Below are 57,146 nucleotides of genomic sequence, written 5' to 3'. Positions count from 1 at the left end.
TCGACTGCGGGCTATTCCAGTTCCTTGATCGCCGGCTATGGCAGCACGCAGACGGCAGGCTACGGGAGCACGTTGACGACCGGTTATGGCAGTACGCAAACCGCTCAGGAAAACAGCTCGCTCACCACTGGCTACGGAAGTACGTCGACTGCGGGCTATTCCAGCTCGCTGATCGCGGGTTACGGCAGTACACAGACGGCAGGCTACGAGAGTACGTTGACCGCCGGTTACGGCAGTACGCAAACCGCGCAGGAGCGCAGTGACCTGGTGACAGGTTATGGAAGTACTTCTACTGCTGGCTACGCGAGTTCGTTGATTGCGGGTTATGGCAGTACGCAGACTGCGGGTTACGAGAGCACCTTGACCGCCGGTTACGGCAGCACGCAAACCGCACAGGAAAACAGCTCGCTCACCACCGGGTACGGAAGTACCTCCACTGCCGGCTTTGCCAGCTCGCTGATCGCCGGTTATGGCAGTACGCAGACAGCGGGCTATGAAAGCACTCTCACGGCTGGTTACGGCAGTACCCAGACCGCAGAGTACGGAAGCTCGCTCACTGCGGGCTACGGCAGCACTGCAACGGCCGGGCAAGACAGCTCATTGATCGCCGGTTATGGCAGCACCCTGACCAGCGGAATCAGGAGTTTTCTGACGGCAGGCTATGGCAGCACGCTGATCGCCGGACTTCGCAGCGTTTTGATCGCCGGGTATGGCAGTAGCCTTACATCGGGCATTCGCAGCACATTGACTGCGGGTTATGGCAGTAACCAGATTGCAAGTTACGGCAGCTCGTTGATTGCAGGCCATGAAAGCATTCAGGTCGCCGGCAATAAAAGCATGCTGATTGCCGGCAAGGGCAGCTCGCAGACAGCAGGTTTTCGCAGCACGCTGATTGCCGGTGCGGGCAGCGTACAGCTGGCGGGTGATCGCAGCAGGTTGATTGCCGGTGCAGACAGTAATCAGACCGCGGGTGACCGCAGCAAACTATTGGCCGGTAATAACAGTTATCTGACTGCCGGCGATAGAAGCAAACTGACCGGCGGGCATGACTGCACGCTGATGGCGGGAGACCAAAGCAGATTGACCGCAGGAAAGAACAGTATCTTGACGGCAGGCGCGCGTAGCAAACTTATTGGCAGTGAAGGCTCGACGCTCTCGGCTGGAGAAGACTCAACGCTTATTTTCAGGCTCTGGGACGGGAAAAGGTACAGGCAACTGGTTGCCAGAACGGGTGAGAACGGTGTTGAAGCCGACATACCGTATTACGTGAACGAAGATGACGATATTGTCGATAAACCCGACGAGGACGATGACTGGATAGAGGTCGAGTAGCCCGCGTATTCAAGTACGCCACGACTGAATCATCGACAGGGTGCGTCGATGGAATTCGGGACATGAAGTCCCTTTATAAACGAACGATCTTTTGTTACATACAAGGTGGTTCTGAATGACGCAGGCAAACGCATCTTTTTTATCGTTGTGATCAGAGAAGTTTTTATTTCTTTCAATGAGCATTTTTAGCGCGCGTCAACACCGATACGCGGGAGCAGCAGGCCGCCCCCACAGTATCGATGATCGCCTCAGCTGTCAGGGCAGCTCGTGGCTGGCATAGAACGCGCTCAATACCTTGACCAGATGCGCAAGGTCATGGCTGCCGGCCAGTTCGCGAATCGAGTGCATGGCGAACGTCGGCAAGCCGATGTCCACCGTGCGGATACCCAGATGGCTGGCAGTGATCGGTCCGATGGTCGAGCCGCAACCCATGTCGCTGCGTACCACAAAGCTCTGCACCGGGACTTCTTCGGCCATGCACAGATGGCGGAAGAAACCGGCGGTTTCGCTGTTGGTGGCGTAACGCTGGTTGCTGTTGACCTTGATCACCGGCCCGGCATTGAGCTTGGGACCATGATTGGCATCGTGCTTGTCAGCGTAGTTGGGATGAATGCCGTGGGCGTTGTCGGCTGATATCAGCAGCGACTTCTGAATCGTGCGCACGTAGTCTTCGCTGCTTGGCAGCAGGCGCTGGACGATCTGCTCGAGCATCGCACCGTCTGCGCCACAGGCAGAAGACGAGCCGACCTCTTCGTGATCGGTGCACACCAGCAGGGCGGTTTCGTCGCTCTCGGTGTTGAGCAGTGCCTGCATCCCGGCGAAACACGACAACAGGTTGTCCAGGCGTGCACCTGCCAGGAAGTCCCCGTTGAGGCCGACCAAGGCGGCGCCCTGAGTGTCGTAGAAACTCAGCTCGTAATCGAGCACCACATCGGCATTGAGTCCGTGCTCGCGGGCCAGTTGGTCGGTCAGCAGCGCCCGGAAGTCCGCTCGCTCGTCACCGGCAACCTGCGCCAGAATGGGGGGCAGTTCGTTTTGCGCATTGATCGCCCAGCCTTCGTTGGCCGTGCGGTTCAGGTGAATCGCCAGATTGGGAATCACGGCGATCGGCAGTTTGAAGTCGATCAGCTGGCTTTCGACCTTGCCATCGCGGCGGAAAGTGACACGACCGGCCAGCGACAGATCACGATCGAACCAGGGAGCCAGCAGGGCGCCGCCGTAGACTTCGACGCCCAATTGCCAAAAACCCTGACGTTGCAGTTCCGGTTGCGGCTTGACCCGCAGGCACGGGCTGTCGGTGTGTGCGCCGACCATGCGGATGCCGCCAGTGAGTGGCGACTGACGACCCATCCGGAAAGCGACGATAGAAGAGTCATTACGGGTAACGAAGTAACGACCGCCGGTTTCTACCGCCCAAGTCTCACGTTCGTCCAGCCGCTGAAAACCTGCGGCTTCGAAGTGTTGCACGAGTGTGGCAGTGGCGTGGAATGGGGTAGGAGAGGCCTTCAGGAAATCAATGAGGCCTTTGTTCAACTCTGCGCGCATAAATAGCTCCAGACAACAATGGCGCGAGTTTACCGTATTGGCTCAAACGTTGCCTTGGGTTGCACTTATCGTTACCTGATGGTTCTCGCCAGCTAACCACAGCCACAGAAGCGCTATGTGACGCAGAGCGTCACGAACTGCATTCCCACGCTGGAGCGTGAGGAACGATAGTCAAGGTGTCGCTCACCACGCATTCAGATCAGAACGGAGCAGCACACTCGAAGGTCAGTCGCTCGCCGGTGCCTGGATGCGTGAAGCTCAGCATGCTGGCATGCAGACACAGACGTGGATAGGCCGCCAGCGCTTGCGGATGCGCGTACAGACCATCACCCAACAGCGGATGCCCGATCGACAGCATGTGCACACGCAACTGATGCGAGCGGCCAGTGATCGGCGTGAGCTCGACGCGGCAGTGAGTATCATGCCGCTCGATAACCTTCCAGAACGTCAGCGCGTGTTTGCCAGCTTCGTGGTCCACCACATGCCGGGGCTTGGTGGGCGGGTCATAGCGCAACGGCAGATCGATACTGCCGCTGTCCAGTGACGGTTGTCCCCAGCACAGCGCGGTATAGGCTTTCTCGGTTTCCCGGTCGTGAAACTGACGCGACAGTTCCCGATGCGTATCGGCATCGCGAGCCAGCAGGATGATGCCCGAGGTTTCCCAGTCCAGGCGATGGACGATACGCGCTTCGGGGTAACCGTTTTCCTGCAGGCGGGTAATCAGGCAATCCTTGTTGTCGTCGGCACGGCCGGGAACGGAAAGCAGCAGGGTAGGCTTATCGATCACCAGAACGGCGGCGTCCTGATGAATGATGCGGATGTTCGACAACGGCATGCAACGGCCTCGAAACGCTAGAAACGCCAACGGCGGCAAGGGCGCAGCTTCCGCAGAAGTGCACCGATACCGCCGCGAGCGACTGCCTGATCAGCGATCGGGCAGGGTGATATTGAGTTCCAGAATCGAACAGCTGCCCTGGCTTTCCAGAGCGACCTGTACCTGGTCAGACTCGATATTGACGTATTTACGGATCACTTCCACCAGCTCCTTCTGCAGCGCAGGAAGGTAGTCCGGGGTACTGCGTTGGCCGCGTTCGTGAGCAACGATGATCTGTAGACGCTCTTTCGCTACCGAGGCCGTGCTTCCTTTTTTGCGGTCACGAAAGAAGTCAAAAATATTCATTAATTACCCCCGAACAGGCGTTCAAAGAATCCTTTCTTATGCACATCCAGAAAGCGGTGCTCAAGTGTTTTGCCCAGCAGGCGGTCGACCGCATCGCTGTAGGCCTGACCTGCGTCGCTCTGGTCATCGAGAATGACCGGCACGCCCTGGTTGGAGGCTTTCAGTACAGCCTGGGATTCGGGAATCACGCCGAGCAGGGTAACGGCAAGGATTTCCTTGACGTCTTCAACGCCGAGCATTTCGCCCTTGCTGACGCGCTCAGGGTTGTAGCGGGTCAGCAGCAAGTGTTCCTTGATCGGGTCTTCGCCACGTTCGGCGCGACGCGATTTGCTGGCCAGCAGGCCCAGCATGCGGTCGGAGTCACGCACCGACGATACTTCAGGGTTGGTCACGACGATGGCTTCATCGGCGAAGTACATGGCCAGGTGAGCACCGGTTTCGATACCGGCCGGCGAATCGCAGACGATGTATTCGAAGGATTCCTTCAGCTCCATGAGGACTTTTTCAACGCCCTCCTTGGTCAGTGCTTCCTTGTCGCGGGTCTGGCTGGCGGCCAGCACGAACAGGCCTTCGATCTTCTTGTCCTTGATCAGCGCCTGTTGCAGGTTGGCTTCGCCATTGACCACGTTGACGAAGTCATACACGACACGACGTTCGCAACCCATGATCAGGTCGAGGTTACGCAGGCCGACGTCGAAGTCGACGATGACTGTCTTGTGGCCGCGCAGCGCGAGACCGGTACCGATGGCGGCGCTGGTGGTGGTCTTGCCCACACCACCCTTGCCGGATGTAACAACGAGAATCTTGGCCAAGGTGTATCACCCCTAGAGGAAAAGGACATTGAGTCCCTGAAAGGCATCTCCTGGCGCCGCGCCCGCCGAAGCATTCTGGAAGTCCTGGGGTCTGATTCCGGAAAGCTAGCACTAAGCTATTACTTTCGACTCATATACCCACTGAAAAGCAGTGCTTTTCAGAACTTCCGGCCGCCTTCACGACAATTTCGCGACGAATTAGAGATGCTTTGAAAATTGCGGCAGTATCCGTTAAAGACGAATGATGTTCAACACATCACCTGACAAGCTGATCTGGACCGGCGAGCCCCATAACGGGTCCCTGCGCAAGTCCTCGGACACCTTGTATTGTCCGGCAATCGAAATCAGCTCGGCACTCAACTGCTGACAGAAGATGCGTGCCTTGGTATCGCCTTTTATTCCTGCCAGTGCCCTGCCACGCATCGGGCCGTAGACATGGATGTTTCCATCGGCGAGAAGTTCCGCACCTGGACTGACCGGCGCGACGACAACCAGGTCGCCGCCCTGGGCATAAATCTGCTGACCGCCGCGTACCGGAGCGGTTATCACGCGGGTCGGCTTGATCAGTGGCTCGGGCGGTTTTTCCGGGATTTTTTTCGGTGCTTCGGCTTCAATCGGGTCGATCACGCGTTCACGTGCGCCGGACGGCGGCAGGACCGGGAGGTCGACGGCAATCGCCGCCGCAATGTCTTCGATACGGTTGGCGCGGATCGCCAAAGTGCGCAGGCCGTGCTGGCGACAGATGCGCACCAGGCCCGGGAGGTCCACCGGACCTTCGTTCGGTGCGAGTTTGTCCAGAGCCAGGATCAACGGCGTGTTGCTGAAGAAGTTGGGGGCTTGTGCCACCTTGGCCGCCAGTTGCCTGTCGAGCGCTTCAAGGTTGGTTCGGGCCAGCTCCATGACGGTGATGGCGAGCATGCTGCCCTTGAGCTGAAATACAGGTTCCGGGTTTTGCGATTCAATCTGGCTCATGGTTGATATACACAACAGCTTGTCGCTAAAAGTGCCGAGACTTATAGCGAGAACGCCCGCGAGCCGCAAGCGGCTAGAACCGTTGTAGAATGCGCGGCCTTTGTTCTGACGGAAGCCCAAATGGATCGCCCGCGCTTTAAAGCCAGTTTCCTTCACCCCCGTTTCTGGCCGTTATGGCTGGGGCTGGGGCTCTTGTGGCTGATTGTCCAATTGCCATTTCGCGTTCTGCTGGTCATCGGTCGGGCACTGGGCGCCATCATGTACCGTGTTGCCACTGATCGAAAAAAAATCGCGTCACGCAATCTGGAGCTGTGCTTCCCGCATTTGTCCGCGGCCGAGCGCAAGCGTCTGCTCAAGGAAAACTTCGCTTCCACCGGGATCGCCTTCTTCGAGATGGCCATGAGCTGGTGGTGGTCGAAAAAACGTCTGGCCAGGCTTGCCCACGTCGAAGGGCTCGAGCATTTGCAGAATGCTCAACAAAAAGGCGAGGGCGTGATTCTGATGGCGCTGCATTTCACCACGCTGGAAATCGGTGCGGCGCTGCTGGGCCAGCAGCACACCATTGACGGCATGTACCGCGAACACAAGAGCCCGCTGTTCGACTTCGTTCAGCGGCGCGGGCGCGAGCGCCACAACCTTGATTCACTGGCTGTCGAGCGCGATGACGTGCGCGGCATGCTCAAGTTGCTGCGTGCCGGCCGGGCGATCTGGTATGCGCCGGATCAGGACTACGGCGCCAAACAGAGCATTTTTGTGCCGCTGTTCGGTATCCAGGCCGCCACCGTGACCGCGACCAGCAAGTTCGCCCGCCTGGGCCGTGCGCAGGTTGTGCCCTTCACCCAGCAGCGTCTGGCAGACGGCAGTGGTTACCGGCTGGTGATTCACCCGCCACTGGACAACTTTCCGGGTGAAAGCGACGAAGCCGATTGCCTGCGCATCAATCAATGGGTAGAAAGGGCTGTCACTGAATGCCCGGAACAGTATCTTTGGGCCCATCGACGCTTTAAAAGTCGACCGGCCGGTGAACCGAAGCTATATGAGAAGCCTAAATAAAAAGCGTCGTTGATCACCGAGGTCAGTCGTAGATGCAGGATCGCGCAGTAACGAACAGTGCAATAAGTAATGTCGAGCCTGTAACCGGGCTGATTTTGTCGGGTGGCGGGGCGCGTGCGGCCTATCAGGTCGGCGTACTGGCAGGCATTGCCGATCTGCTGCCGCCCGGTTCGCCCAATCCCTTTCCGGTCATCGTCGGTACCTCGGCTGGCGCGATCAATGCGGTCAAGCTCGCCAGTGGCGCGCTGCATTTTCGAGTTGCCATCCATCAATTGACCGAATTCTGGCAGTCTTTTCGCAGCCATCAGGTGCTGCGCAGCGACTGGTCCGGGGTGATTCATCAGGCCAGTCGTTTTTTTGGCCGCAGCCTGCTGGGTTTCGGGCGAAATATCCCGGTTGCCTTGCTCAACAGTTCGCCCCTGCGTGATCTGCTCAATGAGCGGCTGGACCTGTCCGGAATCGAAGCCGCCATCGAAGCCCATCATTTGCGTGCCGTGGCAGTGACTGCCTTCGGTTACGAATCGGGTCAGGCGGTCACGTTTTATCAGGGCCGCGGTACGATCGAACCCTGGCTGCGTCATCGCCGCATCGGCCGTCCGACGCAACTGACCGTGGATCACTTGCTCGCCAGTTCGGCCATTCCCTTGTTGTTCGCCCCCGTGATGCTCGACGAGGAGTACTTCGGCGACGGAGCTGTGCGTCAGTCGGCACCGATCAGCCCGGCGCTGCACCTGGGCGCCAATCGAGTTCTGGTGGTCGGCGTCAGCGGCAACCCGCGCGGCCTCAAAACCGAAAGACCGGCGCCCCGCGCACCCCGCGGTGTTCAGCCAAGCCTGGCGCAGATCAGCGGCCACATGCTCAACAGTACGTTCATCGACAATCTGGAAAGCGATATCGAGCTGCTCGAACGCTTGAACACCGCCAGTGCGTTGCTGCCCGAGGATCAGGTCCGGCAGCCGGGCATGGAGCCGGTGGAGGTGCTGGTGATTTCGCCGAGTCGTCCGCTGGATGAAATCGCAGCCCGCCACCGCCGCGAACTGCCCCCCGCATTGCGCACATTTCTGCGCGGGCCGGGCGCGACCAAGAGCAGCGGCGCCAGCGTGCTGAGCTATCTGCTGTTCGAGTCAGGTTATTGCAGTGAATTGATCGAGCTGGGTCGTCACGATGCGATTGCTCAGGGTGCCGAGCTGAAGCGCTTTTTGCGTCTGGAGTAATGTGGCGAGACAGGGGAGGGGCCCCTGTCTCTTGATCGGCGGGCGCAGGGCTCGGTGACCGAAGTCATCAAGCGGTCAGACGATCTTCCCGGAAGTCACGAATCGCCTGCTCGATCTCTTCCTTGGTGTTCATAACGAAGGGGCCGTATTGCACGATCGGCTCACGCAACGGCTTGCCTGCAATCAGTAACAGCCGCGCACCGGCGGCGCTGCTGATCTGCACTTCACCACTGTCGGACAGGCGTGCCATTTGGCGTTTACCGATCGGCTGGGGGCTGCCTTCGAGCTCGACACTGCCTTCATAGACGTACAGCAGCACAAGGTGCCCATCGGGTACTTGCGGGTTGATACGACTGCCGGCAGGCATGTCAAAGTCGAAGTACAACGGCTCGGTGTCCGGGCGCTGTACTGCCCCGGCCTGGCGCACTTGGCCATCGTCGAAATGCCCGGCCAGTACCACCACCTGCACACCGGCCTGGGTGGTGACACTCGGAACGTGTTCCGGCTGAATGTCCTGATAGCTGGCGTCGCTCAGCTTGTGCTTGCCCGGCAGGTTCAGCCAAAGCTGAAAGCCGCGCATGGTGCCTTCTTCCTGCTCGGGCATTTCGCTGTGAATGATCCCGCGTGCCGCAGTCATCCACTGCACACCGCCGCTCTGCAGAAGGCCGACATTGCCCATATGGTCTTCATGACGCATACGGCCTTCAAGCATGTAGGTCACCGTTTCGAAGCCCCGGTGCGGGTGAGGTGGAAAGCCGGCGATGTAGTCATCCGGCTTGTCCGATCCGAACTCGTCCAGCATCAGAAACGGGTCGAACTGCTCCACGCCGCGCCCGCCGAAGACGCGCGTCAGTTTGACACCCGCGCCATCGGACGCTGGCTGACCCGCTTGAATGGACAGGACTTTACGAAATTGAGTCATGGGAGAGAGAGCACTCCTTAATCAGGTGATACGAAGTGTCATGGTATGCCTGTTTATTCGATAAATTCATTCGAATGCCGGTACGTAATGATCATTTTTATCGATGAGTTGCGCGGTACGGCGCATTTATGCGAGGAGACAGGCAACCTGCCCGAAATGACCTCCGGAGCAGGCTTGAAGCCAGGCGATGCTCAGTGCTTGCTGCCCTGTGTTGACATGCTCAGCAGCTGTTTCTCTTGATTCCAGTCGAACGGTTCTTCGTTCTGCTCGGCTTCGTAGCGGCGTTCTTCCAGCGCCTGATACAGCTCGATTTCATCATCCGGCATGAAATGCAGGCAGTCACCGGCGAAGAACCACAGCAGGTCGCGCGGTACCAGATGCGCGATTTGCGGGTAGCGCTGGATGACCTGGCAAAGAATATCCTGACCCAGGTACTGGCTTTCGATGGGATCCTGCGGCAGCAGCTCGACCAGTTCGTCGAAACGCTCCATGAACAGCGCGTGGCTTTCTTCCGGAACCTGCTCGGCCTCGCCCAGCGCGACCAGAATGCTGCGCAGGTGTGCCAGCAGGCCAAGTTGGTGATCGAGAGTGGCGTCGGCCATTGGGTAATCCTCAAATGCAAAAACAGGCGCGAGAGTATAAAGCTCTACGCGCCTGCTGTGTGGTGCGACCTGACTATCAGCGAATCTTGCCGGCTGCCAGGGTCAGTTCTTCCTTGTCGAAATCATCCACGTCGATCACCTTGCGGCGGGCTGCCTCGGCGGTGCGCAGGGTTTGCGCTTCGTCGGCCTGCAACACACCGATGCGCAATGCGGCGTCGATGACAGGCTCGCCGGCGTCCGGCTTGACCTGACCACTCTTGAGAGCCATTTGCAGCTTCTTGTGCAGCGGATACGCAGCGCTGAGCAGGTCGATGGCCTGTTGCAGTGCGCCGACCGGGTCGTCTGCCGATTGCGGGCGATAGCAGCCGGCCAGCAACTCTTCCAGCGTCGGATCGCCCTTGGCGCGGCCCAGTACCTGGGCAACTTCGGCGTCCAGTCTGTCCGACGGCCCTTTGTGCCTGCGACCGAACGGGAACACTACGGCACGCAGCACGCCGCCCAGTATGCGGTTGGGGAAGTTGCTGAGGATCTCGTCCATCGCACGTTCCGAATGCCCCAGGCTTTCTTCCATGGCCCAGCGAAACAACGGGCTCATGTGGTCCGGCGAGCCGAGGTCGTGATAACGCTTGAGCGCTGCCGAAGCCAGGTACATATGACTGAGCACGTCACCCAGGCGGGCGGACAGGCGTTCGCGGCGTTTCAGCTCGCCGCCCAGCAGCATCATGCTCAAGTCCGCCAGCATCGCGAACGCTGCTGCCTGACGGTTCAGCGCCCGGAAGTAGCCCTGGCTCAGGCTGTTGCCCGGCGCTCTTTCGAAATGGCCAAAACCCAGGTTGAGAATGAAGGTGCTGGCGGCATTGCTCACCGCAAAGCCGATGTGTTTGAGCAGCAGGCTGTCAAACTCGATCAGCGCCTGCTGCTTGTCTTCACGCCCGGCCAGGGCCATTTCCTTGAGTACGAATGGATGGCAGCGAATCGCGCCCTGGCCGAAGATCATCAGGTTGCGCGAGAGGATGTTGGCGCCCTCGACGGTGATGAAGATCGGCGCACCTTGCCAGTTGCGACCCAGGTAATTGTTCGGGCCCATGATGATGCCCTTGCCGCCATGCACGTCCATGGCGTGACCGATACACTCGCGGCCGCGTTCGGTCAGGTGATACTTGAGGATCGCAGAGAGCACCGAAGGCTTCTCGCCCAGGTCGACCGCATTGGCCGTCAGCATGCGTGCACTGTCCATCAGCCAGGCGTTGCCGCCGATTCGCGCCAGTGCCTCCTGGATGCCTTCGAATGCGGAGATAGGTACGTTGAACTGCTCACGCACCTTCGCGTACTGGCCGGTGACCAGGCTGGTGTACTTGGCAGCGCCGGTGCCGACTGCCGGCAGCGAGATCGAACGACCCACCGACAGGCAGTTCATCAGCATCATCCAGCCTTTGCCCAGCATCGGTTGACCACCGATCAGGTAGCTCAGCGGGATGAACACGTCCTTGCCCGAGTTGGGACCGTTCATGAACGCCGCGCCCAGCGGCAGGTGACGGCGGCCGATTTCCACGCCGGGCGTATCGGTCGGAATCAGCGCCAGGCTGATGCCCAGATCTTCTTTTTCACCGAGCAGGTGCTCAGGGTCGTGGGCCTTGAAGGCCAGGCCCAGCAGGGTAGCGACCGGGCCGAGGGTGATGTAGCGTTTTTCCCAGGTCAGGCGCAGGCCGATGACTTCTTCGCCCTGCCACTGGCCTTTGCAGATGATCCCGGTGTCAGTCATCGCACCTGCATCGGAACCGGCCAGCGGGCCGGTCAGCGCGAAGCAGGGGATATCTTCACCGCGTGCCAGACGTGGCAGGTAATGATTGCGTTGCTCGTCGGTGCCGTAATGCAGCAGCAACTCGGCCGGGCCCAGCGAGTTGGGCACCATTACCGTGGAGGCCAGGTCGCCGCTGCGGGTGGCCAGCTTCATGGCCACCTGGGAGTGGGCGTAGGCGGAGAAGCCCTTGCCACCGAATTCCTTGGGGATGATCAGCGCGAAGAAGCCGTGCGCTTTCATGTGCGCCCAGGCTTCAGGCGGCAGGTCCATAGCCTGGCCGATCTCCCAGTCGCTGACCATCGCGCAGAGTTCTTCGGTCGGCCCGTCGATAAAGGCCTGTTCCTCTTCGGTCAGCTGGACTTTAGGGTAGGCCAGCAGCTTGTCCCAGTCCGGGCGACCGCTGAACAGCTCGCCATCCCACCAGACCGTGCCGGCATCGATCGCATCGCGCTCGGTTTGCGACATCGGCGGCAGGACTTTTTGAAACCAGCTGAACATCGGCGCAGTGAAATGCTTGCGGCGCAGATCGGGCAGCATGACCGGTACGAACACTGCCAGCCAGAGCAACCAGAACACCGTCAGCAGCCATCCTGGCGCGTGACTGAAAATACCCATGGCCAGCAGGTAGACAGCTACCACGCCGAGCGCCGGGAGCGGGCCGGTTCGCCGATGAGCCAGCCAGGCGATGCCGACGACCAGCACAACAATCCACAACAACAGCATAAGTATTCCTCCGTGATGACCGCCGCCGTGGCAGCGATCAAGAACTGGTCGCCAGGCAGTGGTGGGGCGACATCGATAGTGACCCCTGGTTGACGAGTAAGTTGCCGCCGCTTCGGGGTAGACTGTGAGCCTTTATTTATCAGCGAGTGCGAGGGGAACGCAATGCTCAAGATCTGGGGACGGAAGAATTCCAGCAATGTGCGCAAGGCACTCTGGATTGCCGAGGAAGTGGGCGTACCTTACGAAACGCAGGACGCCGGTGGTGCATTCGGCCTGGTCAACGAAGCAGCCTATCGCGCGAAAAACCCTAACGGCCGGATTCCGATGATCGAAGACGGCGACTTCGTGATGTGGGAGTCCAACGCCATCGTGCGCTACCTGGCCGCCCGTCATGCCCCGGACTCTGATTTATACCCCGCAGATCTGCAGGCCCGCGCCAACGCAGACAAGTGGATGGACTGGACCAGCTCGACCATCGCCGCGCCGTTCAGCCCGGTGTTCTGGGGCGTAGTACGTACCCCGGCCGACAAGCAGGACTGGCCGGCCATCGAGCAAGGCATCAAGACGCTGCACAGCCTGCTGCTGGTTGCCGATGAGGCGCTGTCGCGACAGCCTTATCTGTCTGGTGATGCTTTCGGTATGGGCGATATTCCCCTGGGATGCTTCGCTTACGGCTGGTTTGAAATGCCGATTGAACGTCCGCCGCTGCCTCACCTCCAAGCTTGGTATGAGCGTCTCAAGACGCGCCCGGCCTATCGCAAGGCCGTCATGACCCCATTGACCTGAGCGTGTGATGTGAACAGGTAAAAGGGCTGATCGGGCGCATGTCCGCCGCTTGATATTTACTATTAACAGATGTGTCTGTACTTGAACGGCGCAGCCGAGCACCATTGCGCGGCTGGGTCGTCACGGCAGGCGGCTGCTTACAGTCATCTTCAATTCCTTTTTCTGATGAGTACCTATCCCGATATGTCTTCAGCTCTGTCCATTCGGCAGTTAACCAAAACCTACGGCAACGGTTTCCAGGCCTTGAGTGGCATCGATCTGGACGTCGCCGAAGGTGATTTCTTCGCGTTGCTGGGCCCCAATGGCGCTGGCAAGTCCACCACCATCGGCATCATCTCGACGCTGGTCAACAAGACCAGCGGCACGGTGAACATCTTTGGCCACGACCTGGATCGCGAGCCCGCTGCGCTCAAGCGTTGCATCGGTGTCGTGCCGCAGGAGTTCAACTTCAACCAGTTCGAGAAGACCCTGGACATCGTCGTCACCCAGGCAGGCTACTACGGCATCCCGGCGAAAATCGCCAAGGAGCGTGCCGAGCAGTACCTGACACAACTGGGGCTGTGGGAAAAGCGCGATGTGCCTTCACGTTCGCTGTCCGGCGGCATGAAGCGGCGTCTGATGATCGCCCGTGCGCTGATTCACGAGCCGCGCCTGTTGATCCTCGACGAACCTACCGCAGGCGTGGATATCGAGTTGCGCCGTTCGATGTGGACTTTTCTGACCGAGCTGAACAGCAAAGGCATCACCATCATCCTCACCACGCATTATCTGGAAGAGGCTGAACAGCTGTGCCGCAACATCGGCATCATCGACCACGGGGTGATCGTGCAGAACACTGGCATGAAGCAGCTGCTCAGCACCCTGACCGTCGAGACTTTCGTGCTCGATCTCAAAGCCTCCTGGCAGAGCGCGCCACAATTGCCCGGTTTCCCTTGCCGCCTGCTCGACAGCCACACCCTGGAAGTGCAGGTCGACAAGAACGTCGGCATCACTGCGCTGTTCAGCCAGCTCGCCTTCCAGAACATCGAAGTCTTGAGCCTGCGTAATAAATCCAATCGCCTTGAGGAGTTGTTTGTGTCCCTGGTGGAAAAAAACCTCGCGAAGGTGGCGGTATGACCGTACCCAACGGCGAGTTGCGCCCCAACCTGATTGCCCTGAAAACCATCGTCTATCGTGAAGTGCACCGCTTCATGCGGATCTGGCCGCAGACCTTGCTGCCGCCAGCCATCACCATGGTCCTGTACTTCGTCATCTTCGGTAACCTCATCGGTCGCCAGATTGGCGACATGGGCGGCTTTACCTACATGCAGTACATCGTGCCGGGGCTGATCATGATGTCGGTGATCACCAACTCCTACGGCAACGTGGTGTCGAGCTTCTTTGGTGCCAAGTTTCAGCACTCCATCGAAGAACTGATGGTGTCGCCGGTCTCGCCGCACACCATCCTGGTCGGCTACACCCTGGGCGGTGTGCTGCGTGGTCTGATGGTCGGTTTCATCGTCACCATGCTGTCGATGTTTTTCACCGATCTGCAAGTGCACCACTTGGGCGTGACCATTCTGGTGGTGGTGCTGACCGCGACGATTTTCTCGCTGCTGGGCTTCATCAACGCAGTGTTTGCGCGCAACTTCGATGATATCTCGATCATTCCAACCTTCGTCCTGACCCCGCTGACCTACCTGGGCGGCGTGTTCTACTCGATCAACCTGTTGCCACCGTTCTGGCAGACCGTGTCGCTGGCCAACCCGGTCCTGCACATGGTCAATGCCTTCCGCTACGGCATCCTGGGCGTCTCCGACATCAAGATCAGCATCGCTCTGGCGTTCATGATCGTGGCGACCTTCGTGCTTTATATGGGCTGCGCAAGGTTGCTGGTGAGCGGTCGCGGTATGCGTCAGTAACACATTGGTTTCGACCCGCCAGGCTGGCGGGTCGAGCGTTGGCCTAGGCCGGCTGTTCAGATTCTGCAATACACCATCACTTCCGAAATGTCCCCGGCACGCTGATCCTTGAGGCTTTCCGCTGCAAGGAACCGCCATGCGCACAGGGATGATCGCGCTCGCGTTCGGGCTGCTTGCCCTGCGCTTTCTACCGGCACTGCCGCCGACCTGGCTATTGCTGCTGATGCCGATAATGGCGTTGATGCTACTGCCGTTCCGTACCTATCCGCTGGCGTTGTTCCTGCTCGGTTTCACCTGGGCCTGCGTTTCGGCGCAGTGGGCGCTGGGTGACCGGTTGGCGCAGCGTCTCGATGGTCGGACTTTGTGGGTGCAGGGCAAGGTGGTCGGCTTGCCGAGTGTCGCCGAAGGTGTGGTGCGTTTTGAACTGGAAGGGGCCTGGTCACGGCGTGCCAGGCTGCCAGCGCGAATCCGGGTGGCCTGGTACGGCGGCCAGCCCGTAAACAGCGGCGAGCGCTGGCGCATAGCGATCAAACTCAAGCGGCCGGCCGGGCTGGTCAATCCCGATGCGTTCGACTATCAGGCGTGGTTGCTGGCGCAGCGCATCGGTGCCACCGGCACGGTGGTGGATGGTCAGCTATTGGCACCCGCACGCGCCGCCTGGCGCGATGCCATTCGTCAGCGCCTGCTGGCGGTCGATGCGCAGGGCCGGGAGGGCGGTCTGGCGGCGCTGGTGCTGGGCGATGGCTCAGGACTGTCGAGCACCGACTGGCAGGTGTTGCAGGATACCGGCACCGTGCATCTACTGGTCATCTCCGGCCAGCACATCGGTTTGCTGGCCGGGGTGATTTACGCGCTGGTCGCAGGCCTGGCGCGCTGGGGGCTGTGGCCACGCTTTTTGCCCTGGCTGCCGTGGGCGTGTGCACTGGCGTTCAGCGCTGCACTGGGCTACGGACTGCTGGCCGGTTTCGAGGTGCCGGTCCGGCGCGCCTGTGTGATGGTCGCGATGGTGCTGCTGTGGCGCTTGCGTTTTCGGCACCTGGGCGTGGTCTGGCCCTTGTTGCTGTCCTTCAACGCAGTGCTGATCTTCGAGCCGCTGGTGACGCTGCAGCCGGGTTTCTGGCTGTCGTTCGCAGCGGTCGGCATTCTGATCCTGATTTTCAGTGGACGTCTCGGCGCCTGGAGCTGGTGGCAAAGCTGGACACGGGCGCAATGGCTGATCGCCGTTGGCTTGTTGCCGATTCTGCTGGCGCTGAACCTGCCGATCAGCCTCAGCGGCCCGTTCGCCAACCTGCTTGCCGTGCCTTGGGTCAGCGTGATCGTCCTGCCTCCGGCATTGCTCGGGACGCTGTTGCTGCCAGTCCCTGTGATCGGGGAAGGTCTGCTGTGGCTGGCGGGCGGGGCGCTGCAGTGGCTGTTCGTATTCCTCGGTGCGGTGGCCGCCGCATTGCCGGCCTGGCTGCCCAGTGCGGTGCCGGTCTGGGCATGGTGGTTGAGTCTGCTCGGGGCCTTGCTGTTGTTGCTGCCCAAAGGCGTGCCCATGCGTCCGCTGGGCTGGCCGTTGTTGTTACTGTGCGTTTTTCCGCCGCTCGAATCAGTGCCTGAAGGTCAGGTAGAGGTGTTGCAGCTGGATGTGGGGCAGGGCTTGGCCATCCTCCTGCGCACCCGCAAACGCACACTCCTGTATGACGCAGGTCCACGTTTCGGTGAGTTCGATATCGGTCAGCGCGTGGTCGTGCCCGCCATGCGCAAGGCAGGTGTCCGCCATCTCGATCTGATGTTGATCAGCCACTCCGACGCGGACCATGCCGGAGGTGCAGCGGCGGTTCATAAGGCTTTTCCGGTGAGCCAGGTCCTGGGCGGCGAGCTGGCCAGGCTCGCGCCGCAACTCGACGCCCGATTGTGCGAGAGCGGTGCGCGCTGGGAGTGGGATGGCGTGGTGTTTTCCACGTGGCGCTGGGAGCAGGGGCCTGACGGCAATCCAGCCTCGTGCATCCTCAGCGTCGACGCCAGTGGCGAGCGTCTGCTGCTGGCGGGCGATATTGACGTGAATGCCGAGCGCGCGGCGATCGACAGCGGCTTCGACCTTCGTGCCCACTGGTTGCAGTCGCCGCATCACGGCAGCCGGACCTCGTCGTCCAAAGCATTTCTTCGCGCCGTGGCACCGGTTGGCGTGCTGATTTCCCGTGGCCGCAACAACGCATTCGGTCATCCGCATCCGTTGGTCATGGCGCGCTATCGAGGCTTGGGCATCGCCAGTTTCGACAGTGCCGAGCTGGGCGCTGTGCGGCTGCGACTGGGTACGTTCGGAGCGCCACAGGCCGAGCGCGCGCAACGGCGCTTCTGGCGTGATTGAGTGAATGGATATCGATCTCGGCGTTCGGCACTTGGCGACCCTATGGTAGAGTGGCGCCAATTTTTCGAGGGAGTGATCACTGTGTGGGAACTGGTCAAATCTGGCGGCTGGATGATGCTGCCGATTATTCTGAGCTCCATCGCCGCCGCCGGCATCATCATCGAGCGCCTGTGGACGTTGCGTGCCAGCTGTATCACGCCACCGCACCTGCTCGGGCAGGTCTGGCAGTGGATTCAGGAAAAGAAGCTGGACAGCGAAAAGCTCAAGCAGCTGCGCGCCGACTCGCCGCTGGGTGAAATCCTTGCGGCAGGCTTGGCCAACTCCAGGCATGGTCGCGAGATCATGAAGGAGTGCATCGAAGAAGCCGCTGCCCGGGTTATTCATGAGCTGGAGCGCTACCTGAGCGCGCTGGGCTCGATCGCTGCCATGGCGCCGTTGCTCGGTTTGCTGGGTACCGTGCTGGGCATGATCGATATCTTCGGCTCGTTCAACAGTTCCGGAGCCACCGCCAACGCCGGTGTGCTGGCAGGTGGTATTTCCAAGGCGCTGATCTGTACGGCGTCGGGTCTTATCGTAGCGATCCCGGCGATTTTCTTTCATCGCTTTCTGCAGAGCCGCGTCGATGAGCTGGTGGTCGGCATGGAGCAACAGGCCATTCGCCTGGTGGAAGTGGTGCAGGGCGACCGCGATGTCGATCTGATCGACGCCAAGATCGATCTCAAGTCGCTGGCCAGAGCGGGCGGGGGCAAGAAGAAGTGAAATTTCGCCGTCGCAGACCCCGGGAAAACATCGACATCAATCTGGTCTCCCTGATTGATGTGGTGTTCATCCTGCTGCTGTTCTTCATTGTGACGACCACCTTCACCCGTGAAACCCAGTTGCGGGTGGATCTGCCACAGGCCGTTACCGGAACGCCGGACGTGGACGCCAGCGCCAAACAGTTGGACATCGCCATCAACGCCGACGGGATTTTCTCGCTGAACAATCAGTTGTTGCCGAAAAACGACCTGGCGACGCTGATCGAGGCGCTGCAGCGCGAGTCGGCGGGCGATACCAGCCTGCCGCTGTCGATCAGCGCCGACGGCAAGACCCCACACCAGTCGGTCATCACGGCCATGGATGCGGCGGGCAAGCTGGGCTTCAGTCATTTGCGCATGACCACTGTCGAGGCCACACCGGCTAACTGATGGCATTCACTGATCGCTTGCTCGATGCCTGGTACAAAGGCCACCCCGCGCTGGCGCTAATGCGCCCGCTCGAAGGCCTTTACCGGCGTGTCGTAGAGCGCAAGCGGGCGCGGTTTCTGGCTGGTGGGGGTGATATCTATCGCGCGCCTGTGCCGGTCATCGTGGTGGGTAATATCACTGTTGGCGGCACTGGCAAGACGCCGCTGATTCTCTGGATGATCGAGCACTGCCGCCGTCGCGGCCTGCGTGTCGGTGTGGTCAGCCGTGGTTACGGCGCTAAACCGCCAAGCCTGCCGTGGCGCGTACGTTCTGAACAAAGCGCCGGCGAGGCGGGGGACGAGCCGTTGCTCATCGTACAGCGCTGCGGTGTGCCGCTGATGATCGATCCGGATCGCAGTCGCGCGGTACAGGCCTTGCTCGCTGCCGAACCGCTGGATCTGATTCTTTCCGACGACGGCTTGCAGCATTACCGTCTGGCCCGCGACCTGGAACTGGTGCTGATCGATGCCGCCCGTGGTCTGGGCAACCGCCGTTGTCTGCCTGCCGGGCCGCTGCGCGAACCGGTCGAGCGGCTGAGCAGTGTCGACGCCTTGCTTTATAACGGCGCGACGGCTGACAGGGACGACGGCTACGCCTTCAGGCTCAAACCTTCGGCGCTGATCAATCTGCGCAGTGGCGAACGTCAGCCGGTGGATTATTTCCCGGCCGGGCAGACGCTGCACGCGGTCGCCGGAATCGGCAATCCCCAACGTTTCTTCAATACCCTCGAAGGATTACACTGGCGACCGGTACTTCACGCGTTCGCCGACCATGCTGTCTACAGTGCCGAGGCGCTGACATTTACACCCGCGCTGCCCTTGGTCATGACCGAGAAGGATGCGGTGAAATGTCGTGCCTTTGCCGCTGATGACTGGTGGTATCTGGCAGTGGATGCAGTACCTTCCGATGCCTTTGTCGGTTGGTTCGACCAGCAACTGCTACGTCTTTCTCCATGATTGCTTCAGGATCTCCTATGGACACCAAACTACTCGATATCCTCGCTTGCCCTGTCTGCAAGGGACCATTGAAGCTCAGCGCCGACAAGACCGAGCTGATCAGCAAAGGCGCAGGCCTTGCCTATCCTGTGCGCGACGGCATCCCGGTGATGCTCGAAAGCGAAGCTCGGACCCTGAGCACTGACGAGCGGCTGGAAAAATGACAGCAGCGTTTACCGTTGTCATTCCCGCGCGCTACGGCTCCAGCCGTTTCCCGGGCAAGCCGCTGAAAACCATTGCCGGCAAACCCATGGTTCAACTGGTCTGGGAGCAGGCGTGCAAGAGCAGCGCCGAACGTGTGGTGATTGCCACCGACGATGCGCGCATTGTCGAAGCCTGCCAGGCTTTTGGTGCCGAAGTGCTGCTGACGCGCGACGATCACAATTCCGGCACCGATCGCTTGGCCGAGGTGGCCGCGCAATTGGGTCTGGCGGCTGACGCGATTGTCGTCAATGTGCAGGGCGACGAGCCGATGATCCCGCCTGCAGTGATCGATCAGGTGGCGTCCAATCTGGCCGCTCATCCCGAGGCCGGGATGTCTACGCTGGCCGAGCCTATCGACGACGTGGCCGCGTTGTTCAACCCCAACATCGTCAAGGTGGCTACGGACATCAACGGCCTGGCGCTGACGTTCAGCCGGGCTCCCTTGCCGTGGGCGCGTGATGCGCTCGCAGCAAACCGTGACCAGTTGCCTGCCGGCGTGCCTTATCGTCGGCACATCGGTATCTACGCCTATCGTGCAGGTTTCCTTCATGACTTCGTCAGTTGGGGCCCGTGCTGGCTGGAGAACACCGAAAGCCTGGAACAATTGCGTGCGCTGTGGAATGGCGTGCGGATTCACGTTGCCGACGCGCTTGAAGCACCACCCGGTGGGGTCGATACGCCTGAAGACCTGGAGCGCGTAAGGCGCTTGCTGGAGGGTTGATGCGCTTCGTCCAGTGGTTCGGGAAGGCGAGGGCATGACCTTGCAGGTGCAATCCGCGATTTCCCTCAAGCCGTTCAATACGTTCGGTGTGGACGTTCAGGCCCGGTTGTTTGCCGAAGCGCACAGCGATGACGATGTTCGCGAGGCGCTGGCCTATTCGGCCGAGCACGACGTGCCACTGCTGGTGATTGGCGGTGGCAGTAACCTGCTGCTCAGCGCTGACGTGCAGTCACTGGTGGTGCGCATGGCCAGCCGTGGCATCCGCATCGTGCACGAGGACTGTCTCGAATCGATTGTCGAGGCAGAGGCCGGCGAGCCCTGGCATCCGTTTGTGCAGTCCTGTCTGGAACTGGGGCTGGCGGGGCTGGAAAACCTCAGTCTGATTCCAGGCACCGTCGGCGCAGCACCCATGCAGAACATCGGTGCTTATGGCGTCGAGATCAAGGATGTCTTCCATAGCCTGACTGCGCTGGATCGTGAGACGGGCGAATTGCGCGAGTTTTCTCTGCAGGACTGCGCGTTCGGCTACCGCGACAGCGTATTCAAGCATCAGGTCGCGCGCTGGTTGATCCTGCGTGTGCGTTTCAAGCTCAGTCGCGTAGCCCGCCTGCACCTCGAATATGGACCGGTTCGTCAGCGTCTCGACGAGCAGGGTATTGATCGGCCGACGCCGTTCGATGTCAGCCGTGCGATCTGCGCCATTCGCAGTGAAAAGCTGCCTGACCCAGCGGTGCTGGGCAATGCCGGCAGTTTCTTCAAAAACCCGATTATCCCTGCCGAACTGTATGCAACGATCAAACAGCAGCACCCAGGCGTGGTCGGCTACCCGCAGGACGATGGTCGGGTGAAGCTGGCGGCCGGGTGGCTGATCGAGCAGGCGGGCTGGAAGGGTTATCGCGATGGTGATGCCGGCGTACACAAGCTCCAGTCGCTGGTGCTGGTCAACTATGGGCAGGCCAGTGGCTTGCAGTTGCTGAATCTGGCGCGCCGTATCCAGACCGACATCGCTGAACGCTTTGGTGTCGAGCTGGAGATGGAGCCGAACCTCTACTGATAGTCTGGAGATGGTCTCTTGTGGGAGCGAACTCGCTCGCGAAGAGATCAGATCAAGCGCCGCGTATTGAAGATGAACGCAGTGCAATGCTCAATCAACGGACATGAAAAAGCCCCGCCTGTTTGCACAGGCGGGGCTTTTTCATGGGCCGGGTTTAAACGAGGGGTTTAGGCTCGTTTTCTTTCTCGGCTTCGTGTTGCGGTTTAACTGCTGGTTGCTCAGTTGCCGCTTCTTCGGTCTTTTCCTCGGCTGCCGGTGAAGGCTGAGCCGATTCTGCTTCAGCGGCAGCAGGCGCTGCCTCGACGACTGGAGCGCTGGCAGCAGCGGCTTCCTGTTGACGACGTGCTTCTTCTTCACGCTTGCGGCGACGAACTTCACGAGGATCGTTCGGTGCACGTCCTGTGCTGCTGACCACTGGTGCAGCCTCTGCTTCTACAGCCGCAGGTGCCTGCTCTTGTGGGGCAGGTGCCTGTTCTTCAACGACCGGCTGAGGCGCGACGTAAGGAGCAGGCTCTTCTTTCACCGCTGCCGGCTCGACGACAGCAGCGGGTGCAGGCGTTGGCAGTTCGGATGATTCAGTGGCTGGCACTTCCTCATGGGCCGCTGCTTCGACCGGCGCCTGTGGTGCCGGCTCTGGCGTTGGCTTGAACGGCACTACGCGTTCTGCGTGAGGTGCTTCGAACAGTTCGGACTGCGCAGCAATGGCAGGTGCTTCGACCGCTGCCGGCTGAACTTCCACCTCGGGAGCAGGCTGTGCTACAGGCGCATCGTCTGCAACAGGGGCTTCAACGGCCGGTGCTTCGACAGTCGGCTCGACAACGGTCGGTGCTTTTTCGACAACCGGTGTTTCGGTGGCTGGCGTTTCAGCTACTGGCGTTTCGGTCACAGGCGTTTCAGTCGCAGATGCTTCGGCAGCAGTTGCCTGATGCACCGGCTCGGCGTCTGCAGAGACTGCGTTGCTGTTGGCACGTTCGGCCTGCTGATGTGCATCGGCTTCGGCTGGTGCGCTGATCACGCTGCTGGCGGCCGAGGCGGCGGCGGTGAAGCCCAGGCCAGCCGACAGGTCGGTGGCGCTGCCTTCTTCTTCGTTGCCGTTCTCTTCGGAGCCTTCGATCACGTTGCCATTGGCATCGCGCTGACGCTCACGACGATTGCTGCGACGACGCTGGCCACGCGAGCGGCGGCGAGGACGGTCGCCTTCGCTGCCGTCGTTGCCTTCCTGGTTCTCGTCATTGATCTGCTCTTCGTTGAGCAGCACTTCCTCTTCGCTCACGGCAGCCGCGGCCTGTTCGGCGCGTGGTTGACGTTCTTCACGAGGTGCGCGCGGCTGGCGCTCTTCGCGTGGTGCGCGTTCAGGACGTTCCTCACGAGCGAGGTTCACCGCCGGGGCTGCATCCAGAGGCTCGCGCAGTTCGCGAACCGGGCGATCTTCACGCGCTTCACGCGGCTTGCGCTCGCGGGTGGTGCGGGCTGGACGCTCTTCGCGCGGTGTCGAATCCTCGCGGGCTTCACGCGGTTCGCGAACAGTGCGCTCTTCGCGAGGTGCACGTTCCTCACGCGGAGCACGCTCTTCACGCGGTGCGCGCTCTGCACGTTCTTCTCGGGGGGCACGTTCTTCACGAGGCTTGCGCTCTTCGTCGCGGCGATTGTTGCGGCCACGGCTCTGCTGGCGGCCGTTGCGGCGTTCCTCGTTGCGGGCTGGACGCTGTTCTGCAACAGGCTTCTCAACCACAACCGGAGCAACAGGCTCTTCCTTGGACGCGAACAGGCTGACCAGGGATTTCACCAGACCCTTGAACAGGCTTGGCTCGTGAGCGGCAGGTGCCGGTGCAGGGTTTGGCGCAGGGGCAGCAACAGCTTCTACCGGGACCGGCGCATTGGCGCGAGCCGGGGCAGTCTTGACGGCTGCTTCCTGACGAACCAGGGTGCGGGTTGCGGCGGCCAGCGGTGCAATTTCTTCCACTTCGGCAGCGGCAGCGGCGATTTCGTAGCTGGTCTGGCTGCTGTGCGCTTCAGGACTGTCATCACGCAGACGCTGAACTTCGAAGTGCGGAGTTTCCAGCTGATCGTTCGGCAGAATGATGATGCGGGCACGAGTGCGCAGTTCGATCTTGGTGATCGAGTTGCGTTTTTCGTTGAGCAGGAAGGCCGCGACCGGGATCGGCACCTGAGCGCGCACTTCGGCAGTGCGGTCTTTCAGGGCTTCTTCTTCGATCAGGCGCAGGATGGCCAGCGACAGCGATTCAACATCACGGATGATGCCGGTACCGTTGCAGCGAGGGCAGACGATGCCGCTGCTTTCGCCCAGCGATGGACGCAGGCGCTGACGGGACATTTCCAGCAGGCCGAAGCGCGAAATGCGACCGATCTGCACGCGGGCACGGTCGGCTTCCAGGCTTTCACGGACTTTCTCTTCCACGGCGCGCTGGTTCTTGGCCGGCGTCATGTCGATGAAGTCGATGACGATCAGGCCGCCGATGTCGCGCAGACGCAGTTGACGGGCGATTTCCTCAGCCGCTTCAAGGTTGGTCTGCAGAGCTGTTTCTTCGATGTCGCTGCCTTTGGTGGCACGCGCCGAGTTGATGTCGATGGACACCAGGGCTTCGGTCGGATCGATGACGATGGAGCCGCCGGAAGGCAGTTCGACCACGCGCTGAAAGGCGGTTTCGATCTGGCTTTCTATCTGGAAGCGGTTGAACAGCGGAACGCTGTCTTCGTACAGCTTGATCTTGCTGGCGTACTGCGGCATCACCTGACGGATGAAGGTCAGTGCTTCTTCCTGGGCTTCGATGCTGTCGATCAGGACTTCACCGATATCCTGACGCAGGTAGTCACGGATGGCGCGGATGATGACGTTGCTTTCCTGGTAGATCAGGAAAGGAGCGGAACGATCGAGGGACGCTTCCTTGATGGCGGTCCACAGTTGCAGCAGGTAATCGAGGTCCCACTGCATTTCTTCGCTGCTGCGGCCCAGGCCGGCAGTACGAACGATCAGACCCATGTCGGCTGGCGCGATCAGGCCGTTGAGGGCTTCACGCAGTTCGTTGCGCTCTTCGCCTTCGATACGACGCGAGATGCCGCCGGCACGAGGGTTGTTCGGCATCAGAACCAGATAGCGGCCTGCGAGGCTGATGAAGGTGGTCAGGGCTGCGCCCTTGTTGCCACGTTCTTCTTTCTCGACCTGAACGATGACTTCCTGGCCTTCGCTCAGGACGTCCTTGATGTTGACGCGGCCTTCAGGAGCTTTCTTGAAGTACTCGCGGGAGATTTCCTTGAGGGGCAGGAAGCCGTGGCGCTCAGAGCCGAAATCGACAAAGGCAGCCTCAAGGCTGGGTTCGATGCGAGTGATTCGGCCTTTATAGATGTTGGCCTTCTTCTGCTCGCGTGCACCTGACTCGATGTCCAGGTCGTAGAGGCGCTGGCCGTCTACCAGTGCAACACGCAACTCTTCGGGTTGAGTTGCGTTAATCAGCATTCTTTTCATGTAGTACCGTCGGTTTCCGGGCTGCCGGAAACGGCGTTCGGCACACACGACTTCTCACGGTCGGTGTCAGGGCACGTCAGGAGTGGTTGGACACTCCAGTGTCTAGCGAGGTCCTCGCCCAGAGGGGGCGGAGGGTCGCGACGACGTTTCCTGCTTGCTGTGGTGGCATAAGACACCCCTTTCAGCAAAAGCTTTGTCAGGAGGAGGAATCGACCATCGGTAGCGGACGAGATGAAGCGTCTAGAACAAGCCTTGTGCTACACAGTCCGATGGTTGTGCGTCTCCACCCTACACGTATCCCTGATAATTCGGGTGCTGCCGCGCGCAGAATCCGCAGCGGGTTGGCATTTACCGCGATCTTCGATAGGGAAGGTCGCGCATCATGGCTTGAGGCGTTGTTCCCGAAGCATTCGCTCGTAGCGTCTGAAAGCGACTGCACTTTGTGAACTGGCCATGAACTGTCCGCACTGGCCGCGAGCTGTCTGCTCTGCTGTCAGGCGTGTTTCCGGCCTCATGTCACCTGCGCTTGTTACGTTTTCAGCGTGCTCCGTTGTCACCGAACACTGCGTAGGACGGCCTCCCGTCCTTGTGAATTGCGTTGGTCAGGGCCGGTTGTCAACCGTTGGTCCGCTGTCCGGCCGCTTTTGGCGGCGTTCGCGACTATAGCAGCAATCATTAAGTGCTTCAAATCCATAAAAAATTGTTATCATTTGCGGCATGACGAATATTGCCCCTCCAACCCCCGGCGTCCAGCTGGTTGAGGTTGCCCCGGAACTTGCCGGTCAACGCATCGATAATTTTCTGATCACTTATCTCAAGGGTGTGCCCAAAACCTTGATTTACCGCATTTTGCGCAAAGGCGAAGTGCGTGTGAACAAGGGGCGGATCAAGCCGGAGTACAAGTTGCAGGCAGGCGATATTGTGCGCATTCCTCCTGTGCGCGTGCCTGAGCGCGACGAGCCGGTGCCGGTCGCGCAGGCGCTGTTGCAGCGTCTCGAAGCTGCGATCGTCTACGAAGACAAGGCACTTATCGTGCTCAACAAGCCTGCCGGTATCGCCGTGCATGGCGGCAGTGGCCTGAGCTTTGGTGTGATCGAAGCATTCCGCCAGCTGCGCCCGGACGCCAAGGAACTCGAGCTGGTGCACCGTCTCGATCGCGACACGTCCGGCCTGCTGATGATCGCCAAGAAACGCAGCATGCTGCGCCATCTGCACGAAGCCCTGCGCGGCGACGGCGTCGACAAGCGCTACATGGCGCTGGTCCGCGGTAACTGGGCAACGGCGCTGAAGCAGGTGCGTGCGCCGCTGATGAAAAGCAACCTGCGCTCCGGTGAGCGCATGGTCGAAGTGAATGAGGAGGGCAAGGAGGCCCTGACGATTTTCAAGGTGCTGCGCCGTTTCGGCGACTTCGCCACCATGGTCGAAGCCAAGCCGGTCACCGGGCGTACTCACCAGATCCGCGTGCACACCTTGCATGCCGGGCATGCGATTGCAGGCGACACCAAGTACGGTGACGAGAATTTCAGTCGCGAAATTCGCGATCTGGGCGGCAAGCGCCTGTTTCTGCACGCTTACATGCTGACGGTGCCGATGCCCGATGGCAGCAAACTCAATGTGCAGGCGCCTGTCGATGACATGTGGGCCAAAACAGTGGAGCGTCTGAGTGCGCCGTGATTACGACCTGTTGATTTTCGACTGGGACGGCACACTGGCCGACTCGGTCGGGCGCATCATCCTGTCCATGCGTACGGCGGCCATCGAGACCGACCTTGAAATTCGCGACGATATGGCGATCAAGGACATTATCGGCCTGGGGCTGCCCGAGGCGATTCGAACCCTGTATCCGCAGATCAGTGGCAATCAGCTTATCGAGTTTCGGCAGCACTACGCGGACAGTTACATGGCAATGGATAACGTGCCGTCGCCGCTGTTCGAGGGTGTGGTGGAGTCGATTCAGGCGTTTCGCGAGGATGGCTATCGCCTGGCGGTCGCTACCGGCAAGGCGCGTCGCGGGCTCGATCGTGTGCTGAAGGCCAACGGCTGGCAGGATTACTTCGATGCCACCCGGGCGGCCGACGAGACCGCCAGCAAGCCTGATCCGCTAATGTTGAACGAGATCATGGCGCACTGTGGTGTTACCCCGCAGCGTTCGCTGATGATTGGCGATGCTTCGTTCGATCTGCTGATGGCTCGCAACGCCGGTATGGATTCGGTTGCGGTGGGCTATGGCGCTCAGCCGCTTGAGTCGCTGCGCCAGTTCGAGCCGCGGCTGGCTATCGAGCATTTTTCCGAGCTGCGCACCTGGTTGAACAGGCGCAGCGTCTAGTTTTCGGGTTGGAGTGATTGGAACATGTCTGACGAATGGAAGGCACCCGTTTCGCAAAGCGCGGACGAGGGCATCAATGGCAGGGAAGAGGCGAAAAGCTGGAAGCTTCTTGAAAAGACGCTGCTGGCCAGTGTTCAGGAGCAGCGCCGGGCGCGTCGCTGGGGGATCTTTTTCAAGCTGCTGACGTTCGCGTTCCTGTTTGTAGCGGTCGTTGTGCCGATGCTGGATTTCGAGGGCGGCACTTCGCGCCGTTCCAGTCACACCGCGCTGATCGATGTGCAGGGCGTGATTGCCGACAAGGAATCGGCCAGTGCCGAGAACATTGTCACTGCGCTGCAGAAGGCCTTCGAGGATGAAAAGACCAAGGGCGTGATTCTGCGTATCAACAGCCCGGGCGGCAGTCCTGTGCAGTCGGGCTATGTCTACGACGAGATCCGTCGTCTGCGCGCGGCGAAGCCGGACATCAAGGTGTATGCGGTCATTACCGATCTCGGTGCTTCGGGGGCTTATTACATCGCCAGCGCCGCTGACCAGATCTATGCCGACAAGGCCAGTCTGGTGGGATCGATCGGTGTGACGGCAGCAGGTTTCGGCTTTGTCGGTGCCATGGATAAGCTCGGCGTTGATCGTCGTACCTATACCTCCGGCGAGCATAAGGCGTTCCTTGATCCGTTCCAGCCACAGAAGGCTGATGAAACGCAGTTCTGGCAGGGCGTGCTGGACACGACTCATCGTCAGTTCATCGCCAGTGTCAAACAGGGTCGCGGCGACCGGTTGAAGGACAAAGAGCACCCAGAGCTGTTCTCCGGGCTGATCTGGACCGGCGAGCAGGCTGTTGCGCTGGGTCTGGTCGATGGCCTGGGCAGTGCAAGTTATGTTGCGCGAGACGTGATCAAGGAAAAGGACATCGTCGAGTACACCGTCGAAGAGTCGCCTTTCGATCGCTTTTCGAAAAAGCTGGGCACCAGTATCGCCGAGCGAATTGCCATGCTGGTCGGTTTCAACGGCCCAAGCCTGCGTTGATGGCTTGATATAGGCATAAAGAACCCGGCCAATGGCCGGGTTCTTTGTCTGTAAGGGTCAGGGTACGCTGACGCCTTCCTTTATTAGCATGTCCACCAGGCGTATCAGCGGCAGGCCGATCAGGCTGGTCGCGTCGCTGCCTTCGGTGCTGCGAAACAGGCTGACGCCAAGGCCTTCTGCCTTGAAGCTGCCTGCGCAGTCATAGGGCTGTTCGGCATGGAGGTAGCGTTCGATGCTGGCCCGGTCGAGTTCGCGCATGTGCACCGTAAAAGGCACGCAATCGATCTGGCACTCGCCGGTTGAGCTATTGAGCAGGGCCAGGCCGGTCAGGAAGGTCACGCTTTTGCCGCTCGCTGCCGTCAGCTGTTCCAGTGCGCGTTCGAAGTTGTGCGGCTTGCCCAGTACCTGTTCGTCAAGGATGGCAACCTGGTCGGAGCCGATGATCAGGTGGTGCGGATGCTCTGCGGCCAGCGCTGTGGCTTTCTCCTGGGCAAGGCGTTGTACGAGGTCGAATGCGGACTCGTTCGGTCGCCGGCCTTCATCGATATCCGGAGACCTGCAGGTGAATGGCAGGCGCAGGCGGGCGAGCAGTTCGCGGCGGTATGAGGAGCTGGAAGCGAGGAGCAGGGATGGCATGCGGTTCTCCGTAGGCTGAGCGTTGATTCTAAAGAGTGGCCGGAGTGACGAACAGGCCTGAATTTCCTTTGACATGCCCGGGGGGCATCCCTAGAATGCTGCGCCTATGTTGAATGACCCGATTCCATCTCACGTTGACCCGCGCAAATTGTCCGATCGCGGCACTACCCTTCAGGGTGAAGTGCTGCTGGGCGATCTGAAGAGACTCTGCGACCCGCTTGCCGACACTGTCGGTACGGTGCAGGCGAAATTCGTTTTTGAGCGTGACGAACGCCGCTCTGTGGTTATCCACAGTTCGATAGACGTCCCGGTCAAGATGGTTTGCCAGCGTTGTCTTGAGCTGGTGACCCTGCCGATCCACAGCGAATGCAGTTACGTTGTGGTGAAGGAGGGTGCGAATACCCAGTCGTTACCGAAAGGTTATGACGTGCTGGAACTGGGCGAAGATCCTTTGGATCTGCTGGCATTGATCGAGGAGGAGCTATTGCTCGCCTTGCCCATTGTGCCTGCTCATCATCCTGAAGAATGCCAGCAACCGGCGGGTCTCGATGAGCCCGAACCGAGCGTGGACGAGGTAACGCGGTCCAACCCGTTCAGTGTATTGGCGCAGTTAAAGCGTGACCCAAACGTTTAGGAGTTAATCAATTATGGCTGTTCAGCAGAACAAAAAATCCCGCTCTGCCCGTGACATGCGTCGTTCGCACGACGCTCTTGAGGCAAGCACTCTGTCGGTAGAAAAGACCACTGGTGAAATTCACCTGCGTCACCACGTATCGCCAGAAGGCGTATACCGTGGTCGTAAAGTGATCGACAAGGGCGCTGACGAGTAATTTCTTGTCCGCTCCGATCATCGCGATCGACGCAATGGGCGGGGACTTCGGTCCCCGCAACATTGTTCAGGCAAGCCTCGCGTGCCTGACCGCTACACCCTCGCTTCATCTGGTCCTTGTCGGCCAAGCTCCCCTTATTGAAGAACTCGTCTCTGGCCATGAAGCCGTGGACCGTTCGCGCCTGCGTGTCATTCATGCCAGTGAAGCGATTGCAATGGACGAGCGCCCGTCTCAGGCGTTGCGTGGCAAACCGGACTCCTCCATGCGCGTTGCCCTCGAGCTGGTGGCCAGCGGTCAGGCCCAGGCATGTGTGAGTGCCGGCAATACCGGTGCGCTGATGGCGCTTTCCCGGTTCGTGCTCAAGACCTTGCCAGGGATTGATCGCCCGGCAATGATCGCAGCCATTCCCACTCGCTCAGGTCATTGCCAGTTGCTGGACCTGGGGGCGAACGTCGATTGCAGTGCCGAGGCGCTCTATCAGTTTGCGGTGATGGGCTCGGTGCTTGCCGAGATCCTCGGTGTCGCAACGCCCAGAGTGGCCTTGCTCAACGTGGGCACTGAAGACATCAAGGGCAATCAGCAGGTCAAGCGTGCTGCGGGTCTTTTGCAGTCTGCCTCGGGGCTTAACTACATTGGCTATGTTGAAGGCGACGGGTTGTACCGAGGGGAAGCTGACGTGGTGGTGTGTGATGGTTTTGTCGGCAACGTGTTGCTCAAGTCGAGTGAGGGGCTGGCGACCATGATTGCGGCCAGAATCGAGACGCTGTTCCAGCGCAATCTGCTCAGCAGGGCAGTCGGCGCGCTGGCGCTGCCCTTGCTGAAGCGGTTGCAGACCGATCTGGCGCCCGCCCGTCATAATGGCGCGAGCCTGCTCGGGTTGCAGGGGGTCGTGGTGAAAAGTCATGGTTCTGCAAGTGTTTCAGGTTTTCAGAGCGCGATTCAGCGAGCCATCGTCGAGTCCGGGGAAAATCTGCCACAGCGTTTGAGGGGGCGGCTTGAAACGGTGTTTCAGGGCGGCCGAACCTGAAAATGTGACGCATCAGACTGGTCAGTCATCCAACCGATCAGTCATATACATTAGAATTCCCGCGTTCGGCCTGTCCGGACGCCCATTTTGGCGACAATAATTCAGAGGCTTGTCAAATGTCTGCATCCCTCGCATTCGTCTTTCCGGGTCAAGGATCGCAATCGCTCGGCATGCTCGCCGAGCAAGGCGCGCAACATCCGCTGATCCTCGACACTTTCGAGCAGGCTTCCGAAGCCCTCGGCTATGACCTGTGGGCACTGACTCAGAACGGTCCTGCCGAGCTGCTCAATCAGACCGACAAGACCCAGCCGGCCATTCTGACCGCTTCCGTAGCCCTGTGGCATGTATGGCTGGCCGAGGGCGGTGCGGTTCCTGCATTCGTCGCCGGCCATAGCCTGGGTGAATACAGCGCACTGGTCGCCGCGCAAAGCCTGAGCCTGGCCGATGCCGTGAAGCTGGTCGAGCGTCGTGGCCAGTTGATGCAGGAAGCGGTGCCAGCGGGTCAGGGCGGTATGGCCGCCATTCTGGGTCTGGATGATGCCGACGTTATCGCAGCCTGCGCCGAAGCGGCACAGGGTGAAGTCGTGAGTGCCGTGAATTTCAACTCGCCGGGCCAGGTGGTGATTGCCGGTTCCGCCGAGGCCGTCAAGCGTGCCATGGAGCTGTGCAAGGCCCGTGGTGCCAAGCGCGCCTTGCCGTTGCCGGTCAGCGTGCCATCGCACTGCGAACTGATGCGCCCGGCCGCCGAGCGTTTCGCCGAGGCCGTTGAAGCCATCGAATGGCAAGCGCCGGAAATTGCACTGGTACAGAACGTCAGCGCCAGTGCCGTCAGTGATCTGGCGACGCTCAAGCGTGATTTGCTGGAGCAGTTGTACAAGCCGGTACGCTGGGTCGAATCCATTCAATGCCTGGCCAGTCGCGGTGCGACCCAGCTTGTGGAGTGCGGTCCGGGCAAAGTGCTGGCTGGTCTGAACAAGCGTTGCGCCGACGGCGTGATTACCTACAACCTTGATACCCCGGACGCCTTTGCCGCCGCGCGCGCGGCACTGGCCTGATTAGGAGAAGCCTGCATGAGCCTTCAAGGTAAAGTTGCACTGGTAACCGGTGCAAGCCGCGGCATTGGTCAAGCCATTGCTCTGGAATTGGGACGCAATGGTGCTGTCGTCGTGGGTACCGCGACGTCAGAGTCCGGCGCCGAGCGCATCAGCGCGACGTTCAAGGAAAACGGCATCGAAGGCTTTGGCCTGATGCTGGATGTCTGCGATGCCGAGTCTGTGAATTCGGTCCTGTCCACCATTCAGGAGCGCGTCGGCGCACCGTTGATTCTGGTCAATAACGCCGGTATCACCCGTGATAACCTGATGATGCGCATGAAAGATGACGAATGGTATGACGTCGTCAACACCAATCTGAACAGCCTTTTCCGTCTTTCCAAGGGTGTTCTGCGTGGCATGACCAAAGCGCGTTGGGGGCGTATTATCAGCATTGGTTCGGTTGTGGGTGCCATGGGCAACGCCGGTCAAGTAAACTATGCTTCCGCGAAGGCCGGTCTGGAAGGCTTCAGCAGGGCTCTGGCCCGTGAAGTGGGCTCGCGGGCGGTCACCGTGAATTCGGTGGCACCGGGTTTTATCGATACCGACATGACGCGTGAGCTGCCTGAGGCTCAGCGTGAGTCACTGATTACCCAGATACCCCTGGGCCGTTTGGGGCAAGCCGAAGAGATTGCGCACGTAGTCGCTTTTCTTGCGTCCGAAGGCGCAGGCTACGTTACCGGGGCCACAATCCCTGTTAACGGCGGCATGTACATGAGCTAATGTGACGACCTGTTTCAAAAAAATGTCATACGAGCTGTCTAAAATCCGTTATAAAGCTGCAATCTATGAATGGGCAAAGGTACGGTTGGGCATAAGGGGAGAGCGTTAAGCTTGAAATTCGCAAAACCTCTTCTATACACTTACCCACTGGCCAGATGCCTGAACATTTCCACTAGGAGTTAAAACTAGGTATGAGCACCATCGAAGAGCGCGTCAAGAAAATCGTTGCAGAGCAACTTGGCGTCAAACAAGAAGAGGTTGTCAACACTGCTTCTTTCGTTGAGGACCTGGGCGCTGACTCCCTGGACACCGTCGAGCTGGTAATGGCTCTGGAAGAGGAATTCGAGACCGAAATCCCGGACGAAGAAGCGGAAAAGATCACTACCGTTCAAGCAGCAATCGACTACGTCACTAGCCATCAGGCTTAAGATTTGTAATCGCTGACTGCTGTCACGGGAAAACCGCACTGCTTTAACCGGCGTGCGGTTTTTTCTTTAAAAAACGCTGTGATTGTTCCGTAAACAAGAGAGAAGGAGAGTCCTGTGTCGCGTAGACGCGTCGTGGTCACCGGGATGGGCATGCTTTCGCCACTGGGCAATGACGTGCCCAGCAGTTGGCAAGGCATTCTGGCGGGCCGCAGTGGCATTGGCCTTATCGAGCACACGGACTTGTCAGCCTTCACCACCCGCTTCGGCGGTTCGGTCAAGGGTTTCAACGTCGAAGAATACCTCGCGCCCAAAGAAGCGCGCCGCCTCGATCTCTTTATTCAGTATGGCCTCGCGGCCAGCTTTCAGGCAGTGCGTAATGCCGGCCTTGAAGTCACTGATGCAAACCGTGAGCGCATCGGCGTTGCCATGGGTTCGGGCATCGGTGGTCTGACCAATATCGAAAACAGCAGTCGTCTGCTGCACGAGCAGGGTCCTGGGCGGATTTCACCGTTCTTCGTTCCCGGCTCGATCATCAACATGATTTCCGGTTTCCTGTCGATCCATCTGGGCGCACAGGGACCCAATTACTCCATCGCGACGGCTTGCACGACTGCAACCCACTGCATCGGTATGGCGGCTCGCAATATCGCTTATGACGAAGCGGACGTGATGATCGCCGGCGGCGCTGAAATGGCCGCCTGTGGCCTCGGTCTGGGTGGCTTCGGTGCAGCGCGTGCGCTGTCGACCCGCAACGATGACCCGACCCGCGCCAGTCGTCCCTGGGACAAGGGCCGTGATGGCTTCGTCCTGTCCGACGGTGCCGGTGCCATGGTGCTCGAAGAACTCGAGCACGCCAAGGCGCGTGGCGCGACCATTTATGCAGAGCTGGTCGGGTTCGGTATGAGCGGCGACGCCTATCATATGACCTCGCCACCTGATGACGGCGCCGGTGCTGCACGCTGCATCGTCAATGCGTTGCGTGATGCCAAGGTCAATCCCGAGCAGGTGCAGTACATCAACGCGCACGGTACATCGACACCGGCAGGCGATCTGGCCGAAGCTTCTGCGATCAAGTCGGTATTCGGTGATCACGCCTACAAGCTGGCAGTCAGTTCGACCAAGTCGATGACCGGCCACCTGCTGGGCGCCGCCGGTGCTGTCGAGGCGATCTTCAGCGTGCTGGCAATGGTTGATCAGGTGGCTCCACCGACCATCAACCTGGATGAGCCAAGCGAAGGCTGCGATCTGGACTTTGTGCCTCACGAAGCGCGCCGCATGCCGATCGACGTCGTTCTGTCGAACTCCTTCGGCTTCGGTGGCACCAACGGCTCGCTGGTATTCCGTCGGTTCGCCGAGTAATGCCCGGCTGGGTCGATGGCTGCCCCGCAGACGCCATGTCCCTCAAGGACCGAGGGCTGGCCTATGGCGATGGACTGTTTGAAACCATCGTCGTCAAGGCCGGGCAGCCATTGCTCCTGGAGCGCCATCTGCAGCGTCTCGAAAACGGATGCGCGCGCTTGTCGATCGCAGCCGACCACATGCTGATCCGTGCAGAAATGACCCGCTTTGCTGCAGAACTCGGCGACGGGGTCATGAAGCTGATCCTTACCCGCGGCGACAGCCAGCGCGGCTACGCTCCGGCCCCCGATGCCCAGCCGCGTCGAATCCTGCAGGGCAGCCCTGCGCCAGCCTATCCCCATACGCATGCCGAGCAGGGCGTGCGTCTGTTTGCCTGCCAGACGCGTCTGGCGCAGCAGCCGCTTCTGGCCGGACTCAAGCACCTCAATCGTCTGGAACAGGTACTGGCCCGCTCCGAATGGAGTGACAGCGAGCACGCCGAGGGTTTGATGCGCGACACATCTGGACTACTGATAGAAGGTGTCTACAGCAACCTGTTTCTGGTCAGTCAGGGCCGTCTGCTGACGGCTGATCTCAGCCGCTGCGGGGTCGCAGGTGTCATGCGTGCCGAGTTGCTGGATCAGGCACCAAAGCTGGGGCTGGCTGTCGATATTCGTGACCTGCACATGTCTGACCTTGAATCGGCAGACGAAGTGTTTCTATGCAATAGCGTGTACGGCGTCTGGCCGGTTTGCAGCTTTGCAGCGTTGAACTGGCCGGTCGGGCCGCTCACCCGTAAACTGCAAGGCATTGCCCGCACCCTTCTGGATATCTGATTTTGATCCGAAAAATATTGGTGTTGCTGGAAACAGCGGTCGTCCTGGCAGGTTTACTGCTCGGCTTTGCGTTCTGGCAGCAGTATCAGGCGCTGAACCAACCGCTCGAGGTGGCTCAGGAACAACTGCTGGATGTTCCGGCCGGTTCAACGCCGACCGGCGTACTCAATCGATTGCAGGCCGATGGCGTGATCAAGGACGCTTTCTGGCTGCGTCTCTACTGGCGTTTCAACCTGTCCGGACAGGCGCTGCACAGCGGTGAATACCGCATGGTGCCGGGCATGAACGTCAAAGGCCTGTTCGACGTCTGGAAGCGCAAGGAGGTCGTGCAATACAGCCTGACGCTGGTCGAAGGCTGGAATTTCCGGCAGGTGCGTGCTGCATTGGCCAAACAGGCCAAGCTCGATCAAACGCTGGCAGGCCTGTCCGACAGCGAGCTGATGGCGAAAATCGGTCATCCAGACGTGTTCCCTGAAGGCCGTTTCTTTCCGGACACCTACCGCTACGTGCGCGGCATGACCGATGCCGAATTGCTCAAGCAGGCTTACAGCCGCCTGGAAGAAGTGCTCGACGAGGAATGGAATTCGCGGTCGTCGGAGGCTCCCTATTCAAACCCTTACCAGGCGCTGATCATGGCGTCACTGGTCGAGAAGGAGACCGGCGTACCTCAGGAGCGCGGCCAGATAGCCGGCGTGTTCGTGCGTCGCCTGAAGCTGGGCATGCAGTTGCAGACCGACCCGACCGTGATCTACGGCATGGGCGAGCGCTACAACGGCAAGCTGACCCGCGCCAACCTCAAGGAAGCCACGCCCTATAACACCTACGTGATCGCCGGCCTGCCGCCGACGCCCATTTCGCTGGTGGGGCGCGAAGCGATTCATGCTGCGCTCAATCCGGTGGACGGCAGCAGCCTGTATTTCGTGGCCAAGGGCGATGGCAGCCATGTGTTCTCGGACGATCTGGATGCCCATAACGCGGCCGTGCGTGATTATCAGCTCAAGCGCCGTGCGGACTATCGCTCTAGCCCGGCACCCGCCGCACCTGCCACACCGGCACCGGCAACTGACTCGCCCTCTTCGGAAGCCGTGCCTGCGGATGTTCCGGATGCCCCGCAGCCCGAGTCGAATGCGCAATGATGACGATTAAGGATGAGCTGTGACTGGTTTGTTTATCACTCTTGAAGGCCCGGAAGGTGCAGGCAAAAGCACCAACCGTGATTACTTGGCGGCGCAGTTGCGTGCGCAGGGTGTTCAGGTATTGCTGACCCGCGAGCCTGGCGGTACACCGCTGGCCGAGCGTATACGCGAGCTGTTGCTGGCACCCAGCGACGAGGCCATGAGCGCTGACACCGAGCTGTTGCTGGTGTTTGCCGCGCGTGCACAGCATTTGGCCGAAGTCATTCGTCCAGCGCTGGCGCGGGGCGAGGTGGTGCTCTGCGATCGGTTTACCGATGCGACCTACGCCTATCAGGGTGGCGGTCGCGGCTTGTCCCATCAGCGTATTGCAGCGCTGGAGCAGTTCGTTCAAGGCGACCTGCGCCCTGACCTGACGCTGGTGTTCGACCTGCCGGTGGAGATCGGCCTGTCACGGGCCGCTGCACGCGGTCGGCTGGATCGGTTCGAGCAGGAAGGGCGGGCGTTCTTCGACGCTGTGCGCAGCACCTATCTGGAGCGGGCCAAGGCCGAACCTGCGCGCTATCGCCTGGTAGACGCCGCGCAAACCCTGGCCGATGTTCAGGCGTCTCTCGACACCTTGCTGCCTCAGTTACTGGAGCTGCAACGTGGCTGAAGCCTACCCCTGGCAGGCTTCGCTCTGGCAGCAGATGGCCGGTCGTGCTCAGCACGCTCACGCTTATCTGCTGCATGGGCCGGCGGGTATCGGCAAGCGCGCCCTGGCTGAACGGCTGATGGCCAGTCTGCTGTGCAAGACGCCCGAAGGGCTTGATGCCTGCGGACACTGTAAGTCCTGTCTGTTGCTGGCAGCTGGCAGCCACCCCGACAATTACGTCCTCGAACCGGAGGAGGCGGACAAGCCGATCAAGGTCGATCAGGTCCGTGATCTGGTCAGTTTTGTGGTGCAGACCGCTCAGATGGGCGGGCGCAAGGTGGTGCTCGTCGAGCCGGTGGAAGCGATGAATACCAACGCGGCCAATGCCTTGTTGAAAAGTCTGGAAGAGCCTTCAGGCAATACCGTTCTGTTGCTGGTCAGCCATCAACCGAGCCGCTTGCTGCCAACGGTCAAAAGCCGCTGTGTGCAGCAGGCGTGCCCATTGCCCGGCGAGCAGATGAGCCTCGATTGGCTGAACGGCGCATTGCCTGATTGCACGCAGGACGAGCGCTTCGAGTTACTGACGCTGGCCGCCGGATCGCCGCTGGCTGCGGTGGCGCTGCACACGCAGGGCGTTCGCGAGCAGCGCGCGCTGGTGGTCGACGGCGTCAAGAAGCTGCTCAAGCAACAACAGTCGGCTACCCAACTGGCCGAGGGCTGGAAGGATATTCCGCTGTTACTGCTGTTCGACTGGTTCTGTGACTGGTCGCACCTGATCCTGCGCTACCAGATGACGCAGGACGAGGAAGGTCTGGGCCTGGGCGACATGCGCAAGGTGATTCAATACCTGGCGCAGAAGTCTTCTCGCGCCAAAGTGCTGGATATTCAGGACTGGATTCTGGCGCAGCGCCAGAAAGTCATGTCCAAGGCCAACCTCAATCGGGTTTTGCTGCTTGAAGCGTTGTTGGTGCAGTGGGCAGGCCTGCCAGGACAGGCGTAGACTCTGCGTTATCCGGGAACCGTTGAGGTGTTGTCATGAGTCTGCCGCCGAGCACAGGTCCACGTAATGGCATTCTGTCCCTGACCATCAAGGACAAGTCCGTTCTTTACGCTGCTTATATGCCGTTCATCAGAAATGGCGGGCTGTTCATTCCGACCAGCAAAAGCTACAAGCTGGGCGATGAAGTGTTCATGCTGCTCAATCTGATGGACGAACCGGAAAAGGTGCCGGTTGCCGGCCGTGTTGCCTGGATAACGCCAAAAGGCGCGCAGGGCAATCGCACCGCCGGCGTCGGCGTGCAGTTCAATGACGGCGACAACACTGCCCGCAATCTGATCGAAACTCACCTGGTCGGCGCTCTCAAGTCCGATCGTCCAACCCATACGATGTAGTTGTGTTTTAACCCATGCTTGTAGATTCCCATTGTCACCTTGATCGCCTTGACCTTGCCCAGCACGACGGCTCTCTGGATGCAGCCCTCGACGCCGCCCGTGGCAGAGGGGTCGGGCACTTTCTCTGCATCGGTGTCAGCGCCGACAATGCGGGTGCGGTCAAGGCACTCGCCGAACGCTACGCGGATGTCGACTGCTCGGTGGGTATTCACCCGCTGGACGTGAAGCCCGGCGAAATGCCGCCTCTGGACTGGTTGCTCAAGGAGCTGGACCACCCGCGGGTGGTGGCGATTGGCGAGACCGGTCTGGATTATCACTACGAACCTGAAGCAGCCGAGCTGCAACAGGCGTCTTTCCGGGTGCACCTTGAGGCGGCCCGAATCACTGAGAAACCAGTGATCATCCACACCCGGGGCGCACGTGCCGATACCCTGAGCCTGCTGCGCGAAGCGGCCTTGCCCCACGCCGGTGTGCTGCACTGTTTCACCGAGGACTGGGAGATGGCCAAGGCGGCGCTGGACCTGGGGTATTACATCTCGCTGTCCGGCATCGTGACGTTCCGCAATGCCGATGCCCTGCGCGACGTTGCAAGGCAGGTGCCCGCCGATCGTCTGCTGGTCGAGACCGATTCCCCGTACCTCGCGCCCATCCCGTACCGGGGCAAGCCGAATCTGCCCCAGTACGTACGTGAGGTTGCCGAGTTTCTGGCGATGCTGCGAGGCGAGTCCTACGAGCTTTTTGCCGAACAGACCACCGCCAATTTCGCTCGCCTGTTTCCGCTGGCGCATGTTCAACGCTGACGGATACGCACGTTGATACGCAGGCAAATCGCAGGCAAAAAAAACCCGGATTCTGGGGGGTGAAGCCGGGTCAAGACCATTAGGAGTAAAACAAAGGCGCGCGAATCCTTCGGCACCTTTACTGCCGAGTCATTTGGGGAATGATGACGCGTCAGCAGCTTAAGTATTGTTCAGGGCGGCGTATCGTCCAGTGTCTTTTGGTCGTTTTTTAAACAGTTTTGGAATACTAAAGCGGTCCTTGAGTGCTCGATGAACACTTTTTATCGGGTGACACACAGGGGCGCTGCATTGATTTTGCCCGGACAAGCCTGCAGGCCAGGCATGTCCGGGGCTGTTGTGTTTCTGGTGGGAGTGGTGGGGTGGAGTTTTCCAACGGTTTTCTGCTGAGTCTGTCCTTGTGCCTGGACATTGGCCTGGCCAACATCGCCATGATCACGCTGTCCATGCAGCGCGGTTTTTCCAGGGGCCTGTGGCTGGGCCTGGGAACCTGCGTCGGTGATCTGGCCTACGCCATCCTGGCGATGCTCGGCATGGCCGTGCTGCTGCAATATGAAGCCGTGCGCTACGTGCTCTGGATTGGCGGCACGGCGGTGCTGGCCTGGTTCTGCTTCAGGATGGTCATGAGTGCCACCACCGTCAGCGCCGGTCTCGGCAGCCAGAACGCTGAATCGGAAAAATCCAGCCTGGCACTGTTCCTGCGCGGGATTTTTCTGGCGATGTCCTCACCCAGCGCCATCCTCTGGTTTGCCGCAGTCGGCGGGGCGCTGATTGCCCGGCAAGGCTCTGATCTTGCCAGCGCTTCGAGCTTTCTCGCCGGGTTCGTCGCGGCGGGCGTGGTCTGGTCGATTTCACTGTGTGCGCTGGCTCATCAGGGAGGCCGTTTCATGGGTGAACGAATGTTGCGCTGGTCATACATTGCCTCGGCGCTGATCTTTGCCTACTTCACCTTGTATGTGGTGATCACGGGCTACCTGGAATTTGTCGTTGCCTCTCCCGCGTTGCCAGCGCATTAGGTTGCAGGCGCACTGGAATGGTATCGGGCGTCCGGGATAGCCGGTGCGGATTTCCCGTGCGAATCGTTCATGCAAGTCGACAAGTATGGATGAACCGTGCAATTTAGCGCCGATTGGGCATAATACCCGGCTTCGATTTCGATCCTGACAGACCTCTCTATGCAGAAAGAACCTCGTAAGGTCCGTGAATTTCGCCGCCGTGAGCAGGAAATTCTCGACACCGCGCTAAAGCTGTTTCTCGAGCAAGGCGAAGACAGCGTCACTGTCGAGATGATCGCGGACGCCGTCGGCATTGGCAAAGGCACCATCTACAAGCACTTCAAGTCCAAGGCAGAAATCTACCTGCGCCTGATGCTCGACTACGAGCGGGACCTGAACGAGCTGCTGCATTCCGCCGATGTCGACAAGGACAAGGAATCGCTCTCGCGCGCCTACTTCGAATTCCGCATGCGTGACCCGCAGCGCTATCGCCTGTTCGACCGCCTGGAAGAGAAGGTGGTCAAGGGCAATCAGGTGCCTGAGCTGGTCGAAGAACTGCACAAGATCCGCGCCTCCAACTTCGAACACCTGACGCTGCTGATCAAAGGCCGCATCAGCGAAGGCAAGCTCGAAGATGTCCCGCCTTACTACCATTACTGTGCTGCCTGGGCGCTGGTGCATGGCGCCGTGGCGCTGTATCACTCGCCGTTCTGGAGCAACGTGCTGGAAGACCAGGAAGGCTTCTTCCACTTCCTCATGGATATCGGCGTGCGTATGGGCAACAAGCGCAAGCGCGACGGCGAAGTCACCGCCGAACCCACGCCGGATCCCGCCGCCGAATAACGCACCGGCCCGGTCTTGAGCATCAGCTTCAAGGCTTTGGCGCCGGCTGCGCCAGAGATGGCGCGGAAGCTGCATCCGACGACCATTCGCCGGTTTTCCGTCACCGGTATTTGGGAGGGGATAATGCGTAGCCTGGTTATGCTGCTCGCGCTTCTGGCGTTGAGTGGCTGCATGAAAGTCAGTGACATGGGCGAGGGTGTTCGCGAGCAATTCAGCGATGCGGGTCTGCTCGATCACAGCGAAACCCGTCGTACTGCCAACTGGCGCGTACAGCCTGACTCATTCATTTACATCGCTCAGGGCGCCTTCGTACCGCCAGGCAATGCCTATCCGCGCCCCAACGTGGTGGCTGAAGAGGCCTTCAAGGGCTTTATCGAGTACTTCCCGATGGTCCGTCGCGCCCGAGGCCCGATGGGGCTGGATGAAGCCATGGTCGAGGCTCGTGCTGCGGGCGCACATTATTTGCTCTATACGCGTTTCGCTAAGGCTGACGACCGCATCGGCAATGGCGATCAATGGGCCGATCAGGAGGCGGTGGATCGTCTGGGCGTCGACAGCGGAGTCATTCAGCTGATGCTGATCGAGACCGGCACCCGCTACCTCATCGACAGCGCACGCATTCGCAGTCGTGGCGGATTGCTGACGCTTTACGACAAAAGCCCCGAAGATTTGCTGGGTCCGCCTCTTGAGGACTACGCTCGTACCTTGTTGGGTGTCGAACGCTAGAAGCTGTATCAGGAGAATTGAGTGACCGATTCAAACAAGGCGGGCGATCTGTTCGCGCAGATCCCCAAAACCAAAGGATTGCCGCCTGTTCATTTGTGGAATCCGGATTTCTGCGGCGATATCGACATGCGTATCGCCCGCGACGGTACCTGGTATTACCTGGGCACGCCGATCGGCCGCAAACCGATGGTCCGGCTGTTCTCGACCATCATGCGCCGCGATGGCGATGACTATTTCCTGATCACTCCCGTCGAGAAGGTCGGCATCACGGTCGATGACGCGCCTTTTGTCGCTGTCAGCCTCGAGGTGCTGGGGGAGGGCGAGGGTCAGGTGTTGCGCTTTCTGACCAATGTAGAGGATCAGACCGAGGCGGGACCGGAACACCCTCTACGGGTTGTAACCGACCCTGATACCCAGGAGCCGGCGCCGTACGTTCACGTGCGAAGCAATCTGGAGGCGCTGATTCATCGCAACGTTTTCTATCAGCTGGTCGAGCTGGCCGTTTCCCGCGAAATCAACGGGCAGCGCTGGCTGGGCGTCTGGAGCCAGGGCGTGTTCTTTCCGATAGGGCTCGAGCCTTGAAATACACACCTGATTGCCGGCTTGAATTGCCTGCCGGCAGTACGACGGTTAAAGTGCCGCTCCCTGATTTTCCTGAGGTTTTTGCATGAGCCAGTCCTTTGATATCGCCGTAGTCGGCGCAACCGGTACTGTCGGCGAAACCGTTGTGCAGGTTCTGGAGGAACGCAATTTTCCGGTGGGCAATCTTTACCTGCTGGCCAGCATCGAGTCCGCAGGCCACTCGGTGCCGTTTCGAGGCAAGAATGTGCGCGTACGCGAAGTCGACGAATTCGACTTCAGAACGGTGCGCATGGCGTTCTTCGCTGCGGGGCCTGCGGTGAGTCGTAGTCATGCCGAAAAGGCGGTAGCGGCGGGGTGTACGGTCATCGACCTGTCGGGCGCATTTACGTCAGCGCAAGCGCCTAATATCGTGCCGGAAATAAATGCTACGCTTTTGCACAGCCGTGGCGTCGCTCCTTGTCTGGTTGCCAGCCCCAGTGCTTCTGCCACTGCGGTTGCTCTGGCTCTGGCGCCGTTGCGCGGCCTGATCGATATTCAGTCGGTGACGGTAACGGCGTGTCTGGCAGTGTCGGCACTGGGGCGTGAAGGCGTCAGTGAGCTGGCACGTCAGACCACCGAGCTGTTGAATGTCCGCCCGCTGGAAGCTCGGTTTTTTGATCGCCAGATGGCGTTCAACCTGCTGGCCCAAGTGGGTACACCAGACGCGTCGGGTCATCTGCCGCTGGAAAGGCGTCTGGTCGAAGAATTGCGCGAACTGCTCGCGTTGCCATCGCTCAAAGTGTCTGCAACCTGCATTCAGGTGCCGGTGTTCTTTGGTGACAGCTTCACTGTAGCGCTGCGCACGGCCGGGGCGGTCGACGTGGCGGCTGTCAATGCTGTACTCGAGTCTGCAGAAGGGGTCGAACTGGTGGATGCGGGTGATTACCCTACGCCGGTGGGTGATGCGGTGGGTCAGGACGTGGTTTATGTGGGACGCGTCAGGGCGGGAACTGACGACTCCGAGCAGCTCAATCTGTGGCTGACCTCGGATAATGTGCGCAAAGGCGCTGCGCTCAACGCTGTGCAGGTTGGCGAATTGTTGATAAAAGACTATGTGTAAAAGATACTTGGCAACAATTTGAATAATTTTTTTAGCGGCGATACGCCTTACACCCAAATGCAGGACTACCTCCCCGGATGTCGGGGAATCTTTAAACAAGGGATGGGCTATGGTTCAGGTTCGTAAACTGGTATTAGCAATCGCTGCGGCATCAGCGCTGTCATCGGGTATGGCGCAGGCGCTGGGGCTCGGGGAATTGTCGGTCAAGTCGACCCTGAATCAGCCATTGGTAGCGGAAATCGAGTTGACCGAGGCGCAGGGACTTAACGCAACGCAAGTTGTGCCCAGTCTGGCCACCACTGCCGACTTCGCGCAGGCGGGTGTGACCCGTCAGGCATTTCTCAACGATCTCACTTTTACCCCGGTGATCAATGCCAGCGGTAAAAGTGTCCTGCGCATTACATCCAGCAAGCCGGTGCGCGAGCCTTATGTGAAGTTCCTGGTTCAGGTGCTCTGGCCAAATGGCCGGTTGCTGCGTGAATACAGCCTTCTGCTCGATCCGCCGAAATTCTCTCCGGAAGCAGCCGCTGCGGCGGCTGCCCCGGCACCCGCTGCAGCGCCGGCAGCGCCTGCGCAACTGGCAACGGTAGCCCCGTCGGCTGAAGCGCCGGCTCCGGCACCCGAGGCGCCTGCACCGGTCGCTAACGCTGCCACATTGCCGCCGCCAGCCGCTGACAAGCAGTCACAGTACGTCACCGCCAATAACGACACCTTGTGGGAAATCGCTGCGAAGGTGCGCAATGGCGGGACTGTTCAGCAAACCATGCTGGCGATTCAGGCGTTGAATCCGGAAGCGTTCATTGGCGGTAACATCAACCGTCTGAAGAAGGGGCAAGTGCTGCGCCTTCCGACGCCGCAACAGACCACCGCGCTGCCGCAATCACAGGCAGTGGCAGAAGTTTCCCGGCAATACAGCGCCTGGCGTGATGGCCGCCGTCTGCCTGCCGGTACACGTCAGGTCGATGCTACCCGTCGTGACCGTGCGGGCGCGGCGCCCTCCAAAGTCGATACCTCCGACAACCTCAGTCTGGTTTCGGCAAGCGGCAAGCCTGCGGCAAAAGGTGCAGCGGGCGACGGCGATCTGGGCAACAAGCTGGCCGTGGCTCAGGAAGCACTGGACACCACGCGTCGTGATAATGCCGAGCTGAAAAGCCGCATGAACGACCTGCAAAGCCAGCTCGACAAGTTGCAGCGTCTGGTCGAGTTGAAAAACGGTCAGTTGGCCAAGATGCAGGCTGCTGGCGCAGCGGTGCCTCCTCCTGCCGCCACCCCGGAAGCGGCGACGCCCGCCAACGCGGCGGTACCTGCCTCGCTGGTCGACGCCAACGGTGCTCCGGTCAAACCGGCTGGCGAGATCGCCCCTGAAGATGCGTTGCCTGCCGGTGCTGCCGAAGTTGCGACCCCTGCGCCAGAACAGCCATTGGCTGTGGAGCCGGTTGTTGCAGCAGACGAGGACGAGGATGCGCTGCAGAAAATCATCAACAATCCTGTGCTGCTTGGCCTGATCGGCGGCGCAGTATTGCTGATCCTGGCCTTGCTGCTGTTGTTCCTCGCGCGTCGTCGCGCGGCGAAGGCCGAGGCCGAGAAGCACAAGCGCATGGCACGTGCGCTGGCCGAGGAATCGGATTTCGTCTCGGACATGGACATGAATGCGCCGCCAGCCAGCTTCGACGGGCTTGATGTGCCGCCGCCCAACGTGCGTATGGGAGGTGCCGCAGCAGCAGCCTCTGCCGGTCGTGAGCGTCCTGCCGATCCGTTGGTTCAGGCCGAGATCCATATCGCTTACGGGCGCATGAATCAGGCGATCGAGTTGCTGGAAGAGGCCGTCAACGAAGACCCCAAACGCGACGATATCCGTCTGAAACTGATGGAAATCTACGCCGAACAGGGTAACAACAAAGCCTATGCCGCCCACGAACGTAAATTGGTGGCTGCGGGAAAGCTTGAAGCTGAGGTCGAGCAGCGGGAAGAACTTAACTCGACCCTGAAGCCGGTGGCACCTGTTGCTGCGCCGCTGGCTTCTGAAACCTCCACTGCATCGGCTGCCCCTGCGGTCGCTGCAGCCGCTGCAGCCGCTGCCGCGGCCACGACAGCCGCATTGGTTGCAGAGCTTGATGCCAAATATGTCGAAGAACTGCTGGCTGATGATTCGGCAGAGCAGGTAGCCGAGCCTGAACCTGAAATTGTTGCTACACCTGAGCCCGAGCCTGAACCGGAAGTAGTCGCGCCACTGGCCGCAGAGCCTGTTGAAGAGGCCGACCCGTTCGATCACGATTTTGACTTGAGCCTGGACGAGTTCGAAGAACCGTCTGTGCCTGAAGTCTCTACTGTGAACGAGCTAGATGACCTGATGCTCGACGAGCCCAAGGTCTCGGCGTTAGCGGATGATGAGGCGCTGAGCTTCGAGTCGGTCATGCAGCAGCAGGAAGAGGCCCGTGCAGCCACAACGCCGCAGGACCTTGCCGATTTCGATCTGGATCTGTCCGAGGAAGATCCGGCTCTCAAGAGCGAAGATGACTTCCTGCTCGGCCTTGGTGAGGATCCACTGGATCTGGGTGAAACCTCGCCTGTGCCGCCGGTCAGTGATGACCTGGAGCTTCCAGAGGATTTCGACCTGTCGTTGGCGGACGAGATTGAAACCGATCAGGCAAGTCAGGCATTCGCGACTGAAATCGACGACGTCAATGCCGAGCTTGAGCGTCTTTCGCAGAATCTCGAGCATCCGCCGCTCGATGAGCCAAGATTCACCGCCGAGGATGCGGCAGCGCTGGAGGACGAACCGGACTTTGACTTCATGTCCGGTACTGACGAGGCGGCGACCAAGCTTGATCTGGCGCGGGCCTACATCGACATGGGCGATGCAGACGGCGCTCGGGATATTCTTGACGAGGTCGTGACCGAGGGTGATGACGGTCAGAAGAGTGAAGCGCGGGAGATGCTTTCACGACTCGCCTGATTCAACTCTGCCAACCTGCAAACGGCCGCTTATGCGGCCGTTTGCATTTCAGATGTCCGGCTTGAGTAGCGTGTTTTTTTTGCGGCCGTATAATGGCCGACTTTTCGCGAACCGACAGGCTGTACCACTTTGGCGAACATAGATAACCCGGCCGCCGAGATGGCGGCCGAGGGCTTTTCCCGAATCGCGCTGGGCGTTGAATACAAGGGCTCGCGCTATTGCGGCTGGCAACGCCAGGCGTCCGGCGTGCTGACCGTGCAGGAAACCCTCGAAGACGCGCTGTCAAAAGTGGCCGCGTCACCGGTTTCACTGATGTGCGCCGGTCGCACGGACGCCGGCGTGCATGCCTGCGGTCAGGTGGTGCATTTCGATACCCAGGCTGAGCGCACCATGAAGGCCTGGGTCATGGGCGCCAATATCAATCTGCCCCATGATGTCAGTGTCACCTGGGCCAGGGTCATGCCGGCCGCTTTTCATGCGCGCTTCAAGGCCATTGCCCGGCGTTATCGTTACGTGATCTACAACGATCAGATCCGCCCGGCGCACCTGAACCAGGAAATCACCTGGAACCACCGCCCGCTGGATGTCGAGCGCATGGCGCAGGCTGCCGAATTCCTGGTGGGTACTCATGATTTCAGCGCCTTTCGCGCCGGCCAGTGTCAGGCCAAGTCGCCGGTCAAGCAGTTGCACCACTTGCGCGTGACCCGTCACGGCAAGATGATCGTGATCGATGTGCGCGCCAATGCCTTTCTTCATCATATGGTGCGCAATATCGCCGGTGTGCTGATGACCATCGGTACCGGAGAGCGTCCTGTCGAGTGGGCGCGGGAGGTACTGGAAAGCCGGATTCGGCGCACCGGTGGCGTAACGGCTCATCCTTACGGCTTGTACCTGGTCGGGGTCGAGTACCGTGATGAATTTCCGTTGCCCGAGCGCTATATAGGGCCTCATTTTCTTACGGGCTTTGCGGAATTGGACGGCTGACGATCCGGGCAGCATTTGCTAACATCCGTGACTTTCCGAAGGCCTGAGGTTACTCACTACATGTCAGCCGTTCGCAGCAAGATCTGCGGGATTACCCGCATAGAGGATGCACTGGCTGCCGCCGAGGCAGGTGCCGACGCGATCGGCCTGGTGTTCTATCCGAAAAGCCCGCGTGCGGTGACGGTATTGCAGGCGCGTGCCATCATTGCCGCGTTGCCGCCGTTCATCACCACCGTGGGCCTGTTTGTCAACGCCAGCCGTTGCGAGCTCAACGAGACGCTGGATGCGGTTGCGCTGGACATGCTGCAGTTTCATGGCGATGAAACACCCGAGGAATGCGACGGGTATCATCGTCCGTACATCAAGGCGTTGCGGGTCAAGGCCGGTGATGACATTGCCGGGGTTTGCCGTACCTACCGCAATGCACGCGGCGTGCTGCTCGATACCTACGTCGAAGGTGTGCCCGGCGGTACCGGAGAAACCTTCGATTGGGCACTGATTCCGGACGACCTGGACAAGCCGGTCATCCTGGCGGGCGGGCTGACGTCGGCCAACGTGGCGCAGGCCATTGCTCAGGTCCGGCCCTACGCCGTGGATGTAAGCGGCGGAGTTGAGAAGAGCAAGGGCATCAAGGATCGCGAGAAGATCCTGGCGTTCATGAGTGCGGTGCACGGCACCTGATGTGACGGCTATTGATCGGCCGCCGTCCATAAGCCTGTCCGCGCCACGAGACACGCGGGTCGAATCAAGTAAGCGGTGGTGCCAATGTGCAACGCCGTCGTTGTGAAAAATCGGGGTGAGGGGTGTGCAGGTCCGGCCGTGGGTCGATCGCTATCCTTTCATCGTCGTCCATATACGAATTTATCTGAGGGCATGCGGCTGGCGTTTGATTTGTCAGTCGTTCGAGCCACACCGGTACTGGAGATATAGAGCATGAGCAACTGGTTGGTAGACAAACTGATCCCATCGATCATGCGTTCCGAGGTCAAGAAGAGCTCGGTTCCCGAAGGCCTCTGGCACAAATGCCCGTCCTGTGAGGCGGTGCTGTATCGCCCTGAGCTGGAAAAGACCCTGGACGTCTGCCCCAAGTGCAACCACCACATGCGTATCGGCGCACGTGCACGCCTGAACATTTTTCTGGACGTCGAAGGGCGCGAAGAGCTGGGTGCCGATCTTGAGCCGGTCGACCGTCTGAAATTCCGCGACGGCAAGAAGTACAAGGATCGCCTGACCGCTGCGCAGAAGCAGACCGGTGAGAAGGACGCGCTGATTTCCATGAGCGGCACCTTGCTGGGCATGCCGGTGGTGGCTTCGGCATTCGAATTCTCGTTCATGGGCGGTTCGATGGGGGCCATTGTCGGCGAGCGTTTCGTACGTGCCGCCAACTACGCGCTGGAAAATCGCTGCCCGTTCGTCTGCTTCGCCGCTTCCGGCGGTGCGCGCATGCAGGAGGCGCTGATCTCGCTGATGCAGATGGCCAAGACCTCGGCTGTTCTGGCGCGCCTTCGCGAAGAAGGGCTGCCGTTCATTTCGGTGCTGACCGACCCTGTCTACGGTGGCGTTTCCGCCAGTCTGGCCATGCTGGGCGACGTCATCGTCGCCGAGCCCAAGGCGTTGATCGGTTTTGCCGGTCCGCGGGTCATCGAGCAAACCGTTCGCGAGAAGCTGCCTGAAGGCTTCCAGCGCAGCGAATTCCTGCTGGATCACGGCGCCATCGACATGATCGTCTCGCGCAGTGAACTTCGTCCGCGCCTGGGTAACCTGCTGGCACAGATGATGAACCTGCCGACCCCTCGCTTTGTCGCGCCCGTCATCGAGCCAATCGTCGTACCGCCGGCACCTGCGACGATATGACCTCTACGTCCCTGAGCGACTGGCTCGCCTACCTGGAGCAACTGCATCCGTCGGCCATCGACATGGGGCTGGAGCGGTCTCGACAGGTGGCGCTGCAATTGGGGCTTACACGCCCGGCGCCGCAGGTGATCACGGTGACGGGCACCAACGGCAAGGGCTCAACCTGCGCTTTTGTCGCCGCCTTGTTGCAAGCTCAGGGCTTGAAGGTCGGTGTCTACAGCTCCCCGCATCTGATTCGCTATAACGAGCGGGTGAAAGTGCAGGGCGTCGAGGCTACCGATCTGGAATTATGCGACGCCTTTGCTGCGGTCGAAGCGGCGCGTGGCGACGTCACCCTGACTTATTTCGAAATGGGCACGCTGGCGGCATTCTGGCTGTTCGAGCAGGCCCGGCTCGATGCGGTGGTTCTGGAGGTCGGTCTGGGCGGTCGTCTGGATGCGGTCAATCTCGTGGATGCGGACCTGGCGCTGGTCACCAGTATCGGGGTCGATCATGCCGAGTACCTGGGCGACACCCGTGAGTCGGTCGCTTTCGAGAAGGCCGGCATCTTTCGCGCCGGATGTCCTGCGTTGTGCGGTGACCCGGCGCCACCCGAGCCGCTACTGGCCAAAGCCCGCGAGCTGGGCTGTCCATTGTTGTTGCGTGGCCGGGATTTTGATCTTTCCATAGGCGATGACAGCTGGGACTGGCGCGGTGTCGCTGATGGCGAACGGGTCGAGCTACGTGGTCTGCCGCTGCTTGACCTGCCCATGCAGAATGCAGCGCTGGCACTCCAGGCCTTCGCCCTGCTGGGGTATCCATTGCAACCGGATGTTACAGGCAAGGTGCTTGCCGAGACCCGGCTTGCCGGTCGTCTCGATCGCAGGGTGGTCAGTTGGCACGGCAAATCGCTCAACCTGCTTCTGGATGTCGGCCATAACCCCCACGCAGCCCAGTTTCTGGGGCAGCGCCTCGCGCGGCAGCCGGTTGGCGGCAAGCGCCGCGCGGTGTTTGGCCTGCTCGGCGACAAGGACCTCGACGGCGTGGTCGCGCACCTGGCGCCGGTCATTGAAGAGTGGGCTGTTGCGCCGCTTCCTACCTCGCGCAGTCGACCGGCAGAAGAGTTGCAGGCGGCCTTGCAGAACCTTGGCGCCCGCGTGACGTCCTATCAGAGTATCGCGCTGGCGCTGGAAGCTCAGTGCGCGCATGCCACGCCCGATGACGAGATTCTGCTGTTCGGTTCATTTTACTGTGTTGCCGAGGCCCTGGAATGGTTGGCCCGGTACACCGATGAGGACGCTGCAAATGGCTTTGCTGGATAACGTATTCAAGCAGCGAATGGTTGGAGCACTGGTGCTGATCGCCGTGGCGGTCATCTTTCTGCCCATGCTTTTCACGCGTGAAGATGAAACACGTCAGGTGCAGGTCGAGGCGCCAGCCGCGCCCCAGGCGCCTGCGGCTTCCCAGGTGCAAGTCGATCCGGTGCCTGTTCCGGAGCCCCAGGTACTGCCTCAGGAGCCTGTGCCGGGCGACGATGACATGAGCAGCAACCAGCCGCCTGCCATGCCGATCGCGCCTGCGCCGACTGCCCAGACCGCACCTGCCGCTTCGGCCTCCAAGCCTGCTGCCAAACCGGCACCTGCTCCAGCGCCAGCTGCTTCACCTGCAGCGACACCGGCGCCTGCGGCCCCCGCCAAACCTGCAGCACCTGCTGGCGTCGATGCCAATGGTCTGTCGATCAGCTGGTCGGTGCAATTGGCGAGCATGTCCAATCGTGCCAATGCCGACAATCTGCAAAAGACGCTGCGCACCCAGGGCTACAACGCCTACATTCGCACCGCTGATGGTGTGAACCGGGTATTTGTCGGCCCGCTCATCGAGCGCGCCGAGGCCGATCGCCTGCGTGATCAGCTCGACAAACAGCAAAAGCTCAAAGGTATTGTGGTGCGCTTTCAGCCCGAACGGGGCTGACCGTTCGGCACCTCGTGCCCTTGATGCAAAGTTAAATGCCTCGCGCCGGTAATCGCTGCTTACCGGCAGGCAGGCGCTCTGCTAAAATGCGCCGCCTTATCCGTCTGCAGGCTGCAACGTGCCATTTACTCCGGTTGACTGGGCAATTCTCGGAATTGTCGCCATCTCCGCCCTGATCAGTCTGAAGCGCGGCTTCGTAAAAGAAGCACTGTCGTTGACGACGTGGATCATTGCAGGTGTTGTGGCCTGGATGTTTGGCGCAGGGCTGTCGCAGTATCTGGTCAACTACATAGAAACACCTTCGGCCCGCGTGATCGCGAGCTGTACCATTCTTTTTGTCGCCACCTTGCTGGTAGGCGCCATGGTCAATTTTCTGATAGGCGAGCTGATTCGCGTCACCGGGCTTTCCGGGACCGATCGTTTTCTCGGCATGGTCTTCGGCGCAGCGCGCGGAGGCCTGCTTGTCGTTGTGGCGGTAGGGCTGTTGAGCCTGGGGCCGGTGCAGCAGGATCAATGGTGGCAGCAGTCCAGGCTGGTGCCGCAATTTCTCATGGTCGCTGACTGGTCGAAAAACCTGATTCTCGGGATGTCCAGCAAGTGGCTCGCCAGCGGCATCAGCGTACCCGCTGACATGCCGTTCAAGGAACAGATCCTGCCGTCTACAATGCCGCAGGATGTGCTCGGTAAATCCAGTTCCACTAAGTAGGGGTTGTGTCGCATGTGTGGCATCGTCGGTATCGTCGGCAAGTCGAACGTCAATCAGGCGCTGTATGACGCGCTTACCGTCCTCCAGCACCGCGGCCAGGACGCTGCCGGTATCGTAACCAGCCACGATGGCCGGTTATTCCTGCGCAAGGACAACGGATTGGTGCGCGATGTGTTTCATCAACGTCATATGCAGCGTCTGGTCGGGCATATGGGCATCGGTCACGTGCGCTATCCCACTGCGGGCAGCTCGACGTCGGCCGAGGCTCAGCCGTTCTACGTCAACTCGCCTTACGGCATCACCTTGGCGCACAACGGCAACCTCACCAACGTCGAGCAGTTGGCCAAGGAAATTTACGAATCCGACCTGCGCCATGTGAACACCAATTCCGATTCGGAAGTACTGCTCAATGTGTTCGCCCACGAGCTGGCCGTGCGTGGCAAGTTGCAGCCGACCGAAGAGGATATCTTCGCGGCAGTGACCGACGTGCACAATCGCTGCCGTGGTGGTTATGCGGTTGTGGCGATGATCACCGGCTACGGCATCGTCGGCTTCCGTGACCCGGACGCCATTCGTCCTATCGTGTTCGGCCAGCGTCACACCGACGAAGGCGTCGAGTACATGATCGCCTCGGAAAGCGTTTCTCTGGACGTGCTGGGTTTCACCCTGATTCGCGATCTGGCGCCGGGCGAAGCGGTCTACATCACCGAAGACGGCAAGCTGCACACCCGTCAGTGCGCGGCCAACCCCAAGTACGCACCGTGCATCTTCGAGCACGTCTATCTGGCGCGCCCGGATTCGATCATCGACGGTATCTCTGTCTACAAGGCGCGCTTGCGCATGGGCGAGAAACTGGCCGACAAGATCCTGCGCGAGCGTCCGGATCACGATATCGACGTGGTCATCCCGATTCCTGACACCAGCCGTACCGCGGCGCTGGAGCTGGCCAACCATCTGGGCGTCAAGTTCCGCGAGGGCTTCGTCAAGAACCGTTACATCGGCCGGACCTTCATCATGCCGGGCCAGGCTGCGCGCAAGAAATCCGTACGCCAGAAGCTCAACGCCATCGAACTGGAGTTCCGCGGCAAGAACGTGATGCTGGTGGATGACTCCATCGTACGTGGCACCACCTGCAAGCAGATCATCCAGATGGCCCGCGAAGCCGGCGCCAAGAATGTCTACTTCTGTTCTGCAGCCCCGGCTGTGCGCTACCCCAACGTCTACGGCATCGACATGCCGAGTGCTCACGAGCTGATTGCCCACAACCGTACCACTCAGGACGTGGCCGACCTCATCGGTGCCGACTGGCTGGTCTATCAGGATCTGAATGACCTGATCGAGGCGGTCAGCGGCAGCAAGAAGATCAAGATCGACAACTTCGATTGCTCGGTTTTCGACGGCAAGTACGTGACCGGCGACATCGACGAGCATTATTTGAACCGGATCGAGAGCGCGCGTAATGACGCCTCCAAGATCAAGACTCAGGCAGTGAGCGCGATCATCGATCTGTACAACAACTAATCGGGCAAGGAGTGGGCGGCATGACTCAGGAATGGGATGCAGGTCGGCTGGACAGCGACCTTGAAGGCGTAGGTTTCGATACGCTTGCCGTACGTGCCGGGCATCACCGCACACCGGAAGGAGAGCATGGCGAACCCATGTTCTTTACCTCCAGTTACGTATTTCGCACAGCCGCCGACGCGGCTGCGCGTTTCTCCGGTGAGGTGCCGGGCAACGTCTACTCGCGTTACACCAACCCGACGGTGCGTGCTTTCGAAGAACGCATCGCCGCACTGGAAGGTGCCGAACAGGCCGTCGCTACGGCGACCGGCATGGCGGCAACCCTGGCAGTGGTGATGAGCCTGTGCAGTGCCGGTGATCATGTGCTGGTGTCGCGCAGTGTTTTTGGCTCGACCATCAGTCTGTTCGACAAGTACTTCAAACGCTTTGGTGTCGAGGTGGATTACGTTCCTCTCGCAGAGCTGAGTGGCTGGGACGCGGCGATCAAGCCCAACACCAAAATGCTTTTCGTCGAATCGCCGTCCAACCCCCTGGCCGAGCTGGTCGACATTGCGGCGCTGGCTGAAATCGCCCATGCCAAGGGCGCGATGCTGATCGTCGACAATTGTTTCTGCACGCCGGCCTTGCAGCAGCCGTTGTTGCTGGGCGCTGACATTGTCGTGCATTCGGCCACCAAGTTCATCGACGGCCAGGGCCGTTGCATGGGTGGCGTGGTTGCCGGCCGCAGCGAGCAAATGAAAGAAGTGGTCGGCTTCCTGCGTACTGCCGGGCCGACGCTCAGCCCGTTCAACGCGTGGATCTTCCTCAAGGGGCTCGAAACCCTGAACCTGCGGATGCGCGCTCACTGTGCCAATGCTCAGGCGCTGGCCGAATGGCTCGAGCAGCAGGACGGCATCGAGAAAGTCCATTACGCCGGACTGAAGAGTCACCCGCAGCATGAGTTGGCCCAGCGTCAGCAAAAGGGCTTTGGCGCTGTGGTGAGCTTCGAGGTCAAGGGCGGCAAGGAGGGCGCATGGCGCTTCATCGATGCCACGCGACTGATTTCGATCACTGCCAACCTGGGTGACAGCAAAACCACGATCACTCACCCGAGCACCACCTCTCACGGTCGTCTGGCGCCTCAGGAGCGTGAAGCTGCCGGTATTCGCGACAGCCTGATTCGGGTTGCAGTGGGGCTTGAAGATGTGGCTGACCTGCAGGCGGACCTGGCCCGTGGTCTGGCGGCGTTGTGAGTAGCGAGGCCAGCAGTCCGGCCGGTGGCAAGCCGGGCGAGGAGTGGGCGTTGAAGTTTGCCAGCGTCCACAATGGTCGTGTCGCCCTGGTGACCGGTGCCGCTCGCGGTATCGGGCTCGGTATAGCCGCGTGGCTGATTGCCGAAGGCTGGCAAGTGGTGCTGACCGATCTGGACCGTGCGCGTGGCTCGAAAGTGGCCGGTGCACTGGGTGAAAATGCCCTGTTCATTGCCATGGACGTTGCCAGTGAAGAGCAGGTCGCCGCGGGCGTGGCCGAGGTGCTTCGGCAGTTCGGTCGTCTTGATGCGCTGGTGTGCAATGCAGCGATTGCCGATCCGCACAACACTACGCTGGAAAGCCTTGAGCTGTCGCACTGGAATCGGGTTCTGGCAGTCAACCTCGGCGGCCCGATGCTGCTGGCCAAGCATTGCGCGCCTTACCTGCGTGCCCACTGCGGCAGCATCGTCAACCTGACCTCCACACGCTCCCGTCAGTCGGAGGCAGATACCGAGGCTTATGCAGCCAGCAAGGGCGGCCTGATGGCGCTGACGCATGCGCTGGCGATCAGCCTGGGTCCGGAGATTCGTGTCAACGCCGTCAGCCCTGGCTGGATCGACGCGCGCGACCCCTCGTTGCGCAGAGCCGAGCCGTTGTCCGAGACTGATCACGCCCAGCACCCGGCCGGCAGGGTAGGGACGGTAGAAGACGTTGCGGCAATGGTCGCCTGGCTGTTGTCCAGAAACGCCGGTTTCGTGACCGGGCAGGAGTTCGTGGTCGACGGTGGCATGACGCGCAAGATGGTGTACGCCGAGTAGTTTGTGCGGGTGAGCTTAGATTGAGCTATTGCTTGTGCTTTTGGTGTGTGATGAGGGTTTTGTGATTGAGGTGGTTTTTAAAAAAACTTCAATCAGGCTATTGACTTAGGTTCGTTAGGTGCGTAAATTTCGCGGCCTCAACGAAGCAAAGGGTGATTAGCTCAGCTGGGAGAGCAGCTGCCTTACAAGCAGCGGGTCGGCGGTTCGATCCCGTCATCACCCACCATCGTTGAGTTTGAAAGCTGAGGTACGAGGGCTTTCAAAAGTGCTTTTACAAAGCTGGTACGGACGCAAGTCCACAATGCGCAGCGGTAGTTCAGTCGGTTAGAATACCGGCCTGTCACGCCGGGGGTCGCGGGTTCGAGTCCCGTCCGCTGCGCCATATTTGTACAGATCGGGTTCGCCGGGTCTGCGATTGAAAAGCCCAAGGGTCTTTCAGTCACATGTACAGGAAGCAAACTATCAAAGGTTTGTTTCAAGCAGGTTTACAGCGATACGCAGCGGTAGTTCAGTCGGTTAGAATACCGGCCTGTCACGCCGGGGGTCGCGGGTTCGAGTCCCGTCCGCTGCGCCATATACCGTTTCAAGGCCCTTGAACTCCTTGAAGCAAACAATAAAGCGGCCCTAGGGTCGCTTTTTTGTTGTCTGCGTTTTGTGTGCTCGCAGGTACATTGGGTTCGCTTGAGCATGGGCTGTATCCAAATCCTTTTGAACTGTGCGTTGATCCAGCGTCGGCCTTGTTGCAGACTTACCGCCATTTCCCAGTTCGCAGTCTTGCTGGCAGTCTTTTCCTTCCTCAGGATTTTCGATGTTTAAGCTACTGAACGTTCGTACCGCTTTCTGGATTTCTGCCGTGTTGATGGCAGCCGGGTGTTCATCGCCCAAGCAGGCGGTGTATGACCATGAACACTTCGACGACGCCGGGACCTTCTCCCGAAGCTACCCTGCGACCGACATGGCCTACTGCGAGGCAGGAAGGCGTGCCTTGCTGAGTCAGGGCTATATCATCACCAGCAGTGACCCGAAGATGATTGCCGGTCGCAAGAGCTTTCAGCAGACCGGCGATACGCATATCGAAATCAGCTTCAATCTGGTGTGCGCCGCCGATGCGAAGGATGGAAATTCCACCATGTTCGCCAACGCCCTGCAGGATCGCTACGCGTTGAAGAAGACCAACAACTCGGCAAGCCTCGGTGTGGGCGTGCTGGGCTCCGTCTCGATGCCGATAGGCTCTACTGACGACTCGATGGTCAAGGTCGCCAGCGAGACCGTCTCGTCGGCCAAGTTCTACGAGCGCTTTTTCGGTCTGGTGGAAAACTTCCTGCCGCCGGAGGTGAAAAAGGCTGCGCATATTGTCGAGAAGCCCAAGGCCGACCTCGGTGTGCCTGACACAGCTCCCGCTGCCCCGGCGGCCCCCGCCAAGGCTGCCGAGCCTGCGAAGCTGGCGCCTGCGTCGTCAGAAAGCGCGCCGAAGACCGAGCCTGCTGCCGAACCTGTTACGCCTGCTGCAAGCGAACCTGTGCCTGCGCCGTCCGAACCTGCTTCATTCAAGGCAGAAAAGATTGAACCACCGGCCGCAGAACCTGCAGAAAGCACCGCCCCCACGCCAGTCGAGCCCACCCCGGCTCAGTAAGGTGTAGCGCGGAGACGATAATCATAGGTCTCCAGAGAACATCTATCGTGCCCATGCTCTGCGTGGGCATACCGGTCTGGACGCTCCGCGTCCTCTTGCGACGCAGAGCGTCGTGAACTGCATTCCCACGCTGGAGCGTGAGGAACGATAGTCGTC

55 protein-coding genes and 3 tRNA genes (1 of these 58 running past the window's edge) are annotated in these 57,146 nt (G+C 60.1%); 48 read left to right on the top strand and 10 right to left on the bottom strand.

Going from position 1 to position 57,146, the window contains the following annotated elements:
* A protein-coding gene (locus BLR20_RS07015) for a beta strand repeat-containing protein (protein ID WP_054994559.1) crosses the window boundary here: on the top strand, positions 1-1,332 show its final stretch. It extends 2,403 nt beyond the left edge of the window; 1,332 of the gene's 3,735 nt are visible here — the last part of the coding sequence; its start codon lies beyond the left edge, outside the window; its stop codon occupies positions 1,330-1,332.
* A gap of 255 nt (positions 1,333-1,587) precedes the next feature.
* Here BLR20_RS07015 and BLR20_RS07010 read toward each other — a convergent pair whose 3' ends face one another.
* The 5 genes from BLR20_RS07010 to minC form a co-directional block, all read right to left on the bottom strand.
* On the bottom strand, positions 1,588-2,877 hold the full coding sequence (locus tag BLR20_RS07010) for a M18 family aminopeptidase (protein ID WP_010432602.1): 1,290 nt from the start codon (positions 2,875-2,877) through the stop codon (positions 1,588-1,590).
* A 199-nt stretch (positions 2,878-3,076) separates the two neighbouring features.
* Complete coding sequence (locus tag BLR20_RS07005) at positions 3,077-3,712, bottom strand: RluA family pseudouridine synthase (RefSeq protein ID WP_010432599.1); 636 nt, start codon at positions 3,710-3,712, stop codon at positions 3,077-3,079.
* Positions 3,713-3,802: 90 nt separating this feature from the next.
* The gene (gene minE / locus BLR20_RS07000) at positions 3,803-4,057 is read right to left on the bottom strand and encodes a cell division topological specificity factor MinE (RefSeq protein ID WP_003317453.1); all 255 of its coding nucleotides are present in this window, start codon (positions 4,055-4,057) and stop codon (positions 3,803-3,805) included.
* The gene (gene minD / locus BLR20_RS06995) at positions 4,057-4,869 is read right to left on the bottom strand and encodes a septum site-determining protein MinD (RefSeq protein WP_003317454.1); all 813 of its coding nucleotides are present in this window, start codon (positions 4,867-4,869) and stop codon (positions 4,057-4,059) included. The genes minE and minD overlap by 1 nt, the downstream gene beginning before the upstream one ends.
* 231 nt (positions 4,870-5,100) lie before the next feature.
* On the bottom strand, positions 5,101-5,841 hold the full coding sequence (minC, locus tag BLR20_RS06990) for a septum site-determining protein MinC (RefSeq protein WP_010432596.1): 741 nt from the start codon (positions 5,839-5,841) through the stop codon (positions 5,101-5,103).
* A 120-nt stretch (positions 5,842-5,961) separates the two neighbouring features.
* Here minC and BLR20_RS06985 point away from each other — a divergent pair, with 120 nt between their 5' ends.
* Together BLR20_RS06985 and BLR20_RS06980 are read left to right on the top strand one after the other, a co-directional pair.
* On the top strand, positions 5,962-6,894 hold the full coding sequence (locus tag BLR20_RS06985) for a lipid A biosynthesis lauroyl acyltransferase (RefSeq protein ID WP_010432594.1): 933 nt from the start codon (positions 5,962-5,964) through the stop codon (positions 6,892-6,894).
* A gap of 32 nt (positions 6,895-6,926) precedes the next feature.
* Complete coding sequence (locus BLR20_RS06980) at positions 6,927-8,108, top strand: patatin-like phospholipase family protein (RefSeq protein WP_010432591.1); 1,182 nt, start codon at positions 6,927-6,929, stop codon at positions 8,106-8,108.
* 67 nt (positions 8,109-8,175) lie between these two features.
* On the opposite strand, the gene BLR20_RS06975 is transcribed toward BLR20_RS06980, so the two are convergent.
* From BLR20_RS06975 to BLR20_RS06965, 3 genes are all read right to left on the bottom strand, one after another.
* Positions 8,176-9,030: a pirin family protein gene (locus BLR20_RS06975; RefSeq protein ID WP_054994560.1), complete on the bottom strand. Its 855-nt coding sequence runs from the start codon at positions 9,028-9,030 to the stop codon at positions 8,176-8,178.
* A gap of 191 nt (positions 9,031-9,221) precedes the next feature.
* Entirely contained in the window at positions 9,222-9,632 is a 411-nt protein-coding gene (locus BLR20_RS06970) for a PA2817 family protein (RefSeq protein ID WP_003317460.1), read from the bottom strand.
* A 76-nt stretch (positions 9,633-9,708) separates the two neighbouring features.
* Positions 9,709-12,156, bottom strand: coding sequence for an acyl-CoA dehydrogenase (locus tag BLR20_RS06965; protein ID WP_054994561.1), 2,448 nt, complete (start codon positions 12,154-12,156; stop codon positions 9,709-9,711).
* A gap of 162 nt (positions 12,157-12,318) precedes the next feature.
* Here BLR20_RS06965 and BLR20_RS06960 point away from each other — a divergent pair, with 162 nt between their 5' ends.
* The 10 genes from BLR20_RS06960 to murB all read left to right on the top strand — a co-directional run bounded on the left by BLR20_RS06960 (position 12,319) and on the right by murB (position 21,396).
* Positions 12,319-12,942, top strand: coding sequence for a glutathione S-transferase (locus BLR20_RS06960; RefSeq protein ID WP_010432580.1), 624 nt, complete (start codon positions 12,319-12,321; stop codon positions 12,940-12,942).
* Between the two features lie 183 nt (positions 12,943-13,125).
* Positions 13,126-14,058: an ABC transporter ATP-binding protein gene (locus tag BLR20_RS06955; RefSeq protein WP_010432578.1), complete on the top strand. Its 933-nt coding sequence runs from the start codon at positions 13,126-13,128 to the stop codon at positions 14,056-14,058.
* On the top strand, positions 14,055-14,843 hold the full coding sequence (locus tag BLR20_RS06950; protein ID WP_010432576.1) for an ABC transporter permease: 789 nt from the start codon (positions 14,055-14,057) through the stop codon (positions 14,841-14,843). Before BLR20_RS06955 ends, BLR20_RS06950 begins: the two co-directional genes overlap by 4 nt.
* 136 nt (positions 14,844-14,979) lie before the next feature.
* On the top strand, positions 14,980-17,196 hold the full coding sequence (locus BLR20_RS06945) for a DNA internalization-related competence protein ComEC/Rec2 (protein WP_054994562.1): 2,217 nt from the start codon (positions 14,980-14,982) through the stop codon (positions 17,194-17,196).
* 42 nt (positions 17,197-17,238) lie between these two features.
* Positions 17,239-17,955: a MotA/TolQ/ExbB proton channel family protein gene (locus BLR20_RS06940; protein ID WP_074594562.1), complete on the top strand. Its 717-nt coding sequence runs from the start codon at positions 17,239-17,241 to the stop codon at positions 17,953-17,955.
* Complete coding sequence (locus BLR20_RS06935; RefSeq protein WP_003409582.1) at positions 17,952-18,383, top strand: ExbD/TolR family protein; 432 nt, start codon at positions 17,952-17,954, stop codon at positions 18,381-18,383. Before BLR20_RS06940 ends, BLR20_RS06935 begins: the two co-directional genes overlap by 4 nt.
* Complete coding sequence (gene lpxK / locus BLR20_RS06930) at positions 18,383-19,378, top strand: tetraacyldisaccharide 4'-kinase (protein ID WP_010432569.1); 996 nt, start codon at positions 18,383-18,385, stop codon at positions 19,376-19,378. The genes BLR20_RS06935 and lpxK overlap by 1 nt, the downstream gene beginning before the upstream one ends.
* Before the next feature lie 17 nt (positions 19,379-19,395).
* Complete coding sequence (locus tag BLR20_RS06925; protein WP_002552679.1) at positions 19,396-19,581, top strand: Trm112 family protein; 186 nt, start codon at positions 19,396-19,398, stop codon at positions 19,579-19,581.
* Entirely contained in the window at positions 19,578-20,342 is a 765-nt protein-coding gene (kdsB, locus tag BLR20_RS06920) for a 3-deoxy-manno-octulosonate cytidylyltransferase (protein ID WP_003317470.1), read from the top strand. Before BLR20_RS06925 ends, kdsB begins: the two co-directional genes overlap by 4 nt.
* 34 nt (positions 20,343-20,376) lie before the next feature.
* Complete coding sequence (gene murB, locus BLR20_RS06915) at positions 20,377-21,396, top strand: UDP-N-acetylmuramate dehydrogenase (protein WP_054994563.1); 1,020 nt, start codon at positions 20,377-20,379, stop codon at positions 21,394-21,396.
* A 154-nt stretch (positions 21,397-21,550) separates the two neighbouring features.
* Here the strand turns inward: murB and rne are convergent, their stop codons facing one another.
* Complete coding sequence (rne, locus tag BLR20_RS06910) at positions 21,551-24,880, bottom strand: ribonuclease E (protein ID WP_420875063.1); 3,330 nt, start codon at positions 24,878-24,880, stop codon at positions 21,551-21,553.
* A gap of 717 nt (positions 24,881-25,597) precedes the next feature.
* On the opposite strand from rne, the gene rluC reads away from it, so the two are divergent.
* From rluC to sppA, 3 genes are read left to right on the top strand one after another with little or no spacing between them, the layout of a single operon-like run.
* Positions 25,598-26,554, top strand: a complete 957-nt coding sequence (gene rluC / locus BLR20_RS06900; protein WP_003317474.1) for a 23S rRNA pseudouridine(955/2504/2580) synthase RluC — start codon at positions 25,598-25,600, stop codon at positions 26,552-26,554.
* On the top strand, positions 26,544-27,206 hold the full coding sequence (locus tag BLR20_RS06895; protein ID WP_010432555.1) for an HAD-IA family hydrolase: 663 nt from the start codon (positions 26,544-26,546) through the stop codon (positions 27,204-27,206). Before rluC ends, BLR20_RS06895 begins: the two co-directional genes overlap by 11 nt.
* 24 nt (positions 27,207-27,230) lie before the next feature.
* Positions 27,231-28,229 (top strand): signal peptide peptidase SppA, encoded by a 999-nt coding sequence (sppA, locus tag BLR20_RS06890; protein ID WP_010432553.1) that lies wholly within the window; start codon positions 27,231-27,233, stop codon positions 28,227-28,229.
* Between the two features lie 57 nt (positions 28,230-28,286).
* On the opposite strand, the gene BLR20_RS06885 is transcribed toward sppA, so the two are convergent.
* On the bottom strand, positions 28,287-28,865 hold the full coding sequence (locus BLR20_RS06885; protein WP_054994565.1) for a Maf family protein: 579 nt from the start codon (positions 28,863-28,865) through the stop codon (positions 28,287-28,289).
* 106 nt (positions 28,866-28,971) lie between these two features.
* Between BLR20_RS06885 and BLR20_RS06880 the strand changes: the two genes are divergently transcribed.
* The 32 genes from BLR20_RS06880 to BLR20_RS06725 all read left to right on the top strand — a co-directional run bounded on the left by BLR20_RS06880 (position 28,972) and on the right by BLR20_RS06725 (position 56,990).
* On the top strand, positions 28,972-29,499 hold the full coding sequence (locus BLR20_RS06880; RefSeq protein ID WP_003390869.1) for a YceD family protein: 528 nt from the start codon (positions 28,972-28,974) through the stop codon (positions 29,497-29,499).
* Between the two features lie 13 nt (positions 29,500-29,512).
* A complete protein-coding gene (rpmF, locus tag BLR20_RS06875; protein ID WP_002552688.1) occupies positions 29,513-29,695 on the top strand; it encodes a 50S ribosomal protein L32 in 183 nt (60 codons plus the stop codon).
* A 4-nt stretch (positions 29,696-29,699) separates the two neighbouring features.
* Positions 29,700-30,722, top strand: a complete 1,023-nt coding sequence (gene plsX / locus BLR20_RS06870) for a phosphate acyltransferase PlsX (RefSeq protein WP_054994566.1) — start codon at positions 29,700-29,702, stop codon at positions 30,720-30,722.
* 116 nt (positions 30,723-30,838) lie between these two features.
* Positions 30,839-31,777 (top strand): ACP S-malonyltransferase, encoded by a 939-nt coding sequence (fabD, locus tag BLR20_RS06865; protein WP_025990978.1) that lies wholly within the window; start codon positions 30,839-30,841, stop codon positions 31,775-31,777.
* A 15-nt stretch (positions 31,778-31,792) separates the two neighbouring features.
* Positions 31,793-32,536, top strand: coding sequence for a 3-oxoacyl-ACP reductase FabG (gene fabG, locus BLR20_RS06860; RefSeq protein WP_003318510.1), 744 nt, complete (start codon positions 31,793-31,795; stop codon positions 32,534-32,536).
* Positions 32,537-32,727: 191 nt separating this feature from the next.
* A complete protein-coding gene (acpP, locus tag BLR20_RS06855) occupies positions 32,728-32,964 on the top strand; it encodes an acyl carrier protein (protein WP_003227051.1) in 237 nt (78 codons plus the stop codon).
* Positions 32,965-33,078: 114 nt separating this feature from the next.
* Entirely contained in the window at positions 33,079-34,323 is a 1,245-nt protein-coding gene (gene fabF / locus BLR20_RS06850) for a beta-ketoacyl-ACP synthase II (protein ID WP_032612129.1), read from the top strand.
* Positions 34,323-35,138 (top strand): aminodeoxychorismate lyase, encoded by an 816-nt coding sequence (gene pabC, locus BLR20_RS06845; RefSeq protein WP_054994567.1) that lies wholly within the window; start codon positions 34,323-34,325, stop codon positions 35,136-35,138. Before fabF ends, pabC begins: the two co-directional genes overlap by 1 nt.
* A gap of 2 nt (positions 35,139-35,140) precedes the next feature.
* Complete coding sequence (gene mltG / locus BLR20_RS06840; protein ID WP_054994568.1) at positions 35,141-36,274, top strand: endolytic transglycosylase MltG; 1,134 nt, start codon at positions 35,141-35,143, stop codon at positions 36,272-36,274.
* Positions 36,275-36,293: 19 nt separating this feature from the next.
* Positions 36,294-36,926: a dTMP kinase gene (gene tmk / locus BLR20_RS06835; protein ID WP_010432532.1), complete on the top strand. Its 633-nt coding sequence runs from the start codon at positions 36,294-36,296 to the stop codon at positions 36,924-36,926.
* Positions 36,919-37,905 (top strand): DNA polymerase III subunit delta', encoded by a 987-nt coding sequence (locus tag BLR20_RS06830; RefSeq protein WP_054994569.1) that lies wholly within the window; start codon positions 36,919-36,921, stop codon positions 37,903-37,905. Before tmk ends, BLR20_RS06830 begins: the two co-directional genes overlap by 8 nt.
* Positions 37,906-37,940: 35 nt before the next feature.
* Positions 37,941-38,297 carry a PilZ domain-containing protein gene (locus BLR20_RS06825; protein WP_003409617.1) on the top strand — a complete coding sequence of 119 codons (357 nt, stop codon included), beginning with the start codon at positions 37,941-37,943 and terminating at the stop codon, positions 38,295-38,297.
* Between the two features lie 14 nt (positions 38,298-38,311).
* Entirely contained in the window at positions 38,312-39,097 is a 786-nt protein-coding gene (locus BLR20_RS06820) for a TatD family hydrolase (RefSeq protein ID WP_054994570.1), read from the top strand.
* A gap of 359 nt (positions 39,098-39,456) precedes the next feature.
* Positions 39,457-40,110 (top strand): LysE family translocator, encoded by a 654-nt coding sequence (locus BLR20_RS06815; protein ID WP_054994571.1) that lies wholly within the window; start codon positions 39,457-39,459, stop codon positions 40,108-40,110.
* Between the two features lie 159 nt (positions 40,111-40,269).
* On the top strand, positions 40,270-40,932 hold the full coding sequence (locus BLR20_RS06810; protein ID WP_010432520.1) for a TetR/AcrR family transcriptional regulator: 663 nt from the start codon (positions 40,270-40,272) through the stop codon (positions 40,930-40,932).
* 123 nt (positions 40,933-41,055) lie between these two features.
* Positions 41,056-41,658, top strand: a complete 603-nt coding sequence (locus tag BLR20_RS06805) for a DUF4823 domain-containing protein (RefSeq protein WP_010432516.1) — start codon at positions 41,056-41,058, stop codon at positions 41,656-41,658.
* 21 nt (positions 41,659-41,679) lie between these two features.
* Positions 41,680-42,240 (top strand): DUF1285 domain-containing protein, encoded by a 561-nt coding sequence (locus BLR20_RS06800; protein ID WP_010432512.1) that lies wholly within the window; start codon positions 41,680-41,682, stop codon positions 42,238-42,240.
* Between the two features lie 85 nt (positions 42,241-42,325).
* Positions 42,326-43,339, top strand: coding sequence for an aspartate-semialdehyde dehydrogenase (locus BLR20_RS06795; protein ID WP_054994572.1), 1,014 nt, complete (start codon positions 42,326-42,328; stop codon positions 43,337-43,339).
* Positions 43,340-43,448: 109 nt separating this feature from the next.
* Positions 43,449-46,295 carry a motility hub landmark protein FimV gene (locus BLR20_RS06790; protein WP_054994573.1) on the top strand — a complete coding sequence of 949 codons (2,847 nt, stop codon included), beginning with the start codon at positions 43,449-43,451 and terminating at the stop codon, positions 46,293-46,295.
* A gap of 159 nt (positions 46,296-46,454) precedes the next feature.
* Positions 46,455-47,279 carry a tRNA pseudouridine(38-40) synthase TruA gene (truA, locus tag BLR20_RS06785; RefSeq protein ID WP_032612134.1) on the top strand — a complete coding sequence of 275 codons (825 nt, stop codon included), beginning with the start codon at positions 46,455-46,457 and terminating at the stop codon, positions 47,277-47,279.
* 60 nt (positions 47,280-47,339) lie between these two features.
* Positions 47,340-47,960, top strand: coding sequence for a phosphoribosylanthranilate isomerase (locus tag BLR20_RS06780; protein ID WP_003390839.1), 621 nt, complete (start codon positions 47,340-47,342; stop codon positions 47,958-47,960).
* Positions 47,961-48,212: 252 nt separating this feature from the next.
* Positions 48,213-49,133 carry an acetyl-CoA carboxylase, carboxyltransferase subunit beta gene (accD, locus tag BLR20_RS06775; RefSeq protein WP_003318491.1) on the top strand — a complete coding sequence of 307 codons (921 nt, stop codon included), beginning with the start codon at positions 48,213-48,215 and terminating at the stop codon, positions 49,131-49,133.
* Positions 49,130-50,434, top strand: coding sequence for a bifunctional tetrahydrofolate synthase/dihydrofolate synthase (gene folC / locus BLR20_RS06770; RefSeq protein ID WP_010432499.1), 1,305 nt, complete (start codon positions 49,130-49,132; stop codon positions 50,432-50,434). Before accD ends, folC begins: the two co-directional genes overlap by 4 nt.
* Complete coding sequence (locus BLR20_RS06765; RefSeq protein WP_010432497.1) at positions 50,418-51,083, top strand: SPOR domain-containing protein; 666 nt, start codon at positions 50,418-50,420, stop codon at positions 51,081-51,083. The genes folC and BLR20_RS06765 overlap by 17 nt, the downstream gene beginning before the upstream one ends.
* Before the next feature lie 118 nt (positions 51,084-51,201).
* Entirely contained in the window at positions 51,202-51,789 is a 588-nt protein-coding gene (locus tag BLR20_RS06760; protein WP_003318487.1) for a CvpA family protein, read from the top strand.
* Between the two features lie 12 nt (positions 51,790-51,801).
* On the top strand, positions 51,802-53,310 hold the full coding sequence (gene purF, locus BLR20_RS06755) for an amidophosphoribosyltransferase (RefSeq protein ID WP_003347797.1): 1,509 nt from the start codon (positions 51,802-51,804) through the stop codon (positions 53,308-53,310).
* Positions 53,311-53,330: 20 nt separating this feature from the next.
* Entirely contained in the window at positions 53,331-54,542 is a 1,212-nt protein-coding gene (locus tag BLR20_RS06750) for an O-succinylhomoserine sulfhydrylase (RefSeq protein ID WP_032612139.1), read from the top strand.
* Between the two features lie 50 nt (positions 54,543-54,592).
* Positions 54,593-55,357 (top strand): SDR family oxidoreductase, encoded by a 765-nt coding sequence (locus BLR20_RS06745; RefSeq protein ID WP_153221455.1) that lies wholly within the window; start codon positions 54,593-54,595, stop codon positions 55,355-55,357.
* 150 nt (positions 55,358-55,507) lie between these two features.
* Positions 55,508-55,583, top strand: a tRNA-Val gene (locus BLR20_RS06740).
* Positions 55,584-55,662: 79 nt separating this feature from the next.
* Positions 55,663-55,739: transfer RNA gene (locus tag BLR20_RS06735), tRNA-Asp, on the top strand.
* A gap of 115 nt (positions 55,740-55,854) precedes the next feature.
* Positions 55,855-55,931 (top strand) — tRNA-Asp (locus BLR20_RS06730).
* 234 nt (positions 55,932-56,165) lie between these two features.
* Positions 56,166-56,990, top strand: coding sequence for a DUF2242 domain-containing protein (locus BLR20_RS06725; RefSeq protein WP_054994575.1), 825 nt, complete (start codon positions 56,166-56,168; stop codon positions 56,988-56,990).
* Positions 56,991-57,146 lie beyond the last annotated feature (156 nt).

Source organism: Pseudomonas congelans (genome assembly GCF_900103225.1).
Taxonomy (GTDB): domain Bacteria; phylum Pseudomonadota; class Gammaproteobacteria; order Pseudomonadales; family Pseudomonadaceae; genus Aquipseudomonas; species Aquipseudomonas congelans.
This window is presented reverse-complemented; position numbering and strand designations above follow the sequence as displayed.

What these genes read in the sequence shown, in the direction of transcription:
- truA (WP_032612134.1), top strand. Translation starts at nt 46,455, where the DNA reads ATGGCGGCCGAGGGCTTTTCCCGAATCGCGCTGGGCGTTGAATACAAG.
- BLR20_RS06955 (WP_010432578.1), top strand. Translation starts at nt 13,126, where the DNA reads ATGTCTTCAGCTCTGTCCATTCGGCAGTTAACCAAAACCTACGGCAAC.
- BLR20_RS06825 (WP_003409617.1), top strand. Translation starts at nt 37,941, where the DNA reads ATGAGTCTGCCGCCGAGCACAGGTCCACGTAATGGCATTCTGTCCCTG.
- BLR20_RS06810 (WP_010432520.1), top strand. Translation starts at nt 40,270, where the DNA reads ATGCAGAAAGAACCTCGTAAGGTCCGTGAATTTCGCCGCCGTGAGCAG.
- BLR20_RS06725 (WP_054994575.1), top strand. Translation starts at nt 56,166, where the DNA reads ATGTTTAAGCTACTGAACGTTCGTACCGCTTTCTGGATTTCTGCCGTG.
- BLR20_RS07005 (WP_010432599.1), bottom strand. Translation starts at nt 3,712, where the DNA reads ATGCCGTTGTCGAACATCCGCATCATTCATCAGGACGCCGCCGTTCTG.
- BLR20_RS07010 (WP_010432602.1), bottom strand. Translation starts at nt 2,877, where the DNA reads ATGCGCGCAGAGTTGAACAAAGGCCTCATTGATTTCCTGAAGGCCTCT.
- minC (WP_010432596.1), bottom strand. Translation starts at nt 5,841, where the DNA reads ATGAGCCAGATTGAATCGCAAAACCCGGAACCTGTATTTCAGCTCAAG.
- BLR20_RS06940 (WP_074594562.1), top strand. Translation starts at nt 17,239, where the DNA reads ATGGTAGAGTGGCGCCAATTTTTCGAGGGAGTGATCACTGTGTGGGAA.
- purF (WP_003347797.1), top strand. Translation starts at nt 51,802, where the DNA reads ATGTGTGGCATCGTCGGTATCGTCGGCAAGTCGAACGTCAATCAGGCG.
- sppA (WP_010432553.1), top strand. Translation starts at nt 27,231, where the DNA reads ATGTCTGACGAATGGAAGGCACCCGTTTCGCAAAGCGCGGACGAGGGC.
- BLR20_RS06965 (WP_054994561.1), bottom strand. Translation starts at nt 12,156, where the DNA reads ATGCTGTTGTTGTGGATTGTTGTGCTGGTCGTCGGCATCGCCTGGCTG.
- BLR20_RS06980 (WP_010432591.1), top strand. Translation starts at nt 6,927, where the DNA reads ATGCAGGATCGCGCAGTAACGAACAGTGCAATAAGTAATGTCGAGCCT.
- BLR20_RS06790 (WP_054994573.1), top strand. Translation starts at nt 43,449, where the DNA reads ATGGTTCAGGTTCGTAAACTGGTATTAGCAATCGCTGCGGCATCAGCG.
- minE (WP_003317453.1), bottom strand. Translation starts at nt 4,057, where the DNA reads ATGAATATTTTTGACTTCTTTCGTGACCGCAAAAAAGGAAGCACGGCC.
- BLR20_RS06960 (WP_010432580.1), top strand. Translation starts at nt 12,319, where the DNA reads ATGCTCAAGATCTGGGGACGGAAGAATTCCAGCAATGTGCGCAAGGCA.
- rpmF (WP_002552688.1), top strand. Translation starts at nt 29,513, where the DNA reads ATGGCTGTTCAGCAGAACAAAAAATCCCGCTCTGCCCGTGACATGCGT.
- murB (WP_054994563.1), top strand. Translation starts at nt 20,377, where the DNA reads ATGACCTTGCAGGTGCAATCCGCGATTTCCCTCAAGCCGTTCAATACG.
- BLR20_RS06985 (WP_010432594.1), top strand. Translation starts at nt 5,962, where the DNA reads ATGGATCGCCCGCGCTTTAAAGCCAGTTTCCTTCACCCCCGTTTCTGG.
- BLR20_RS06945 (WP_054994562.1), top strand. Translation starts at nt 14,980, where the DNA reads ATGCGCACAGGGATGATCGCGCTCGCGTTCGGGCTGCTTGCCCTGCGC.
- lpxK (WP_010432569.1), top strand. Translation starts at nt 18,383, where the DNA reads ATGGCATTCACTGATCGCTTGCTCGATGCCTGGTACAAAGGCCACCCC.
- BLR20_RS06805 (WP_010432516.1), top strand. Translation starts at nt 41,056, where the DNA reads ATGCGTAGCCTGGTTATGCTGCTCGCGCTTCTGGCGTTGAGTGGCTGC.
- kdsB (WP_003317470.1), top strand. Translation starts at nt 19,578, where the DNA reads ATGACAGCAGCGTTTACCGTTGTCATTCCCGCGCGCTACGGCTCCAGC.
- pabC (WP_054994567.1), top strand. Translation starts at nt 34,323, where the DNA reads ATGCCCGGCTGGGTCGATGGCTGCCCCGCAGACGCCATGTCCCTCAAG.
- fabD (WP_025990978.1), top strand. Translation starts at nt 30,839, where the DNA reads ATGTCTGCATCCCTCGCATTCGTCTTTCCGGGTCAAGGATCGCAATCG.
- BLR20_RS06765 (WP_010432497.1), top strand. Translation starts at nt 50,418, where the DNA reads ATGGCTTTGCTGGATAACGTATTCAAGCAGCGAATGGTTGGAGCACTG.
- BLR20_RS06880 (WP_003390869.1), top strand. Translation starts at nt 28,972, where the DNA reads ATGTTGAATGACCCGATTCCATCTCACGTTGACCCGCGCAAATTGTCC.
- rne (WP_420875063.1), bottom strand. Translation starts at nt 24,880, where the DNA reads ATGAAAAGAATGCTGATTAACGCAACTCAACCCGAAGAGTTGCGTGTT.
- accD (WP_003318491.1), top strand. Translation starts at nt 48,213, where the DNA reads ATGAGCAACTGGTTGGTAGACAAACTGATCCCATCGATCATGCGTTCC.
- BLR20_RS06780 (WP_003390839.1), top strand. Translation starts at nt 47,340, where the DNA reads ATGTCAGCCGTTCGCAGCAAGATCTGCGGGATTACCCGCATAGAGGAT.
- BLR20_RS06925 (WP_002552679.1), top strand. Translation starts at nt 19,396, where the DNA reads ATGGACACCAAACTACTCGATATCCTCGCTTGCCCTGTCTGCAAGGGA.
- BLR20_RS06750 (WP_032612139.1), top strand. Translation starts at nt 53,331, where the DNA reads ATGACTCAGGAATGGGATGCAGGTCGGCTGGACAGCGACCTTGAAGGC.
- acpP (WP_003227051.1), top strand. Translation starts at nt 32,728, where the DNA reads ATGAGCACCATCGAAGAGCGCGTCAAGAAAATCGTTGCAGAGCAACTT.
- BLR20_RS06795 (WP_054994572.1), top strand. Translation starts at nt 42,326, where the DNA reads ATGAGCCAGTCCTTTGATATCGCCGTAGTCGGCGCAACCGGTACTGTC.
- BLR20_RS06970 (WP_003317460.1), bottom strand. Translation starts at nt 9,632, where the DNA reads ATGGCCGACGCCACTCTCGATCACCAACTTGGCCTGCTGGCACACCTG.
- rluC (WP_003317474.1), top strand. Translation starts at nt 25,598, where the DNA reads ATGACGAATATTGCCCCTCCAACCCCCGGCGTCCAGCTGGTTGAGGTT.
- fabG (WP_003318510.1), top strand. Translation starts at nt 31,793, where the DNA reads ATGAGCCTTCAAGGTAAAGTTGCACTGGTAACCGGTGCAAGCCGCGGC.
- BLR20_RS06975 (WP_054994560.1), bottom strand. Translation starts at nt 9,030, where the DNA reads ATGACTCAATTTCGTAAAGTCCTGTCCATTCAAGCGGGTCAGCCAGCG.
- BLR20_RS06820 (WP_054994570.1), top strand. Translation starts at nt 38,312, where the DNA reads ATGCTTGTAGATTCCCATTGTCACCTTGATCGCCTTGACCTTGCCCAG.
- folC (WP_010432499.1), top strand. Translation starts at nt 49,130, where the DNA reads ATGACCTCTACGTCCCTGAGCGACTGGCTCGCCTACCTGGAGCAACTG.
- BLR20_RS06950 (WP_010432576.1), top strand. Translation starts at nt 14,055, where the DNA reads ATGACCGTACCCAACGGCGAGTTGCGCCCCAACCTGATTGCCCTGAAA.
- BLR20_RS06885 (WP_054994565.1), bottom strand. Translation starts at nt 28,865, where the DNA reads ATGCCATCCCTGCTCCTCGCTTCCAGCTCCTCATACCGCCGCGAACTG.